This window comes from Aminipila butyrica (assembly GCF_010669305.1).
Classification (GTDB): Bacteria; Bacillota; Clostridia; order Peptostreptococcales; family Anaerovoracaceae; genus Aminipila; species Aminipila butyrica.
Map to the genome: position 1 here is coordinate 2,303,083 of NZ_CP048649.1, position 57,671 is coordinate 2,360,753.

At 47.1% G+C, this 57,671-nt stretch carries 45 protein-coding genes and 1 riboswitch (2 of these 46 only partly in view); of the genes, 12 read left to right on the forward strand and 33 right to left on the reverse strand.

Annotated features, from left to right (window positions below; translation table 11 throughout):
* From ribH to ribD, 4 genes are all read right to left on the reverse strand, one after another.
* Nucleotides 1-204, reverse strand: the start of a protein-coding gene (gene ribH / locus Ami103574_RS10965) for a 6,7-dimethyl-8-ribityllumazine synthase (protein WP_163067054.1). The gene continues 258 nt to the left of window position 1, outside the view; 204 of the gene's 462 nt are visible here — the first part of the coding sequence; it begins with the start codon at nucleotides 202-204; its stop codon lies off the left edge, out of view.
* Nucleotides 205-278: 74 nt separating this feature from the next.
* Nucleotides 279-1,517: a bifunctional 3,4-dihydroxy-2-butanone-4-phosphate synthase/GTP cyclohydrolase II gene (locus Ami103574_RS10970; protein ID WP_163067055.1), complete on the reverse strand. Its 1,239-nt coding sequence runs from the start codon at nucleotides 1,515-1,517 to the stop codon at nucleotides 279-281.
* 79 nt (nucleotides 1,518-1,596) lie between these two features.
* Nucleotides 1,597-2,259 (reverse strand): riboflavin synthase, encoded by a 663-nt coding sequence (locus Ami103574_RS10975; RefSeq protein ID WP_163067056.1) that lies wholly within the window; start codon nucleotides 2,257-2,259, stop codon nucleotides 1,597-1,599.
* A gap of 20 nt (nucleotides 2,260-2,279) precedes the next feature.
* Nucleotides 2,280-3,386, reverse strand: a complete 1,107-nt coding sequence (gene ribD, locus Ami103574_RS10980; RefSeq protein ID WP_163067990.1) for a bifunctional diaminohydroxyphosphoribosylaminopyrimidine deaminase/5-amino-6-(5-phosphoribosylamino)uracil reductase RibD — start codon at nucleotides 3,384-3,386, stop codon at nucleotides 2,280-2,282.
* Between the two features lie 215 nt (nucleotides 3,387-3,601).
* Nucleotides 3,602-3,732: riboswitch (FMN riboswitch) on the reverse strand.
* 242 nt (nucleotides 3,733-3,974) lie between these two features.
* Here ribD and Ami103574_RS10985 point away from each other — a divergent pair.
* A complete protein-coding gene (locus Ami103574_RS10985; RefSeq protein WP_163067057.1) occupies nucleotides 3,975-4,130 on the forward strand; it encodes a hypothetical protein in 156 nt (51 codons plus the stop codon).
* A gap of 65 nt (nucleotides 4,131-4,195) precedes the next feature.
* On the opposite strand, the gene Ami103574_RS10990 is transcribed toward Ami103574_RS10985, so the two are convergent.
* Together Ami103574_RS10990 and Ami103574_RS10995 are read right to left on the reverse strand one after the other, a co-directional pair.
* Nucleotides 4,196-5,368: an NAD(P)-dependent malic enzyme gene (locus Ami103574_RS10990; protein ID WP_163067058.1), complete on the reverse strand. Its 1,173-nt coding sequence runs from the start codon at nucleotides 5,366-5,368 to the stop codon at nucleotides 4,196-4,198.
* A 16-nt stretch (nucleotides 5,369-5,384) separates the two neighbouring features.
* Entirely contained in the window at nucleotides 5,385-6,776 is a 1,392-nt protein-coding gene (locus tag Ami103574_RS10995) for an aspartate ammonia-lyase (RefSeq protein WP_163067059.1), read from the reverse strand.
* A 197-nt stretch (nucleotides 6,777-6,973) separates the two neighbouring features.
* Between Ami103574_RS10995 and Ami103574_RS11000 the strand changes: the two genes are divergently transcribed.
* Nucleotides 6,974-7,942, forward strand: a complete 969-nt coding sequence (locus Ami103574_RS11000; protein ID WP_163067060.1) for a LysR family transcriptional regulator — start codon at nucleotides 6,974-6,976, stop codon at nucleotides 7,940-7,942.
* A 129-nt stretch (nucleotides 7,943-8,071) separates the two neighbouring features.
* Here Ami103574_RS11000 and Ami103574_RS11005 read toward each other — a convergent pair whose 3' ends face one another.
* The 3 genes from Ami103574_RS11005 to Ami103574_RS11015 are packed head-to-tail and all read right to left on the reverse strand — an operon-like array spanning nucleotide 8,072 to nucleotide 11,322.
* Nucleotides 8,072-8,869 carry a M55 family metallopeptidase gene (locus tag Ami103574_RS11005; protein ID WP_163067061.1) on the reverse strand — a complete coding sequence of 266 codons (798 nt, stop codon included), beginning with the start codon at nucleotides 8,867-8,869 and terminating at the stop codon, nucleotides 8,072-8,074.
* Nucleotides 8,870-8,887: 18 nt separating this feature from the next.
* Nucleotides 8,888-9,916, reverse strand: a complete 1,029-nt coding sequence (locus Ami103574_RS11010; RefSeq protein WP_163067062.1) for a DmpA family aminopeptidase — start codon at nucleotides 9,914-9,916, stop codon at nucleotides 8,888-8,890.
* A 17-nt stretch (nucleotides 9,917-9,933) separates the two neighbouring features.
* Nucleotides 9,934-11,322: an APC family permease gene (locus tag Ami103574_RS11015; RefSeq protein WP_163067063.1), complete on the reverse strand. Its 1,389-nt coding sequence runs from the start codon at nucleotides 11,320-11,322 to the stop codon at nucleotides 9,934-9,936.
* A gap of 360 nt (nucleotides 11,323-11,682) precedes the next feature.
* Between Ami103574_RS11015 and Ami103574_RS11020 the strand changes: the two genes are divergently transcribed.
* Nucleotides 11,683-13,164 (forward strand): serine hydrolase, encoded by a 1,482-nt coding sequence (locus Ami103574_RS11020; protein WP_163067064.1) that lies wholly within the window; start codon nucleotides 11,683-11,685, stop codon nucleotides 13,162-13,164.
* Nucleotide 13,165: 1 nt separating this feature from the next.
* Here Ami103574_RS11020 and Ami103574_RS11025 read toward each other — a convergent pair whose 3' ends face one another.
* The 6 genes from Ami103574_RS11025 to Ami103574_RS11050 form a co-directional block, all read right to left on the reverse strand.
* Complete coding sequence (locus Ami103574_RS11025; RefSeq protein ID WP_163067065.1) at nucleotides 13,166-15,193, reverse strand: sigma-54 interaction domain-containing protein; 2,028 nt, start codon at nucleotides 15,191-15,193, stop codon at nucleotides 13,166-13,168.
* A gap of 157 nt (nucleotides 15,194-15,350) precedes the next feature.
* Nucleotides 15,351-16,268 carry an MBL fold metallo-hydrolase gene (locus tag Ami103574_RS11030; protein ID WP_163067066.1) on the reverse strand — a complete coding sequence of 306 codons (918 nt, stop codon included), beginning with the start codon at nucleotides 16,266-16,268 and terminating at the stop codon, nucleotides 15,351-15,353.
* A gap of 64 nt (nucleotides 16,269-16,332) precedes the next feature.
* Nucleotides 16,333-17,637 (reverse strand): pyrimidine-nucleoside phosphorylase, encoded by a 1,305-nt coding sequence (locus Ami103574_RS11035; RefSeq protein WP_163067067.1) that lies wholly within the window; start codon nucleotides 17,635-17,637, stop codon nucleotides 16,333-16,335.
* A 46-nt stretch (nucleotides 17,638-17,683) separates the two neighbouring features.
* Nucleotides 17,684-18,859, reverse strand: coding sequence for a phosphopentomutase (locus Ami103574_RS11040; RefSeq protein WP_207710495.1), 1,176 nt, complete (start codon nucleotides 18,857-18,859; stop codon nucleotides 17,684-17,686).
* 12 nt (nucleotides 18,860-18,871) lie between these two features.
* On the reverse strand, nucleotides 18,872-19,567 hold the full coding sequence (locus Ami103574_RS11045) for a metallophosphoesterase (protein ID WP_163067069.1): 696 nt from the start codon (nucleotides 19,565-19,567) through the stop codon (nucleotides 18,872-18,874).
* Nucleotides 19,568-20,884, reverse strand: a complete 1,317-nt coding sequence (locus Ami103574_RS11050) for a DNA recombination protein RmuC (RefSeq protein WP_246213130.1) — start codon at nucleotides 20,882-20,884, stop codon at nucleotides 19,568-19,570.
* 91 nt (nucleotides 20,885-20,975) lie between these two features.
* Between Ami103574_RS11050 and Ami103574_RS11055 the strand changes: the two genes are divergently transcribed.
* The 7 genes from Ami103574_RS11055 to Ami103574_RS16200 all read left to right on the forward strand — a co-directional run bounded on the left by Ami103574_RS11055 (nucleotide 20,976) and on the right by Ami103574_RS16200 (nucleotide 27,295).
* Entirely contained in the window at nucleotides 20,976-21,980 is a 1,005-nt protein-coding gene (locus Ami103574_RS11055) for a nucleoside recognition domain-containing protein (RefSeq protein WP_163067070.1), read from the forward strand.
* Between the two features lie 78 nt (nucleotides 21,981-22,058).
* Nucleotides 22,059-22,835 (forward strand): enoyl-CoA hydratase-related protein, encoded by a 777-nt coding sequence (locus tag Ami103574_RS11060; RefSeq protein ID WP_163067071.1) that lies wholly within the window; start codon nucleotides 22,059-22,061, stop codon nucleotides 22,833-22,835.
* A gap of 172 nt (nucleotides 22,836-23,007) precedes the next feature.
* Nucleotides 23,008-23,442, forward strand: coding sequence for a MarR family winged helix-turn-helix transcriptional regulator (locus tag Ami103574_RS11065; RefSeq protein ID WP_246213131.1), 435 nt, complete (start codon nucleotides 23,008-23,010; stop codon nucleotides 23,440-23,442).
* A gap of 123 nt (nucleotides 23,443-23,565) precedes the next feature.
* Nucleotides 23,566-23,919, forward strand: coding sequence for a carboxymuconolactone decarboxylase family protein (locus tag Ami103574_RS11070; protein WP_163067073.1), 354 nt, complete (start codon nucleotides 23,566-23,568; stop codon nucleotides 23,917-23,919).
* A 56-nt stretch (nucleotides 23,920-23,975) separates the two neighbouring features.
* Nucleotides 23,976-25,670 (forward strand): dihydrolipoyl dehydrogenase, encoded by a 1,695-nt coding sequence (gene lpdA / locus Ami103574_RS11075; protein ID WP_163067074.1) that lies wholly within the window; start codon nucleotides 23,976-23,978, stop codon nucleotides 25,668-25,670.
* Nucleotides 25,663-26,598: a lipoate--protein ligase gene (locus tag Ami103574_RS11080; RefSeq protein ID WP_163067075.1), complete on the forward strand. Its 936-nt coding sequence runs from the start codon at nucleotides 25,663-25,665 to the stop codon at nucleotides 26,596-26,598. Before lpdA ends, Ami103574_RS11080 begins: the two co-directional genes overlap by 8 nt.
* Before the next feature lie 466 nt (nucleotides 26,599-27,064).
* Nucleotides 27,065-27,295, forward strand: a complete 231-nt coding sequence (locus Ami103574_RS16200) for a DUF4180 domain-containing protein (protein ID WP_246213132.1) — start codon at nucleotides 27,065-27,067, stop codon at nucleotides 27,293-27,295.
* Nucleotides 27,296-27,444: 149 nt separating this feature from the next.
* Here Ami103574_RS16200 and Ami103574_RS11090 read toward each other — a convergent pair whose 3' ends face one another.
* The 5 genes from Ami103574_RS11090 to Ami103574_RS11110 all read right to left on the reverse strand — a co-directional run bounded on the left by Ami103574_RS11090 (nucleotide 27,445) and on the right by Ami103574_RS11110 (nucleotide 33,149).
* Entirely contained in the window at nucleotides 27,445-28,395 is a 951-nt protein-coding gene (locus Ami103574_RS11090; protein WP_163067076.1) for an SPFH domain-containing protein, read from the reverse strand.
* A gap of 53 nt (nucleotides 28,396-28,448) precedes the next feature.
* The gene (locus tag Ami103574_RS11095; protein ID WP_163067077.1) at nucleotides 28,449-28,916 is read right to left on the reverse strand and encodes an NfeD family protein; all 468 of its coding nucleotides are present in this window, start codon (nucleotides 28,914-28,916) and stop codon (nucleotides 28,449-28,451) included.
* A gap of 51 nt (nucleotides 28,917-28,967) precedes the next feature.
* A complete protein-coding gene (locus tag Ami103574_RS11100; RefSeq protein WP_163067078.1) occupies nucleotides 28,968-32,087 on the reverse strand; it encodes a DEAD/DEAH box helicase in 3,120 nt (1,039 codons plus the stop codon).
* A 92-nt stretch (nucleotides 32,088-32,179) separates the two neighbouring features.
* A complete protein-coding gene (locus tag Ami103574_RS11105) occupies nucleotides 32,180-32,545 on the reverse strand; it encodes a DUF4234 domain-containing protein (protein ID WP_163067079.1) in 366 nt (121 codons plus the stop codon).
* A 46-nt stretch (nucleotides 32,546-32,591) separates the two neighbouring features.
* Nucleotides 32,592-33,149 carry a phosphohydrolase gene (locus tag Ami103574_RS11110; RefSeq protein ID WP_163067080.1) on the reverse strand — a complete coding sequence of 186 codons (558 nt, stop codon included), beginning with the start codon at nucleotides 33,147-33,149 and terminating at the stop codon, nucleotides 32,592-32,594.
* Nucleotides 33,150-33,592: 443 nt separating this feature from the next.
* Here Ami103574_RS11110 and Ami103574_RS11115 point away from each other — a divergent pair, with 443 nt between their 5' ends.
* A complete protein-coding gene (locus Ami103574_RS11115; protein ID WP_163067081.1) occupies nucleotides 33,593-35,044 on the forward strand; it encodes an aminotransferase-like domain-containing protein in 1,452 nt (483 codons plus the stop codon).
* 177 nt (nucleotides 35,045-35,221) lie between these two features.
* On the opposite strand, the gene Ami103574_RS11120 is transcribed toward Ami103574_RS11115, so the two are convergent.
* The 6 genes from Ami103574_RS11120 to Ami103574_RS11145 all read right to left on the reverse strand — a co-directional run bounded on the left by Ami103574_RS11120 (nucleotide 35,222) and on the right by Ami103574_RS11145 (nucleotide 45,664).
* The gene (locus Ami103574_RS11120) at nucleotides 35,222-38,728 is read right to left on the reverse strand and encodes an FAD-dependent oxidoreductase (RefSeq protein WP_163067082.1); all 3,507 of its coding nucleotides are present in this window, start codon (nucleotides 38,726-38,728) and stop codon (nucleotides 35,222-35,224) included.
* Between the two features lie 17 nt (nucleotides 38,729-38,745).
* Nucleotides 38,746-40,494 (reverse strand): NADH-quinone oxidoreductase subunit NuoF, encoded by a 1,749-nt coding sequence (locus Ami103574_RS11125; protein WP_163067083.1) that lies wholly within the window; start codon nucleotides 40,492-40,494, stop codon nucleotides 38,746-38,748.
* Nucleotides 40,495-40,506: 12 nt separating this feature from the next.
* Nucleotides 40,507-41,019: an NADH-quinone oxidoreductase subunit NuoE gene (gene nuoE / locus Ami103574_RS11130; protein WP_163067084.1), complete on the reverse strand. Its 513-nt coding sequence runs from the start codon at nucleotides 41,017-41,019 to the stop codon at nucleotides 40,507-40,509.
* Between the two features lie 86 nt (nucleotides 41,020-41,105).
* Entirely contained in the window at nucleotides 41,106-42,062 is a 957-nt protein-coding gene (locus Ami103574_RS11135; protein WP_163067085.1) for a DMT family transporter, read from the reverse strand.
* A gap of 15 nt (nucleotides 42,063-42,077) precedes the next feature.
* Nucleotides 42,078-43,136 (reverse strand): DNA polymerase III subunit delta, encoded by a 1,059-nt coding sequence (gene holA / locus Ami103574_RS11140; RefSeq protein ID WP_163067086.1) that lies wholly within the window; start codon nucleotides 43,134-43,136, stop codon nucleotides 42,078-42,080.
* A gap of 101 nt (nucleotides 43,137-43,237) precedes the next feature.
* Complete coding sequence (locus tag Ami103574_RS11145; protein ID WP_163067087.1) at nucleotides 43,238-45,664, reverse strand: DNA internalization-related competence protein ComEC/Rec2; 2,427 nt, start codon at nucleotides 45,662-45,664, stop codon at nucleotides 43,238-43,240.
* A 213-nt stretch (nucleotides 45,665-45,877) separates the two neighbouring features.
* On the opposite strand from Ami103574_RS11145, the gene Ami103574_RS11150 reads away from it, so the two are divergent.
* A complete protein-coding gene (locus tag Ami103574_RS11150) occupies nucleotides 45,878-49,237 on the forward strand; it encodes a transglycosylase domain-containing protein (RefSeq protein WP_163067088.1) in 3,360 nt (1,119 codons plus the stop codon).
* Nucleotides 49,238-49,441: 204 nt separating this feature from the next.
* Here the strand turns inward: Ami103574_RS11150 and iadA are convergent, their stop codons facing one another.
* From iadA to spoVAE, 7 genes are all read right to left on the reverse strand, one after another.
* Nucleotides 49,442-50,629 (reverse strand): beta-aspartyl-peptidase, encoded by a 1,188-nt coding sequence (gene iadA / locus Ami103574_RS11155; protein ID WP_163067089.1) that lies wholly within the window; start codon nucleotides 50,627-50,629, stop codon nucleotides 49,442-49,444.
* A 21-nt stretch (nucleotides 50,630-50,650) separates the two neighbouring features.
* Entirely contained in the window at nucleotides 50,651-52,399 is a 1,749-nt protein-coding gene (yfcC, locus tag Ami103574_RS11160; protein WP_163067090.1) for a putative basic amino acid antiporter YfcC, read from the reverse strand.
* Nucleotides 52,400-52,804: 405 nt separating this feature from the next.
* On the reverse strand, nucleotides 52,805-54,919 hold the full coding sequence (locus Ami103574_RS11165; RefSeq protein WP_163067091.1) for a sigma-54 interaction domain-containing protein: 2,115 nt from the start codon (nucleotides 54,917-54,919) through the stop codon (nucleotides 52,805-52,807).
* Between the two features lie 50 nt (nucleotides 54,920-54,969).
* A complete protein-coding gene (locus Ami103574_RS11170; protein ID WP_246213133.1) occupies nucleotides 54,970-55,914 on the reverse strand; it encodes a DUF4037 domain-containing protein in 945 nt (314 codons plus the stop codon).
* Nucleotides 55,911-56,774: a tetratricopeptide repeat protein gene (locus Ami103574_RS11175; RefSeq protein ID WP_163067092.1), complete on the reverse strand. Its 864-nt coding sequence runs from the start codon at nucleotides 56,772-56,774 to the stop codon at nucleotides 55,911-55,913. The genes Ami103574_RS11170 and Ami103574_RS11175 overlap by 4 nt, the downstream gene beginning before the upstream one ends.
* Before the next feature lie 25 nt (nucleotides 56,775-56,799).
* Complete coding sequence (locus tag Ami103574_RS11180; RefSeq protein WP_163067093.1) at nucleotides 56,800-57,423, reverse strand: DUF4125 family protein; 624 nt, start codon at nucleotides 57,421-57,423, stop codon at nucleotides 56,800-56,802.
* Nucleotides 57,424-57,542: 119 nt separating this feature from the next.
* A protein-coding gene (gene spoVAE, locus Ami103574_RS11185; protein ID WP_163067094.1) for a stage V sporulation protein AE crosses the window boundary here: on the reverse strand, nucleotides 57,543-57,671 show its 3' portion. It continues 225 nt past the right edge of the window; the window shows 129 of its 354 coding nt (coding positions 226-354); its start codon lies beyond the right edge, outside the window; it ends in the stop codon at nucleotides 57,543-57,545.

Genomic DNA, 57,671 nt, shown 5'->3' on the forward strand with positions numbered 1-57,671 from the left:
TTTGGCCATTTTGTCGGCCATCAGGGGAATCTCAAAGGCGCCCGGCACCCAAGCTACCTGAATATCCTCCTCCAAAACGCCATGGCGCCGCAGTCCATCCAGCGCCCCCGACAGCAGCTTTGCCACAATAAACTCGTTGAACCGAGCCGCTACAATACCCACCTTGACGTCTTCCGCTACCAGATTTCCTTCTATTACTCTCATCTATTTTCCTCCTTACGTGTTATACAATTAGCATTTTTCTTTGTAATATCTCCACCATACGCGGTCTTCCAGATTTACTGTCTGCCTCTTATTCGGTCTTTTATTTCTTCTCCGTGATAATCAAACAGATGCCCCATTTTTTTTTGCTTCGTTTGCAGATAAAATAAATCATAGTCATTGGCCTCTGCCTGAATGTCCACCCGCTGAGTAATACCGATGCCATATGCGGAAAGCTGCCGCATCTTGTCCGGATTGTTGGTCATCAGCCGTACCTGATCCACCCCCAAATCCTTTAACATCTGTGCTGCCGTGGAATAATCCCGCAGATCTTCCTCAAAACCCAGTGCCAAATTAGCCTCTACCGTATCCATTCCCTGTTCTTGCAAAGCGTAGGCCTTTAACTTGTTCATCAGGCCAATGCCTCGGCCTTCCTGCCGCATGTACAGCAGTACCCCGCAGCCCTCCTCCGCAATCCGCTTCATCGCCGCGTCATATTGCTGGCCGCAGTCACATTTCAGCGACCCCAGAGCATCTCCAGTCAAACACTCGGAATGAACCCGGCACAATATAGAATCCACGCTGTTGATATCCCCTTTAACCAAGGCTAAATGGTGCTCTCCGTTGATTCGATTCACATAGCCGTACGCGGTAAATTCTCCGTAGCGGGTAGGCAGTTTAACTGCCGCCACCTGTTCCACCAGCTGCTCCCGCTTCTGTCTAAATTCTTTTAAAGCTTCGATGGTCACAAATACCAAGCCATGCTCCCGAGCAAATTCTTTCAGAGCGGCGGTGCGCATCATTCCCCCATCATCTCCCATGATCTCGCAGCAGAGACCGCAAGCTTTCAGGCCCGCCAGTTCCATCAAATCCACGGTGGCTTCCGTATGTCCTGGCCGCTCCAACACACCAAAAGGCTTTGACAGAAGGGGAAACATGTGACCCGGTCTTCGGAAATCTGCTGCTTGTACCCCCTCTGTTACGGTCTTCATAGCGGTCACAGACCGCTCTAAGGCAGAAATACCTGTTGCGGTATCCACGTGGTCAATGGAGACGGTAAAGGCCGTCTGGTGGTTATCGGTGTTGGTCTGAACCATCTGCTCCAAGCCCAGCCTGTCAGCCAGCTCTCCGCTCATAGGCATACAGATTAGCCCCTTGCCATAAGTAGCCATAAAATTAACGTTTTCCGGAGTAGCAAATTGAGCAGCACAAATCAGATCGCCTTCATTTTCTCGGTCCTCTGCATCTGTGACCAGAATCAGCTTACCTGCTTGCAGCGCCTCTAATGCTTCTTCAATGGTATTATATTTAAACATATCTCTTTCTCCTGTTCTTATAGTTTTTATGATAATAGGCAGAATAGCCGCGAACCCTTCCACTCCACCATGAAGTGGATTAAAACCCTTGTTCCAACAGCCACTCCCGGCTGATTGGCTGACTGGCTTTCCAGCTTTGCTGCGCTGGGATTCCATCTGCTGCCAGCAGCTTTTCCACGTATTTTCCAATAACATCGTTCTCCAGATTAACTGCCTCTCCAACCTTTCGCTCCAACAGCGTGGTTTCCTGACCGGTGTGAGGAATCAAGGAGACCTGAAAGCTGTCCTTTTCCAACTTTGCTACAGTCAGGCTAACTCCATCGATGGCGATAGAGCCTTTTTCCACCAGATAATACATGATGGCGGGGGGTGCAGAAATCTTAACCCAGGTGGCAATTTCGTCGACAGTCTGGCTGACAATCGTACCGGTACCATCAATGTGACCGGAGACGATATGACCTCCAAATCGGCCTCCTGCGGCCATAGCCCGCTCCAGATTGACGGTGCTCCCCAATTTTAACTGACCCAAAGTACTTCTAAAAAGGGTTTCCCCCATAACATCTGCCTCAAAGGTATTCGGCCCCAGTTCCCGTACCGTCAGACAAACGCCATTTACTGCAACACTGTCTCCCAGCCTTAAATCCTCTAACACCCTGCGCCCTTCTACCTCCAGCGCACAAGAATTTCGCCCCCTGGTGATTCGCCGGACTGTACCTTTTTCTTCAACAATTCCCGTAAACATGGAGTCCCTCCTCTCTTTACTCAAACATGGCCTGCCGCCTTGCTAACCTCCTGCTCAATCAGCAGGTCTTCTCCTAGTAAGGTAACCTTTTTTTTCCTTAAAAGGATACTGTCCGTCGGGCAATCCCGCCCCAGCCCTTCCACCGGTGTCAAAGCATTTCGCCCGCCTAAAATCTTTGGTGCGATATAAGCGTAGATATAATCCACCAATCCGCTGTTGAGGGCTTGGTAATTCAAGGTTCCGCCGCCTTCCAGCAGGACACTGTCTATTTCATTTTCCCCTAAGCGTTTCATTAGAGCGGCCAAGTCTACTCGTCCATCGCTCCCCGGCAGATACCACAGGGTGCAGCCTGCACGCCGAAGGGCTTCGGATTTTTCTTTGTCGTCAGAAGCCGTGGCCACATAGGTTTCAATGTCTCCGGCGGTAACTGCAATCTGGGAATCCAGCGGCAGCCTCAGCTGGCTGTCACAGATAATCCGCTTGGGATTTTTCGTATTTGGCAGACGACAGTCCAACCGCGGGTTGTCAGCCAGCACCGTCCCAATGCCCACCAAGATGGACGCATATCGATGGCGCAGCTGATGTACGTGCTCCCTGGCCACCGGGCCTGTAATCCACCGGGACAGGCCGGTGTGCGCCGCTATTTTTCCGTCCATGGTCATGGCGTATTTCATGGCCACAAATGGTTGCTTTTTCACAGCGTAATAAAAAAATACACGGTTTAGCTGCCTGCATTCCTTTTGTAAAATGCCTGAGGTAACCTGAATTCCTGCTTTCTGGAGAATAGAAGCACCCTTTCCAGCCACCAGGGGATTGGGATCTTCGGTGCCGATGACCACTCGGGCGATACGGCTTTCTAGAATTGCCTCTGTACAAGGAGGTGTTCTGCCGTAGTGGCAGCAAGGTTCTAAATTTACGTATAAGGTAGCTCCAGCAGGATCCTCCTTGCAGGCCGCCAGGGCCACCCGCTCTCCGTGGGGCAGCCCCGCCCGCTCATGGAAGCCCTGTCCAATAATTTGCCCATCCTTGACGATAACCGCCCCCACCATGGGATTCGGACTGGTCCAGCCTTCTGCCTTTGCCGCCAGTTCCAGCGCCAGCCTCATATAGCCTTCATCGTTTTCCATCTGACTCAATTTGCCCCCTCCTGCCAAAACTGCAATAAAAATACCCTAGAGAATTCTCCAGGGTATCTTGTAGATGAAGTAAGCTACCGAACCTTTGCTGCTGCAACAGCCTACACAAAAACAGATTGCAGAAGCAGCTCCGCTTCTCAGCTGCAATAAAAAACTCCGAAATGAAAAACATTTCAGAGCACTGTAAACAAACGCTGATAACTTGCGTATATCTTCTTTCATCCAGACTATACTGTCGGTATGGGAATCTAACCCATTCTGCCTGTCGGCTCGCGGACTCGTAGCACCTTCGCTCATTACCGCCGGTGAGGATTTTCACCTCGCCCTGAAGATTCTTATTTAATTTTCTTTAACACATTAAATTCTATCGCTTTTTACATTCAGTAAAAATATGATATACACACCATATCACATCAAAAGTTATTTTGCAATATACATTTTACATTTTCTCTCCTCCCTATATGACCTAAACTTGTTTCAGCTATGTCTGCCTTACCAACTCTGACAATAGTTGCATGCCGCTAATTTTTATATTTTCTACCTTCCTGTGCAAACTATAGTAGAAAGGATGGTGATTTTATGTTAAATGCTGATTCTCCTGTCAATAAAGATGCTTTCACCAAGAATGCTTTTGCAAATCTTAGTGCATCAAGTCATTCGGAGATTACTGCATTGGAACAGAAACTTCAGGAAAGTTCTGGAGAAAAGGTTGTTCTGATTGCATATCATATGTAAGATATTTGGCATCAGTAAATATTTGCTGATGCCAAGTTTTTTAGAGCCTCTCAGAGGCTTTTTTATTATAGTCGATTAATTCCCAGCCGCCGAGCTTCTTCCTCAACGGCACGAGCCACCGCCTGCGCTACCCTGTCATCGAAAGGATCCGGTATAATGTATTCCGGGCATAGTTCATCTGTTGAAATAACACCCGCTATAGCCTGCGCCGCTGCCATCTTCATGCTGTCTGTAATATCTGTGGCCCTTACTGCCAAAGCACCTTTAAACACGCCTGGAAATACCAGCACGTTGTTAATCTGATTCGGAAAATCGCTTCTTCCGGTACCCACAATGTATGCGCCCGCTTCCAGAGCCTCTTCTGGCATGATCTCCGGCGTCGGATTCGCCATCGCTAAAATAATCGGCTTTGTCTTCATGGAACGAACCATTTCCTGGCTGACCAATCCGCCTTTGGAAACCCCCACGAAAACATCGGCCCCCTTCATGGCATCTGCTAAGCTGCCTGTTTTTTTCTCTCGATTGGTAAGTCTGGCGATTTCCCCTTTGGCTCCTTCCTCTGGGGTAATGCCTTGACAGAGTATTCCTTTGCTGTCGCACACGATGATATCCCGAAATCCAGCATCTAACAACAGTTTTGTAATAGATATGCCGGCAGCTCCCGCCCCGTTCATAACAATGCTCAGGTCTCGCGGCTCCTGCCCTTTTAACTTGACTGCATTTATCAGCGCTGCGGTCACTACGATGGCTGTACCGTGCTGATCATCGTGAAACACGGGGATATCGCATAATTCTTTTAAGCGTCTTTCCACTTCAAAGCAGGCAGGTGCACCGATATCTTCCAAATTAATACCCCCAAAGCTTTTTGAGATTTTATAGATGACTTGCACCAGCTCATCCACATCCTTAGTATCTACGCAAAGGGGGAAGGCATCTACACCAGCAAACTCTTTAAATAGCACACACTTTCCTTCCATAACCGGCATACCAGCACTGGGACCGATATCTCCCAGTCCCAGAACTGCCGTGCCGTTTGTAATGACGGCTACCAAATTCGATTTTCTAGTGTAGTCATAAGCTTTGCTCTCATTTTTTTGAATCTCTAAGCAAGGCGCTGCCACCCCCGGCGTATAAGCCACCGCCAAATCCTCTCGGCTGGCTACTTTGGCTCTCGAAATAACTTCAATCTTTCCGCCCCACTCCTTATGAGCTTTTAAAGCATATTGTCCGTTGTCCATGTTGTTTCTTTCTCCCTTACTCTGTTGCAAACTGCGGCATAAAGCGGCTTTCATCCAAAATTCGATCTAACTGATTCTTACTGACTCCACAGGCCAAGGCTCCTTCCAGAATCGGTGTACCCTCTTCCATGAAGTCTTTTGCTATTTGCGCAGCCTTCTTATATCCAATCACCGGACAAAGGGCTGTGACAAATCCGGTAGAGTGGTAGAGCAGGTCCTCACACGTCTGCCGATTGGCAGCAATATCCTTCACGCAGTTGTGAACAAAAGTGTCAATGCCATTTATCATTAAAGTCATGGATTCAAATATTCGGTTAAATACCACTGGCTCAAAAGCATTCAGCTCTAGCTGACCGCCCTCACAGGCCATGGACACCGTTACATCGTTGCCGATAACCGCAAAAGCACACTGGTTCAGTACCTCTGGGATAACCGGATTGATTTTTCCCGGCATGATGGAGGAGCCGTTTTGCTTAGCTGGAATTGTAATTTCTCCCAGTCCGGCTTTCGGTCCTGAATTCATCAAGCGGATGTCGTTTGCCATCTTGGATAAACTGATGGCACTGGTTTTCAACGCAGAAGATACCACAGAAAATCCGTCAATATTCTGAGTCCCATCCACCATATCTTCACAAGGCTTCAAGGGCAGACCGCTGACTTCGCTTAAGGCCGACACAATATGTTTCTCATAATACTCGGAAGCATTAATGCCAGTCCCTATAGCCGTGGCCCCCATATTGATAAAGAGCAGTTCTTTAATGGCATTCTGAATGCGGCTTCTGTCCCTCTTAACCACCGTGGCGTAGGCATGGAATTCCTGGCCCAAGGTGATGGGTACAGCATCCATCAGCTGCGTTCTGCCTATTTTTAATACATCCTTAAACTCTCTGCTCTTGGCCATCAGGGCTTCGTAAAGTTCATTTAACTTATCTAGGAGCTCTAAGCCGGTCCGGTACAAGGAAATCTTTAAGGACGTAGGATATACGTCATTGGTGGACTGTGCCTTGTTCACATGGTCATTTGGATGGCAGTATTGATATTCGCCTTTCTCCCTGCCCAGAAGGCCCAAGGCGATATTAGCGATTACTTCATTAGCATTCATATTGGTAGAGGTTCCCGCTCCACCCTGAATCTGATCGACAATAAACTGGTCGTGAAAACGGCCATTTAGAATTTCATCACAGGCCTCTGCAATGGCCTGTGCAACTTCTCTGTCCAGTCCCCCCGCCTTAGCGTTGGTCACAGCACAAGCCTTCTTAATCTCCGCCAAGGAACGGATCTGCACCGCTGGAATGGACTTCCCAGTCATATTAAAATTTTCCTTTGCCCGCAGGGACTGCACCCCATAATAAGCTTCTGCTGGTACCTTTTTCCTGCCTACTGAATCTGTTTCAAAACGAAAGTCCATGGCTTTCCTCCACCTTTCTTTTCTTGTACTTTGTCGTACATTTCTTTGACATTGCCTGAGCTGCATGTTGTTGCTCTACCTGGGCTGAATCTGTTGACTATTTGTTGCCTATATTCTATAATACAGAGGTAATATATTCAAATACTTATATCATTATATGTATTATATCCTTTTTATTATAACGTTAAGGAGTACCGATGTTTGCCAAGAAAGATTTAATCTACGCCGTCTACAAGGAAAAAAGCTTTTCAAAGGCGGCAGAAAGCCTGTTTATTTCCCAGCCTTCCCTGAGTGCCATGATTAAGAAGGTCGAATCCAAGGTAGGGGAACCCATCTTTGACCGCAGTACCAACCCCATCCAACTGACGGAAATCGGCAAGAAATACATCGCTTGCTGTGAAGCGATCGCCAAGACCGAAGATACCTTTGCTAATTATTTAAATGACACATATGAGCTAAAAACTGGCTCCCTGGCCCTTGGCAGCAATCACCTTTTTATGGCCAACGTCCTGCCCAAATTTATCGAAATATTTGTCGGGCGATATCCCTATATTGATTTAAATCTGGTAGATTCCCATAGTCACGATTTGGAGAAAAAGCTATTGGACGGGGAATTGGATTTAATCATTGACAATAAAGAACTAAATCCCTCTATTTATGAAAAATTCTTTTTAGGCACTGAATTCCTACTATTAGCTGTTCCCAGAAAATTAGAAATAAATCAAGGCTTAGAGAAATATCAACTCTCCTATAAAGATATCCTTAAAAACCGACACATCGACGATGACCAGGTGCTGTCCACACCTCTGTCCTTCTTTGCCCACACGCCTTTTGTGCTCATGCCAGAAGGAAACGATACCCGGACTCGGACGAACAACATCTTTCTTCGCCAGTCCATCAAGCCCAACTTGCTCTTCCAGCTGAATCAGCTGGCCACCGTGTATACCATTATTTCCATCGGTCTTGGCAGTTCCTTTATCAGTGATACGCTGATTAAGCAGTCTCCCGCCATGCAGACTCAACTGGTCTTTTACAAGGTCGACGACCCAGATACCAAACGAAAGGTGTTCTTCCATGCTAAAAAGAATCGCTACATGACAAAGGCCATGGAAGAGTTTATCGCGATCAGTAAAAAATACAGCCCCCTGTCCAGTCTTACAGAATGAGCAGGGTCCAGAAATATGCTCTTAGCATATTTTCTACATAAAAAAACGCAGCAGTCTAAAACTGCTGCGCCCTGCGGTCTTCTTTGCAAAAACTCCCCTAAGTTTACTTTTTCACCTAAGCCATCATCTCTATATTTCTGTCATAAACATGCGGGCAACCCCCAGCTCCAAAGGATCTTTGGCCTTATATTCCACCGTGTTACTACCTGTCTGTCTAGCTCCCGGATACCAAGAGGCCCTTCTGGCATGCTGGTGTTCTTTAAAGTGAATCACCATATGGTACTCATCTGTTAAAGACAAGGGGCTGATTTTAGCTTGTAAGGCTTTCTCCACCCCTTCCTCAATTTCCTCGGCAACCTCTTCCGGGTGACGATTCCAGGTTGCACTACCGATGCCCTTCTTCGTGGCTACCGTGAGAATATTCGGGTGGCTTTTCTCCGCCAACTGACACATGCCTGCATCTCCTGAAAGAAAGACAGATGGGACTTGATGGGCCGCCGCCCAAAGAGCATTCAGGGTAAATTCCGACGCTAATTCTCCGTTGATGGTAATCCAATTAAACAGTTCATGCTCCGAGGTATGGGCCAGCGGGCTGGTATCCGTGCCTTCTGGAGAATGGTAGCCCAGATAAACTGCTGCATCAAAAGTTTCATCTAAACCGCCCATCATGGAAGCCGGGGAGGTCATCCAGCCTCGAATGACCTCCACCCCCTTCGGCAGCTGCTCTATGCAGAGATTTAATGCGTCTCCATGCCCATCCTTTACAATCACACGGCAGCCCGCCTTCATAGCTCCTCTGCAAGCAGCAGCCACTTCCAGAGTCATCTGGCGGCAGGCCTCTTCATACCCTTGACCGCCCCAAGTAGTCTCACACCAGCTGGTTACTCCAGTTACGCCTTCTATGTCTGCGCTGATAAATACTTTCATCAGACCATCTCTCCCTTCTTATAAAAATTCCTTTAAAGCAAGGGCTTCCTTCCCCCGAATTCCCTTGACAGTCTCTGCGTGATAAAGGGAACTGACCACCGCTTCCTCCACGGCTTCGGCTGTAGCCTCAAAGACTTTGTCTATGGCATCATCGTGAAACATTTTCATCTCAATAATGTTCTTTTCACTATAATGGGGCATGATGTTAGCAGTAGAGAAAGCAATAGCAATATCTCCGCTGCCATTTCCCAGAAAGGAGCCGGTTCTGCTCAAGGCCACCACCGACCGCTTTGCTACCCGCTTCAACTGCCGCTCATTAAGTGGTATATCCGTGGCAAGCACAATAATTACGGAGCCTTTTTCCGCCTCACTTCTCGGTACTTTGTTCCGGGTGTCGATTCTCCTGCCATCAATCATCAGATTTCCCGACATGCCGAAGTTAGACATTAAAATGGCACCGATGGTGTAATGCTGACCGTCGCAGAGCACCAGCCTAGAGGCCGACCCGATTCCGCCTTTGACCCCCAGGCAGCACATACCTGTCCCAGCGCCCACTGCTCCCTCTTCAAAAACTGCTCCACAGTCTCCCAATGCCTGAAGTACATGGTCTTCGTCGACATGCATCCCCCGGATATCATTGAGCTCTCCGTCGTTGCACTCTGTGACAAGGCAATTTACCGTGCCGGTAGTGGTTCCGATGTCCGAATTTTCCTTTAACATATACTTTGTCAAGGCGTTAATGGCCGTACCTACACCAAAAGTATTAGTCATGATAATGGGGGTCTCAATATTGCCCAATTCTTCCACCTGAACTAACCCCACACTTTTACCGAAACCGTTTATAACAGAGCTTCCAGCCAACACCTTGTTCCTGAAAAGATTTCCCGTATGGGGCAGGATAGCCGTGACACCGGTATGAATATTTTTCTCCGGTTCCTTTAAGGTCACATGACCTACCTGCACCCCAGGCACATCGGTAATCAGGTTTCTTTGACCTTTTTCAAACCTGCTGCGAATGCTCACTTGACAATCTTTAGGTAAACCCATTTCTTGTGCCTCCTCACTTATGCTTTTGTTTTTTCTTCTTTCAGTCTTTTATCAAATATAAAGTAAACTACTGCACCTACAGCCGGAACAACCAAACCGATTAACGCGGTAACCGGGTCCTCCATCAAGGTATTGATCATCAGTCCGGCGAACAAGGCGATGGAAATAATAACAGTAACCGGATACCCCCAAGCCTTATACGGACGCTCTAGGTTCGGATACTTCTTCCGATATACAATGACCGCCACCACGCAGAGTACGTTAAATAGCATGCCGGCAAAGACTACCAAAGAGGTCAGCTGGTCTAAATTTCTTAAAAGGACCAGCACGATGGCGATAAGGGCCTGGCTGCACAGTGATACGGTAGGTACCTTGGATTTTGGATGCAGCATACCGTGGTTCTTAAAGAAATGTCCCTCCTTCGCCATGGCGTAATAGTAGCGGGGAAAAGCGATGATCATGCCGTTTAACGCACTGAACATGGCAATCAGCATGGTAGCCAGCACTAGGCCGCCGCCAATGCCTCCAAATACTCTCTTGGCAACTTCCGTTCCCAGGTATAGGTTCCCACTTTCAATCATGCTTACCACTTCTGCATGGGGGAGAACCTTGTAAAGGGCAAAGTTAAACAGCGTATAAATTACGGTGATTGCACCGATGCCGATTAACAAGGCCTTTGGCAAATTCCTCGCCGGGTCCTTCATTTCTTCTGCCACAGAGTTCAAATTGGTCCAGCCTTCATAGGCCCAAAGAGTTGCTACCGTAGCAAAGGCTATCATGCCAATAATGGCGCTAAAGCTTATCTCTCCGCTGCCGGCAGGAATCAAACTTAAGTCAGGGTGTTCCTTACCCAGGAGGATAGCCCCAAAAATAATGATGACAATAGGAATTAACTTTGCTACCATGGAGACATTCTGCAAAATAGTTCCCTGCTTAATCCCCAGCGAATTGTACGCCGTCAAGGCCAGAATCAAAGCAATGGCGATACCCTTGATGGCAAAATCGGATAAAGATATGTATCCTCTCAAGGCCGTAGGCAAAGCAATCGCCAAAGCAGAAATCGAACCAGCTCCGCTAAGCAGCCAGCTGGTGAAACCGAACATGTAACCCACTACCGGATGATACGCTTCATCCAGATAGATAACCATACCCCCGGTCTTCGGGCAGGATGCCCCCAGTTCGGCAAAGCATAAGCCTCCCAGCAAAGAGACGATTCCTCCTACTATCCAGCACAGCAGGGCTAACCCCATGCTCATGTGAGTTCGCTCCAATACGTATGAGCCTAAATAAAAAATTCCTGAACCAATCATGATTCCGCCGATGATGCTCACACCGCCAAAGAGACCGATTTCCTTTTTAAAACCTGAGTCGTTGGTTGCTGCATGCAAATTGCTCTTTGAACTCATAACTTTTCCTCCTCAATTATAATTTACAGTCTGAGACTATATATTAAGATAAAGCAAGAACAATGCCAATTTATAAATATATAAAAACAGCCAACTAAACAAATTTTATAAGGCAATCCTTTCGCCAAAATCTCGTTTAATCCTTTTTAAATAGATTATATCTTATTTACATTTCATTTGCCGGCGCTTTGTGATCAATCATTAATTCGAATTAAACAAGAACCGATTCATTAAAGAGGGAACTAAGGTCTCTGTTCCCTAGGGCTTCTACCCCAGTGCGCTAAGTTGAGCACTGGCTATCTGGTACGATAATTGCAGGACTTTATATAAAGTCAACTTAATTCAGGAGGTATAAAACACATGAAAGATAAAATTGCTGCCCAAGAACCCCTCATCTTGCGGGAAATGGATTTCTGGCAGGTGCCGGGCCTAGCCCTAACCGTGGTAAAAAAGGGGCAGGAGCCTTATACAAAGGCCTTTGGCTGGCGGGACAAGGAAAGGGATTTAAAAGCGACGGACACCACCCTCTTTGGCATTGCCTCCTGCTCAAAAGCCATGACCTCTGCTCTTATAGCTCGCCTGGTAGCGGAGGGACTGCTGGATTATGACACCCCTGTCATCCACTATATTCCAGACTTTGCCCTCATGGACAAAGAGGCTACGGCAAAGATGACTCTGCGGGATATGCTCTGTCACCGCACAGGTCTGGGCGGCCACGATGCCATCTGGCCTGTAGCCAAAAACTTAAAAGAATTTACTCAAGCCTTCCCCTACCTACAGCCTAGCGCTCCGTTTAGAAGCAGGCCCCAGTACAGCAACATCCTCTATGCTGCCATTGGCCTCCTTGCAGAAACCGTGACAGGAAAGCCCTGGGCAGAACTCATGCAGACCTATATCTTCGACCCCCTGGGCATGACCGGAGCCAACTGTCAAGCTGAGGCCTTGTCTAATTCAGTTGATTTCGCCCATCCTTATCAGGTGCTGGAGGGCAAACTCACCAAGCTGCCAATCTGGAACGTAGACGTAGTCGCTCCGGCTGCCTCCGTCAACTGCACCGCCATAGACATGAGCAAATGGCTGACCTTCCTGATTAGCAAAGGGCGAGAGAAAGAGGGCCTTCCTTGGATACCAGAATCTATATTTGAAACGATGATTGCCAAACAGGTAAATTTTCCGGATGCCCTAGGCAGTCAGGCAGATTTATATCCTACCGATGGTTACGCCATGGGCTGGCAAACCGGCAGCTATCGAGGGCGCTCCATCTGCAAGCATATGGGTAAAATTGAGGGGTACAGCTCTATTCAAGCATTTCTGCCTGACGACCAAATCGGCATTTCTATTTTGCTGAATCTCCATTCCCCTGCGGTATCCATCACCCATACGCTCCTTTATACCCTGCTGGATACCCTCTTAGCCCTCCCAAAAGTGGACTGGACACATAAATTTCGTTCAGATATCCGGCCTACTGCGGAAGACTACCAAGACTGCACCCTGGATTTCTTTTCCGCTAGATTCCCAGATTCTCTCCAAGACGCGATACCCAGCCAAAACTTGTCCAGCGCTTACTCTCTCAAAGATTGCCAAGGGGTCTATTACAACCCCGGCTATGGTCTGCTAACCATCGAATCCCGAGAGGGGCAGCTCTATATGAACTACCGGGATATGTCCTTGCCCATGACTCCTTGTTGGACCGGTAACTTCCGTGTGACTGGGGTGAAGGAAGACATTTTAACGTTAACCCTGCCTCTGTCCTTTATCTGGAATGCTCAGGGAAAAAGCATCGGATTGCGAATCCCCTTTGAACTGCTGGTGGACGATATCCTCTTTCTAAAAAAAGATTGATTCACAGTTGCTGAATAAACGCCATCCCCTTTTCGGTAATTTGAGCCCCGCAGCGGCCCCGTTTGACGGATATGAGCCCCTGCTTTTCCAGCTGTGACAGCAGATTCCGCAGCTTGCCATCGCTGAGCTTAATGCCCTCTGCTGCCAGCTTAGCGAGGATAGCACTGCGACCTATGCCGTGGTATACCTGTGTGGCTTCATATATTTCCCTCAAAATCCGTTGTACAACCGCAGACTGGTTCATAGGGCTCCGTTCCTCCAGTCTGCCTTTTTCTTCAAGGGGGTTCTCGGTCGGTTCCCGCCAGCCTTCCTGCTTCCGATTCTTTATTTCATACAGATATTCAGGGAATTTCCCCAGGGTTCGATAATACAAACCTGCACTTTGAAGCTGACGAATATTTCCCGGCCACTGATATTCCACCAGCAAATTCTTTTCTCGCTCTGTTACATTACCGTAATTCTTTCCCAGGAAGAACTTTAACAAGGGTAAAATATCACCCTTTCTCTGACTGAGGGGCTTTAGAAACAGCGGAATCACATTTAATCGATAAAACAGGTCTCCTCGAAACTTACCCTTTTCTACCGCTTCCTCCAACTTGGAATTAGTAGCGGCGATAATGCGTATGTCTACATCGATAACCTTGTCACTGCCAATACGCATAATCTGTTTCTCCTGAATAGCTCGAAGGAGCCTGGTTTGCAGATTAGGAGAAATATCCCCAATTTCGTCTAAAAACAAGGTTCCGGTGTGAGCCTTTTCAAAGAAACCAAGCTTTCCATTTTTCTGAGCTCCCGTAAAAGCACCACCTTCATATCCGAACAACTCGCTTTCCAAAAGAGTTTCCGGGATAGCCGCACAGTTAACAGCAATAAAAGGCGCATGGCTCCTGTGGGAATAATTATGGATAGACTGAGCCATCAACTCCTTCCCCGTTCCCGTCTCTCCTCGTATGAGTATCGTATAATCGGTCTGAGCCACTTGCTTAGCCACCTGAATGCACTCACCCATGGATTCAGATTGAAAGATGATATCCTGAAAAGTGTGCTTAGCCACCAGGCCCTTTTTGGCATTATAATTTTTCAAATTAATTTCAATATCATGAAGGAGTTTTTCACTCTGCAAATTTAATAGGTAGCCGATGGTCTCGTCCATCAGCTTGATGGTGGTCTTTTCAAAGAGGTAGTTTTCCTCTCCCAGAAGCAACGGATAATTTTTTAGATCTTCTCCCTGAATAAGCTCCGATTCAATGCTGGCAAAAGGGACATTTACATTGGTCTCAAAAATGGCATTGGCTTTATCGTTAAAATACACCACTTCCAGCTTGTCGTTGAGCATGAGAATAGCTTCCAGAGAATTATCCACCACCCGGTTCAACAGCTTTCCTTTCAGATAGCTGTTATAATAATTGTCGTGGTAATCGCTGTTGGGCTCCAAGATAGTATGAAGATGACGGATTAGATTGCGATTAATCACGTCGTTATCCAGGTCCAGCTTTCGCATCAACTTCAGCAAGGTGTCAAAGCTGATTTCTCGATAGCCGATATTCAGGCTCTTTTTCACCGTTTTAGGCACTAGATTTTCTTCGTTAGGGGTAATGGCATACTGGATCTCATCGTAGGCTCCTGATGCCGCTAGTTCCTTGTCGTAGGGAATCAAGTTCAGATGACTGATGCCCAGCTCATACAACGTGTATGTGGTCTGGACGGTAGTTTCGTAGGTATCATTTACGATGAGCACCTCTGTATCTGGGGGAATTTCCAGCATAGCATGGAGAAATTCCCTACGGATGCTGCGCCCCAGCAGAATCAGTTTATAAAAGTTAGAGATGTGGTCTTTCAGCTGATAAATCATATTCTCGTACACCATCAAATAGGCATCTGCTTCAATCTGTTCATGAGGCATCAGTTCGCTGATAAAACAGCTCTCAATTTGAATATATCCTGCGAAAATGTGGTATAAGGTGTCCTCCAGATACTCAATGATGCCCTGATTCTCCCGGTTTTTATAGATAAGTGCGATTTTCTTCATTAATACGACCTCCTAGACAACAGCTTTATACAAGTCATATTATACCGAATCGAAAAATAATACAACTAAAACGGCTATAATAGGATTCAAATGAAATGAATCACTCCCTCCGTGAACGTAATATAAACACGCAGCCGAGAGATAAAAAAAAGAATGCTCAACCGCATTCTTTTATAACTGTATCAATCATATGGCCTCCGTTGATGACGAAAGCTTCCTTGGGCTGATCCTTGCCCCATTCCTCCGACCAATGACGTTGAATGTACGCCTCCAGAATCTGCTCTTTATTCAACCCTCTATGGTATAGGTCCAAAAGAAAGGCCTTTTTTTCCTCTGCACACTGAATGTACAAGTCGAAATATTGGTCTGTGAAATAGGAGGGCAGAATACCAAAGTGAGGACAGATGATGAACTTCGGCCCATAGGCTTTACATTTCAAAGCCGACTGAATACTGGCTTCATACCCTTTGAGGATAGAGGTATGGACAAACTGAGGGTTTTCCAAAACCCCTGTACTCTCGCTGGTAAACATAATACTCCGTGGTTCCAATACATAAGTCAAAGAACAGTCCGTGTGCCCCTTCGTCTCCAACACTTTAAAGGATTCATCTCCAATGGAAATTTCATCCCCTTCTCCTACTGCCACGTTGACCGCTAAGCCTTCCGTGAGAATTTCTTGTTTGGATTCAGAATATAAATCTCTGGCCGCTGTTCCCAACTCTTTCATCAGGGCGTGGGCCCCTGGCCGGGAGAACACCCTCTGTGCTTTATCGGCGCCGTAGACCACCGCTTCCGGCCATCTCTTCTTCACATAGGGCAGCGCGCCGATGTGATCGTAATGAGAATGGGACAACAAGATGCCATCCAGCCTTGTCCGATCCCTCATAGCCAAAGCAAATTCGATGTTTCGCACCACTTTATCCCCGCAGTAAGCCATGCCGCAGTCCACCAAAAAAGTCTTTTTGCTGCCAAAGACCAGAATGGCTTCACCGCCCTTTCCTGCCGTTACCCGCACTAACCCCTCCGGAAATTTAAACCGGTCGTGGTCTAAAAAAGTATCATAAACTGTATTCATACGCTGCTGCGCTCCTTTGCTAAAAATATGGCGTCTATTTCGGGGATTTATTCTGTCCAGCCTTCTAGAGAATAATTTTTTTAATCAAAAGCTCTGGCTTTGGCTTCTCTGGCGTGATCACAAAGGCCTTTTCTGCCTCCTGGGCGCTCTTTTCCACCTTTTCTTCATCACTGCCGTAAATCACTGCTAAGATATCTCCTGAGCAGACGGAATCGCCCACCTTCTTATGCAGATAGATTCCTGCTGATAAGTCAATCGTATCCTCCTTGGTCGCTCTTCCTGCTCCGGCATGCTGGGAAGCCAATCCGATAGCCTTGGCAGCGATCTTGCCCACAAAGCCATCCTGACTGCTGCGAAGTTCTCGCTGGCAGGTATGCTGCGGGAATAGACTGTAGTCCTCAATGACCGCTGCATTGCCGCCCTGGGCCTCCACAAACTGCCTCAACTTCTCCAGCGCTGCTCCACTGTCCAAAGCTGCCTTGGCCATCTCATACCCTTCTTCCCTGTTGGAAGCTTTTCCTCCCGCATAAATCATAATCCCCGCCAAAATCAAAGAGAGCTCCTGTATGTCCGCCGGTCCGCAACCCTTCAAGGTCTCGATGGCTTCGATGACTTCCAGGCTGTTTCCCACCGCCTGCCCCAAAGGTTGGTTCATATCCGTAATCACGGCAATGGTCTTTTTCTTGTCACCGTTACCGATATCTACCATCATCTGCCCCAGAATACTGGCATCCTCCAGATTTTCCATAAAAGCCCCATCGCCGCACTTGACATCTAAAACGATAGCATCACTGCCCGAAGCCAGCTTCTTGCTCATGATACTGGAAGAAATCAGGCTCATATTGTCCACGGTAGCCGTTACATCCCGCAGGGCATAAATCTTCTTGTCTGCCGGTGCGATGTGAGCCGTCTGTCCGATGACAGAAAGGCCAATTGTATTGACTTGCTCTATAAAACGATCCGCCTCTACCGCAGTCTGGAATCCAGGTATGGCCTCCATCTTGTCCACCGTGCCCCCTGTAAATCCCAGGCCCCGTCCGCTCATCTTTGCAATGGGAACCCCACAGGCTGCCGCCAACGGAGCAACAATCAGCGTAGTCTTATCTCCTACTCCGCCAGTACTGTGCTTATCCACCTTCACGCCGTCAATGCCGGACAAGTCGATAACATCTCCAGAATGTTTCATCGCTCTAGTCAGATGAAAGGTTTCTTCCCGGTTCATCTTCTGAAAATATACGGCCATCAGCCAAGCCGACATTTGATAGTCAGGAATGGATCCCTCTGTATACCCCGCTACCACGTAGTCGATTTCTTCTTGGCTGAGAGTTTCGCCATTTCGCTTTTTACCGATGATATCGCTCATATTCATATAGCATTTCCTCCCTTTCTGGGTTTCAATTTATGTGCTCTCTGCTCTAAACCCGAATCAGAGGCAGAAAGCTCTTTCCAATCTGTGTGCTGCCAGCTCCCAAGGCCTCAGCGATGGTGGCACCGATGTCTGCAAAAGACTCCCGCACCCCCAAATCCGTTCCAGCCTTAACCTCTTTACCGAACAGAACGACAGGTACATGCTCTCTCGTATGATCCCAGCCAGCATGAACTGGATCATTTCCGTGATCTGCACAGAGAATTAGCAAATCTTGACTGCCCATGGCTGCCAGCAGCTCCGGCAATCGGCTGTCAAATTCTTCGATGGCCTTTCCATAGCCTTCCGGATCCCGCCGGTGGCCGTACTTGGAATCAAAATCCACCAGATTAGTGAAGATTAGACCTGAAAAATCCTCTTTTAGGGCCTGGATGGTCTTGTCGACTCCATCCATGTTGCTCTCCGTGTGCACCGAGGTCGTCACCCCTTGTCCGTTGAAGATGTCACTAATCTTGCCGATGGCATAGACCGTCTTACCAGCCTCCTGAACCAGCTCCAGCAGTGTCTTCCCACTAGGAGATACGGCATAGTCCCGCCGATCGGAGGTCCGGTTCCGCTGACCGTCGGCGTCTAAAACATACGGTCGGGCAATAACCCGTCCGCAAGCGACATCTCCTACCAGCATTTCTCTGGCCGTCTGACAGATTTCATAAAGCCGCTCCAGCGGAATGACTGCTGTATTGGCCGCAATCTGAAATACGCTGTCGGCGGAAGTGTAGACGATGGGTTTTCCCGTAGCCTCATGCTCCGGACCCAGCTCCTGAATAATCTCCGTACCAGATGCGGCGTAGTTGCCCAAGGTTTCCAGACCGATTGCTTTCTCAAAAGCCTTCATAAAGCTGGCCGGAAAACCGTCGGGATAGGTTTTAAACGGCACCTCCGTATACAGCCCCGCAATCTCCCAATGGCCGGTGATGGTATCCTTTCCTCTGGATTGCTCTTTCAGCTTGCCAAAAGCTCCTGTAGGTGCCGCCACCGCCAGCTTTCCTCCAGCCACCTCTTGTATGTTGCCAAAGCCCAGCAGCCGCAAATTAGGGATATTAATATCCGGGGTAGTATCTACAATATGTCCCAGGGTATCCGCGCCTTTATCTCCGTAGCTTTCTGCATCTGGCAATTCCCCTACGCCCAAACTATCTAAAACAATCAATGTTACTCTCTTCATATCCATTTCTCCTTATACAATCTGCAAGGGCTTACACTGCAAGTAATCCAAAGATACCAGCTTATATTCCACCCCGTTCATCACACCTTTAAACCCATTCTTATAGCCCTCCTGGCCATGTAGATGCCCGTACACTACTTTTTCTACACCGTACTTGGCGAACAATTCCGTAAATCCGGACTTATGCATCCGATCATTGGTTGGCGGGTAATGCAGCATGCCGATAAATCGCTGAAATCCGGCTTTCTTTGCCGCTGACAGAGAAAAGTCCAGCCGCAATAGTTCACGCTCGTAAATCTTGTTGTCATGGGGATCAAATTCATCACTGCCAGGGCACAACCAACCCCGACTACCGCAGATGGCTAAATCTCCTGCCGCATAAAAGGTGTTTTGTAGAAAAAATATGTCTTCATATAGCTGATTCAACTTGGCAATACCATTCCACCACAAATCATGATTTCCCTTCGTGATGACTTTTTTCCCTGGCAGCTGATGAATCCACTCAAAATCTGCCAGAGCTTCTTCTCTTTTCAAGGCCCAAGATATGTCCCCCGGTATAAGCACAAGGTCCTGATCCGTGACAGCTGCCTCCCAGTTTTCCTTTACCCGCACCGTATGATTCACCCATTGGCCCCCAAAAATGTCCATAGGCTTCTCTACCCGGCTATCAAAGGATAAATGTAAATCTGCAATAGCAAAAATTTTCATCTAGCTTTCTTCCTCTTCCTTTAGGTACCCGGCCATCGGCCCGGACTCTAATTCCAATATAGATGTACTCTCCAATTCACTCAGGCCTGTTACCCCCCTGAGCTTCCGCTGGATGCTTCTGGTTCTGGTACCAATCAGTTTATCCAGCTCTGTGTTGGCCTGATTAATACGCTGCTGTGTAGCCTCCAATACGGTACCAAATTTATCAAACTCTGTCTTTACCGCTCCTAAAATGTCCCATACCTGGCTGGAATGTTTCTGAATGGCCAAGGTCTTGAAACCCATCTGTAGACTGTTTAACAGAGCTGCCATAGTGGTAGGCCCGGCGATGCTTATCTTGTACTCCCGTTGAAGCACCTCCACCATGCCCCGGCGCACCACTTCCGCATACAATCCCTCAAAGGGCAGAAACATGATAGCAAAGTCGGTGGTAACTGGCGGCTCCACGTATTTTTCGTGGATATCTTTTGCCGCTTTCTTAATCGCTCGTTCTAAATTTTTAGCTGCCTCGTCGATTTCCTTGGCATCAGCCGAATCATAGGCTTCTATCAATTTAGTATACGCATCTGCGGGAAATTTAGCATCAATAGGCAAATAGACCACTCCGTCTGCATCTCCCGGAAGCTTGATGGCAAACTCCACCCGCTCCGCCCCACTGCTTTTGGTGCGGATGTTTTCTTCATACTGGTCTCTGGCCAAAATTTGTTCTAAAATAGCTCCCAACTGTATTTCCCCTAGGATTCCTCTAGTCTTTACGTTGGAAAGCACCTTTTTCAAATCCCCCACCCCGGAAGCTAAAGTCTGCATTTCTCCCAGGCCCTTGTACACCTGTTCCAGCCGCTGACTGACCAGTTGAAACGACTGACTGATGCGATCCTCCAAGGTCTTTTGCAGCTTTTCATCTACCGTATGGCGCATCTGCTCCAGCTGCCGCCCATTTTCCTCTTGCAGGGCAGTCAATCGGGTCTCCATAGTCTTACGTATGTTCTCCAGCTTTTGCTCGTGAAGCAGAGACATGTGATTAAACTGACTGTTCAACTGAGCCAAGCGCATATCTTGCGCTTCGGCAGATTCTTTCTGATTTCCAGCCACCATGTCCCCCATGGCCTTAAAGCTGCCCTGAATAAACTGCATGGTTTCCTGACGCGAAGCCTTCATCTCTTGCAGCAGTTCCAAGCGAACCTGCTGCATAGCCCGTTCCCGCCGATCTCCCTCACCCACGCTATGCCGCTTTAAAAACATATATAAAAGAATGGCTACCGCAGCTGTAAACAAGCCAAGACCTGCCGCAGCAGCCAAAATAAGCATCGAACTCATAAATATATCCGCCCTTCTGATTCTGTATGAAACAGCTCCTGCATATTTTCTATATAAGTATACCACAAAAAATGGAGGTTAAAAAGTCAAAATGAATGGTGCCTTTAATCTGTACCCGCTGCTTAACTACATTATCTGGGGAGACTTCGGCCTGCTGACCATGGTCCCCTATTTTTTACTGAAAATTTTATTTCCCATTATCACTTCTTTTTATTTGTTGCAGCTGTTTCTCCTGGAATCCAATCTGCTTCACCTGGCAGCCCGCAGACTGGATGGGCTCTTTCAGAAAATAGGCCTGTCCGCAGGGACCTTCCTGCCTTTACTTCTAGGCTTTGGCTGTGTAACGGTAGCGCTGGGTGCCTTGCAGCTCCACCCTAACCCTAGGGAAAGACGAATTGCTCAGATTCTCCTCTGTTTATTTATCCCTTGTTCCGCCCAGTTGGTCATTAACACCGTGTTGGTTTTTCAGACTAGTCGACGTTACTTAGTTGCCTACATCATCCTCCTATGCGTTATCTTTCTGCTGGGAGGCTTCCTGCTGAACAAGTGGCTTCCCGGCAAGCCTGCCAAGGTTCGTACTGGAAAAAACGCCAAGTCGCAAAGAACGTACCGAAGCCCCACAGCCCCCAGAGGCCTCAGCTTTACCGTGCCTAGGCTCCTGCCTCTATTGACGAAGGCTCTCCGCAGCAGCAGCGGATTTCTTCTGGAGATGGCCTTCCCCTTTGCCATCGGCAATATTCTAGTATCCATTCTCTCTTATGTAGGCTTCATCGATCGGCTCTGTCTCTGGACGGCACCGGTCTTCTGCCAATTTTTAAAGCTGCCAGCCGATGCCGCTGCAATTTTCGTTTTAAGCATCATCAAAAAAGATCTCGGAGCCTCTAGCCTGCTGGCTCTCTTTGCAAAAGGGACCTTTACTCAAGCACAGAGTTTCATCTGTGTGGTTATGCTGACTCTCTTTGTGCCCTGCCTGGCATCCATGATTGTCCTTTTAAAGCACGAGAGCAAACGAATCTCTTTGGCTATTTGGCTGTTTTCCGTCTTCCTAACTTTAGCTCTCGGCAAACTATTAAGTATTTTGTTAATATTGCCATAACTCCACTATGTATGATATGATATCTGTATATAGTATGGTATCTATATAAAACATTTTATAGATGAGAGGAGTTTTGTTATGTACGAAAACTTAAAATTTGAAGTAAAAGATAAGATTGCCTTTATCACCATTAACCGACCTCAGGCTATGAATTCCCTGAACATGGATGTACTGAATGAACTGTACACTGCCTTTAGTGAAGTGGAATCCAACGAAGAAATCTGCTCTGCTGTATTGACGGGAGAGGGAAAAGCCTTTGTTGCAGGAGCAGATATCGCCCAGATGCACGCCCTGGATGCCGTAGCCGGTCGAGATATGATGATTTTAGGCCACAAGCTTATGAATTATATGGAATCCATTGAAAAACCAATTATTGCTGCCGTAAACGGCTTTGCTCTAGGCGGCGGCTGCGAACTGGCCATGGCCTGTGATATCCGTATCGCTTCTGAAAAAGCGAAGTTTGGCCAGCCAGAAGTAAACTTGGGTATTATTCCCGGCTTTGGCGGCACCCAGCGTCTGCCTCGGCTGGTAGGTAAGAGCATGGGCAAATACCTGATTATGACAGCCGAAATGATTACCGCCGATGAAGCTTACCGCATTGGCTTAGTGGAAAAAATGGTACCGCCGGAAGAGCTGATGGCTACTGCTGAAAAGGTAGCAAAAACTATTATGTCTAAGGCCCCTATCGCTGTAGCAGTGGCTAAAACAGTGATTAACAACGGCTACGGACTGGACATGAAGACGGCCAGCGCCATGGAGATTGAAGCCTTTACTGCGCCATTCGCCTCCCAAGATAAGACCGAAGGCATGAGTGCCTTCCTGGAAAAGCGGGAAGCTAAATTCCAGAAAAAATAAAGAATGAAAGAGGATGTCTTCTGGCATCCTCTATTTTTTTGCTTCTATGAATAGAACAAACGGTACACGTTTTGACTTTTCAGTAGAAAAATATTGTTTTTTCCTTTATACTTTAATAGATTGAATATCACGGCATAGCTATTGTCGAACATGTATAGAGGAGATCATGGAAGTGGAGTACGATTTATCAAAATGTATTGGCTTTGTTACCAATACAGCTATTAAGACGATTACAGAAAACTTTAATAAACGTTTGGAACAGCACGGTTTAACCAGGATTCAATGGATTGCGCTGTATTTCCTTTTAAACGCCGACCAGCCCATGGGGCAAAAGGAACTGTCCAGCCTGATGAACATAAAAGAATCCTCCCTGGTGCGGTTACTGGATCGGATGTCCCGAGATGGTTTGATTCAGCGAGTGGAAAATGCCACAGACCGCCGCATGAAATATGTTATGCTGTCCGATTCCGGGCGTGGAAAAGCCATCGACCTATACCCTTTGGGGAAAGAATTCAGCGATCTTTTATTAAAAGAGGTTTCCGATGAAGAAGTGGCCATCTTTCAACAAGTCTTGAACAAAATGCTCCAAAACATCAATGAAAAATAGTGAAAAATCTCTCATAAAATGGCCCCTTAGGGGCTATTTTTACTTGACAACAATTATATAATTGTTATACTAATAGTTAACATGCTAATTATATATTGATAAAACCTGATAGGAGGAGTAAAAATGGCGAGAAATGTACGAGAAATGCTCAATGACTTTGTCAATGGACTGGGAACTCTAAGGGAGACCAACGAAGAGGCCGTAGATGCGTTTATGGGGTTGCTGGGAGCTTCCTACAGTCCAAAGGCGCTGGACTTAAAGACGAAGGAACTGATGAGCATAGCCATCGGCTGTTATAACCGCTGCGAATATTGTATTGTTTATCACTGTTACAAGGCTTTCGAGGCCGGAGCAACCAAGGAGGAAATTCTGGAGTCCGCCATGGTGTCTGTAGCCTTCGGTGGAGGACCTTCCATGGCCTATACCGTTACCTTGTTAACAGATTGTATTGCAGAATTTGAAAAGGATTTTCAATAATAGGTCCAACAGGGGAGCGTGCAAACACTCCCCTGTTTTATAAAGGAGAACGACCAATGCAGATAATTTTAAATAAACTATACGGGGAAGATAAAAGTGCCAAAGTAGGGAAAATTCTCGTTAAAAACGGGGATACCATTCAGCCGGGAGACGGCCTATTTAACGCGGAGTCTACCAAAGGAAATTTTCTTGTACAATCAGAATATGAAGGCTGCATCAGCAAACTGCTGATTCAAGAAGGACAGCAGATTAAAATAGGTGCTGTAATTGCTGAAATGGATGGCAAAAAAGTCACCCAAGAGCCACAATCCACCGGTGCAGCATACAGCTTTGGATTGGCTAAACCAAAAAAAGAAGACATCTCCTGTGATATTGCCGTCATCGGCGGCGGACCTGGCGGATATGTTGCTGCCATCCGCGGTGCCCAACTTGGCGCAAAGGTGGTCTTGATTGAAAAGGAACACCTTGGCGGTACGTGCCTGAATTCTGGGTGTATTCCCACAAAGAGCTTTGTCAAAAGCGCCCATCTGTCCGATGAAATCCATCACGCCGCTGAAGTCGGTTTAGAAGTAGGACCGCCTGTAGTTCATTTAGACCAGATTGTCAAGCGGAAAGATGAGGTGGTTTCCAACCTGTCGTCTGGCATCCAATATCTTTTAAAGCACTGGAACATCCGACTGATTCAAGGAGAAGCCGTGGTTTCTGAACAGTCCATTCAGGTTCATTCCAGCAAGATTGATGCTACTATTTTCCCCAAGAAAACCATTCTGGCAACCGGCTCCTCCCCCACTCGGCTTAACATTCCTGGGGCAGACTTACCGGTGGTATTGACGAACGAAGAGATCTTAAACATGAAAGAACTCCCTCAGGCATTGACTATTATCGGCGGCGGCGTCATCGGCATGGAGTTTGCCTTTATTTTTAATTCCCTTGGCTCAAAGGTATCCGTTATCGAATATATGGACAGCATCCTCTTCAACTTTGATGAAGACCTAGTGGCCTTGATCCAGGAGGAATGTGCTCATCGTGGTATTACCTTACACACTGGCGCCAAGGTGGAAGAAATTTCACTGGCCGAGGATAAGCAGGCAGTCACGGCGTTTACCCGCAAGGGGAAAAGTCACCTGGTCGTTGGCGATACCGTCTTGATGTCCGTCGGCCGAACGCCCAACCTGTCCGCCGTAAATCTGCAAGAGCTGCGGGTAGAATTAAACGAAAAGAAAAATGGCATTCAAGTAGACCACCACATGGTCACTTCCAATCCATCGGTTTACGCCATCGGAGATGTGACCAATATTATACAGTTGGCCCACGTTGCCAGCCACCAAGGAATTGTTGCCGCAGAACATTGCATGGGTCAATCCAGTACCATGGATTACACGGCGGTGCCCAGCGCTGTATTTGTTTCCCCTGAATTTGCAACGGTAGGGCTTTGTGAGAAAGAAGCTCAAAAGTCTGCCATTTCTTATGAGGTAAGCAAGTTCCCTTTTTCAGCCAACGGCAAAGCTCTCAGCCAAGGCCAGGGTCACGGTTTTGTTAAAATTCTCTTTGATACTCAGAATCACTGCATCCTTGGTGCTGCTGTCATCGGACCAAATGCCACCGACCTGATTGCCTGCTTCACACCGCTCATCCAACAGAAAACAGATTACCGGACATTACACCACACCATTTTTGCTCATCCCACTACGGCGGAATCTATCCATGAAGCCATATTAGGAATCACCGGGGAGGCCATCCATTTTGCATAGCATTTATATTTCACAAAGTTTCAATCCGTACTTCAATCTGGCCTTTGAGGAATATTTGGTTGGCCGTCGCCGGCCCCATGAGCAGATATTGTATTTATGGCAAAATCAGAATACCGTTGTCATCGGCCGAAACCAAAATCCATGGAAAGAATGCAATCTGGAAGAATTAAACCGTTTAGGCGGCCAACTGGTTCGCCGCTTATCTGGGGGCGGCGCGGTATACCACGATTTAGGCAACCTAAACTTTACCTTTATCTCCCCTGACGGAGTTGACCAAATTCATCGCAATATGGAGGTAATCCTGCAAGCCCTGTCCCTAAATGGTATTTCCGCCGATTTCAGTGGGAAAAATGATATCTTGGCAGAAGGCTTTAAAATCTCTGGTAATGCTTATTTCTTGGAAGAAGATACCCTCTGCCACCATGGCACCTTACTGCTGGATGTGGACTTTGAAAAATTGAGCAGGGTCTTGACCGTATCTCCAAAAAAATTACAATCCAAAGGAATCGATTCAGTCAAATCCAGGGTAAAAAATCTCAAAGAATTTAACAATAAGATTAGCCTAGACAGCTTGCAGCAAGATCTGATTCAAACCTTTACTTCAAAGGCGGAAGTATGGCAGATAAACCAAATTTCTGAAGAAGAAATCCAGGCAGACCTACCTGAAATTCTAGAGCTGAAAAATCGCTACGAGAGCTGGGGGTGGTCCTATGGCTCCTCCCCTGAATTTAATGTAGAACTATCCGAGCATTTCCCCTGGGGAGAGGTTACTCTTTACTTAACGATTCTGGATGGCATCATTGAGAAGGTCACCGTAGCCACCGACTCTTTAAATCTAGAGGTTCCAACCCTCATCTGCCAGCAAGTCCTCCATAGGAGATTTAATCAGGAGTCTCTATGGAATCAGTTGGGCTCTTTATTTAAGTAAATAAAAAGCTTTCCGTTGAAGACCGATTCAAAGCATCAGCAGTTGTCGATATTACGGTTTATGATAAGGACGAAGCAATCTATATCATGAATACCCTGACAGGAGCGCTAAATTCAAAACCGCCTGAATATGGACATTCATCCCTGAACACACAGTATATTACCGAGGAAAACAAAGTACGCACAACGCTATGGGGCGGCATACGCTTTATGGGAATAATGATTAGCTCTATATCCGCATTGGTGGAGCAATTGGAGAGAAAAGAATTATGTTAGAAAAGTAGGACACGTTGTGCCGAAGGAATTGACGTATATTATTCCAGTTCTTGAGGAGGGAGAATAGAATGAACATTGTAACCAAAAACGACCGATCTATCGCTGTAATTGATCGCGCCCAAAAGATTAGCTGCACGCAAGATGCGCTTGATTTAATGGCTGATGCTTGGTCCCAAGAGTAATGCACTGGTATGATTATATTTCATGACAGCTTAGACGAACATTTTTTCGACTTAAGGACCGGCTTTGCCGGAGAGGTTTTACAGAAGTTTTCAAATTACAATTTTAAGATGGCTATCGTGGGAGATTTTTCTATATATACGAGCAAAAGCCTTCAAGATTTTATCTACGAATGTAATAATGGTCGACTTATATTTTTCAAAAATAATATTGAAAGTGCAATGAATTCTTTGATGGCTTAGCGACAAAAATTTATCGCCGTTCATATGCTAAAACACCTCATTTCCAATTAGTTTCGGAAATGAGGTGTTTTTCGTATCCAACTTGACTTATGAGGTCGGTTCACAACTTCTCCTGGTGACTTCCCGGCCTCTGAACGAGGATTCTTTTCTTACTTAAGCATCTTTTCCTTTGGCTTATCATCCTTTACCAGCTCTGCAAAAGAGGTGGCCAGACCGGCAACGCCTTGAATATCCGATGGAATAATAATCTTAGTAGCTCTGCCGTCAGCAGCTGCCGCAAAGGCCTCCATGCTCTTGATGGCCAGCACCTCTTTGTTTGGTGCGGATTCCACCAGCATTTTAATACCGTCTGCTGTCGCCTGCTGCACCATGCGAATAGCTTCAGCTTCACCTTCCGCAGCTCGAATAGCAGCCTGTTTCCTAGCTTCTGCTTCTAAAATAACCGCTTCCTTCTTAGCTTCTGCCTCCAGAATCACGGATTCCTTGTTACCCTCTGCAATCAGCACGACAGATTTCTTTTCTCCTTCTGCCCGCAGAATAGCTTCTCTTCTCTCCCGCTCTGCCCGCATCTGCTTTTCCATGGCAACTTGAATATCTCTAGGCGGTGTGATGTTCTTTACCTCCACCCGGTTGATCTTGATACCCCAAGCATCTGTAGCCTCATCCAGCACCACGCGAATCTTGCCATTAATGTGCTCCCGGCTGGTCAGCGTGCCGTCCAGCTCCAGTTCACCGATGATGTTTCTCAAGGTGGTAGCCGTCAGATTCTCAATGGCCGCCATCGGATTTTCTACACCATAAGTATAAAGCTTCGGGTCAGTAATCTGATAATAAACAACGGTATCAATCTCCATGGTTACGTTATCCTTGGTGATTACCGGCTGAGGTGGGAAGTCAATTACGTGTTCCTTCAAGGAAACCTTTCGGGAAATTTTATCAATTAACGGAATTTTAAAGTGGAGACCTACCTGCCAAGTGGCGCTGTATGCTCCCAAGCGTTCCACAACGTACGCTCTGGCTTGTGGCACTACCCGAATATTAGTGACCAGCAATAATATGATGATCACCGCCAACAGAAATCCTGCAATAACATTAAACATATTTGTTCCTCCCTGATTTACTCTTTACACTCAATACTATAACCTTTTTAGGATTATTGCTGTCCATCCGCTGACGGTTCTACCACCAGCTTCACCCCTTCGATGCTTCGGACCACAACCTTCGTATTTTCCTCTATGGTCAACGCTCTGTCCAATGACACAGCCGTCCACTCCTTACCTTGAATCTTTACCTGTCCCGTAGAAAAAGCATCAATCTGCACTGTCACAAAGCCAATATGCCCAATCAGCGCATCGGAATTGGTCTTTTCCACCGCTATATTCAACTTTTTCTGAGCCAATGGCCTTGTAAAATACAAGAGTACAATGGAGACGATAAAAAACAGCGCAAATTGTACACCCAGTGGAGCACCAATCATAGCCACTAAAGCAGCTACCACCGCTCCTCCGCAGAACCAGATGGTAGTGAGCCCCATGGTCACTGCTTCAATGATGCCAAATACTACCGCTACCAAAACCCATATAACTGCCCAGTTCCCTGCGAACCATTCTATTCCAACCATAAAAGGTTTCCTCCTTTCGATGTCACTGCTATTTTTCCCATTGTATCACACTTATTCCAATAATTCCATTAAATCTTTGCCGGACAGACTGCCGATGGAATTCACGGATTCAGTAATCAACGCATCCGCCAGTTCTCGCTTACTCTCTTGAAGTTTTAAGATCTTCTCTTCGATAGTATCCTCTGCAATGATTTTATATACCTGCAAATTTTTCTTTTGACCAATTCGATGCGCCCGGTCGGTAGCTTGATTCTGTACAGCTAGGTTCCACCACGGATCATAGTGAATCACCACGTCGGCAGCCGTCAGGTTCAGTCCGGTTCCCCCTGCCTTCAAAGAAATAAGAAATACTTTAGCCCCTTGGTCAGCGTCTTCCTCTTCTGCCTCCTGGTTGAATTCCTCCACCATTTGCGCCCGCTGCTCCTTAGGCGTGCTGCCAGTCAACTTGTAGTAGGAAATATCTTCCTGGTCCAACCGCTCCTGGATAAGCTCCAGCATGGAGGTAAACTGGGAAAACACCAATACTTTGTGCTCCCCAGATACGGCTTCATCGATGAGTTCCATACAGGCCTCCAGTTTACTGCTCCCCTGCTTGTAATCCTCATAACATAGCGCTGGATGGCAGCACAACTGCCGAAGCCGGGTCAGCAGCGCTAAAATCATGATTTTATTCGTTTCAAAACCACCTTCCCGAATCTCCTTGCCAATCTCCAGCTTAGCCTTGGCCAGATTGGCCTTATACAACTTCTGCTGTTCGCCTTCCAGCTTGGCATAAATCACGGTTTCCGTTTTTTCGGGCAGTTCCTTCAACACATTCTTTTTCAACCGCCGAAGCATAAAAGGAGTCACTTGCCGTTTAAGGCTCTCCATACATTCTTGATCTTGCTCTCGGACAATAGGCATCTCATACTTTTGCTTGAATTTGTTATAAGAGAACAGATAATCTGGCATGAGGAAGTCGAAGATACTCCACAGTTCACTGAGCCGATTCTCAATAGGTGTTCCCGTCAAAGCAAAGCGGTAGTTGCTGTCGGCCAGCTTCACTGCTCTGGCATTCTGGGTAGAATAATTCTTAATATATTGTGCCTCGTCAATAATGCAAAAATCAAACTTCCATTCCCGATACTGATCCAAGTCTCTTCGAAACAAATCATAAGAAGTCAGTATCACGTTTTCTCGTTGAATGGTTTTTATCAGCTCTTTTCGCTCCTTTGCCGTACCGATTACTGCAAGGGTACTGATATTGGGCGCGAATTTCTCTATTTCCTTTTTCCAGTTCAAAACCAGTGACGCCGGTGAAATAATCACAGCCAAACTTTTCTTTTCTAAGTCTACTTCTTTCTCCTCTGTGGGGTTTGCCATCAGCGCTTCCCATGCATCCTCCAACAGAGAAATAATCTGCAAGGTTTTCCCCAGTCCCATCTCATCTGCCAGAATGCCGCTGAAACCATATTCTGTCATAGTCTTCAGCCACTGAAAGCCTTCTTTCTGATAGTCTCTCAGTATCCCGGACAGATGTGCCGGAATAGGATGGTCGCTGTCTTCCACCGCACTCATGCCCCGTATGAGACTTTTAAAGTGGCCATCCCGATCAAACTTAATGCTCCTGGAATTTTTTAAGGTGCTGTTCAGCAGCAAGGATTTATATTTAGGCATCTCAAAAAAACCATTTTCCAAGTCTCTTCGGGGAATGCCCAAATCGTCCACAAAGGTCAGCAGTTCGCTGAGACTTTCATCGGTCAGATCCAGAAATCCGCCATCCTTCATCCGATGATAAGTCTTTTTTTGCCGATACTGCTCCAATGCTCCCATAAGTTCATCGATGGGAAACTGGTCCAAATCAAAATCCAATTTTAGCAGATCGCTCTCCAGCCGAACGCCTACCGATGCCTTGGGCACGACCGTATTTCCAATTCGCCGATATTTTTCGGTGGTAAAAACGCTGCCTACCTTGGTAAGTCCCTTGGCCACCACATTGACAAATTCGTAAATTCGCTCATCGCTTCCCGTAAGATATAGCAGACTGGTCCGCTTTTCATAGCCTACAAAATATCTGCTCAGAAGAAGCCTGGCTTTATCTTCCAGCATCTGATCCCGAACGGTTTTGGCTCCAGCCAGCGCCTTATCAGTCTGACCGCCTGCCCAAGTCTCAAAGATCTGTTCCCCCGACATAACATCGAAGACCACCCCTTCCCCATATTCACAGAGAAGTTTAGACGTGATGGTGTCGCTGCTGGGACTATCGAGATAAATTTTAATCCGCCCCTGGTCTGGCATAAAGGCCTCCAGAAGCTCTGCACCAGAACCCAGCTCCACGTGATCCTGCACCTGTGCCATGACATTGGAAAAAAAGGTGTTCATATCACGCTCTGCCAGGAGAATACAGCCATTGCCGTCCTTGAGGATATTCACAAAGTTTCTGGTCTTTTCCGCGAAATCCTGGCTGGTCTGCCACAGTTCCTCTCCCTCTGCAATATACAGGTGGTCTTTTCCCTCTAGAAAGTCAAATTGACTGCTTATCAAGAGATAGGTCCCCGCAGACTCCTGACTCACCCGGATATGAATCTTAGGCGTGTGCTCTTCAATCCGGTAAGAAACATCTTTTTGCTGTTTCCAACAGTCCTCTCCCCTGTAATAGCTGTAGCTTTTGAGATTCTGGCTGCCGGTTATGACCAAGTCCATAGCCTGTTCTTTCAACAAATTCATCAGTCGGTCCAGGTTATTGGGTCCAATGCGCATATAGCGCTTGGTGTTGTCGTATCCGTAATTGCTCTCGTAATAGCTGTCATTCCGATAACTTTCAATCTCGCTGTACCGGTCCATAATATAGTCTACCAGCGGTTTGGAACTGTCTTCAAACCTAGAGATGTGATGAGTCAGACTCAACTCTCTTCCATAAGAAAGGGTGTCCCCCCGCTTCATGCTTTCACAAAAAGATTTGATACTCTTGATTACGTACATTCGCGTGTTTCCTATGGTCAAAGACAACTCTGGCGTATTTCCCACCACAGTCAGCTTGGGCACTAGGCGGACTAAATCCCTGTCCAACAGGGAATCCTTCGCATCAATCAAGTTTTTATGAGAATACAGATCGATGAGCCGAATAGCGTTTCGATCAGACATCCGCTGGCTCCTCTCCGTTTTTTTGCCTACACCATATAAATCATTCATGTTGCTCTTCCTCTTTACCCCAATAACTTTCCACAAAAAAATTACTTATAATTAAGTAATCTTCCCATCTCCTATGAGGAGCTTACAGCCCACTAGAACTGTCTCACCCCTCTACCAGAGAACTTGTTTAACTCCATCTGAATCAATATGTAAGTTACTAAAGATAAGCCTAATACATTTAAAATCAAATACAGTGCTCCGTTATCACCGGAGACATAGGGGATATTGTTCCGTTGACCCGCAATCTCCAGCCTCTCGCCCATCTTGTAAGCCCAGTACCACCCGTACAGCCCCAAGGTGATGAAATTGAAAATAAAAGCCAGAATCCCGTCAGCCCCCCTCTCCTGAGAAAGGCCCAATGCCTCATCCGTCATACATACAAACCAATAAATCCCATATATCCCAAAAGTTATCACTGTCAAAATTGCACACATTGCAACATTTCTTTCTCTTACCATAATTTACCCCTTTCGTTACGCCTCTATGTCTAATGGCCCTTCTTTTTTAATAAGTTTTTAGTTCTCTGTACAAGCGAATGAATTCTGCTTCAATCTCCTGATGGGGCACCTCACTCTGACAGATGGAAATATGAATGATCGGCTCCTGTTTAAAGAGCAGCTCTCCATGAAGCAACTTAAACTCGTGGTAGAGCATTGAGTTATCAATCTCCTTGATGAGCTTAGCCTCCTCCTGATTGGGCGGCTCTACGCCCAAAGCCCGAAGAACCGTATCCTGCAACACATCCTCATAATCCTTATACGCGTTTAACTGTATTTTCAGCGGTGTTATCACATCACCAATATAGGCCTCCGACGCATCATGGAGCAAGCAATTCAGCTGCAACTTTTCAGACAGCCCCCGCTCTTTGGCTTCTAGCGCACAATTTATAGAATGTTGTCCCACCGAGAAAAAAATCCGCAAATGCCCATTAGCCCGACATATAAGAGAGAGGGCGTGAGCTACATCACCGATGGTAATATCCCGTTCCACTGCTCTGGTGGGGTTAAATTTTCTTTTGTAATACGTGGTCACGTAGCTTCGATCCATATTTGCGTCAAACATACTTAAATCCTATTCCTTGAATGCCTGCTGCTGTCAACTGCATCCATTAGCTTTCTACAGGCACTTTCTCTTCTTTCTTACTTTATGCAGAAAATATCGCTCTGGAAGCGATATTAATGTAGTATAAAAAAAGCCTCTGCAAGGTACTCTTAGCTCTTATGCATTTGCCTGTCAGCCAAGTGCATCTATCAGACGATTTTTATAAATTTTACATTATATCATACCATATTTTCAGAGGAATTAAAACAAAAAGCAAAAGAAAGTTTACTCTTCTTTCTTACTTCTCTTGCATATACTCCAACCAAATTCATCTTTTCAATCCATAAACTACTCATTTCATCCTTAGTTTTCTCAGTTATTGGTTGACTTTTTACCCAACCAAGTTTACAGTAAAGAAGAGAATATAATTGGACGGATTTTGTCCGAAACGAAAGGAAGCATGGATGGAAAAGTATGTAAATATTGACTGGAAACCGGACAAGTCCCTGAAAATGCCGCTGTACAAACAAATATCTCAATATATCAGCAATAAGGTGTCTTGTGGGGACTGGCTGGTCGGCAGCAAACTGCCCCCTCAACGCAAGCTGTCGGAACTCTTCCAGGTGAACCGCAGCACAGTGGTGACGGCCATGGAAGAGCTCATGTCTTACGGAATGCTGGAAAGCGAATATGGCGGGGGCACTCGAGTAGCCAGCAACACCTGGTCCCTTTTCATGTCCACCCCACCAGACTGGAATAATTACATCCATTCCAGCCCTTTTCGCTCCAATATGCCCACGATTCAGATTATCAATAAGCTGGAATACGATGAGCGCTATGTCCGCTTAGGAACCGGCGAACTAAGCCCCAGTCTCTTTCCTCATGACCTGATGACCAAAGTTTTTAAAAAGCTGCCAGCCAAAATCCCCGCCCTTGGTTATTTAGGTCCCTTGGGGCTGCCGGAGCTGCGCCGGAGCCTGACGGAACGGATGGCTTTAAAAGGAATTGATGTACCAGATTCCTCTATCGTCGTTACCTCTGGTTCCCTCCAAGGTCTCCAGCTGATTTCCGTTTGCATGTTAAAGCCCGGCTCTACCGTCTTCACAGAATCCCCTACTTACCTGAAGTCTCTTCAGGTCTTCCAGTCTGCCGGGATGCACCTATCCGGCATTCCTATGGATAAAAACGGCCTTATGTACTGGCAGATTGGCAAAGAAACCGGTCAAGCCCTGCTATACACCATCCCCACTCACCAAAATCCCACCGGCCTGGTGATGCCCGAAGAGCGAAGAAAGGAGCTCTTTCAATTTTGCAACGCTAATCGGCTGCCAGTTATTGAAGACGACGCCTACGGAGACCTGTGGTTCGACCAGGAGCCTCCTAAACCCATTAAAGCCATGGACCAAAACGGGATGATCCTCTATCTGGGAACCGTGTCCAAAACCCTGGCTCCAGGGCTGCGGATTGGCTGGTTGGCAGGGCCTGAATCCGTAGTATATCGGATTGGTGACGTCAAGATGCAGGTGGATTACGGTGCCAGCTCCTTATCCCAATGGGCCTTGGCAGAATTTTTCGACAGTGGCTATTATGATGACTATCTAATCTTTCTGCGCCAAGAACTGAAGGCCCGACGAGACCTGGCTCTTTCCCTCTTGAACCAGCATTTTAAGGACCTGGCTGACTGGTCTGTACCACAAGGAGGATTCTATATCTGGCTACGGTTCAAAATCCCCCTGTCCATGGACAACTTGTTCCAACGGGCCTTGGATAAAAACATCCTGCTCAATCCCGGCAATATCTACGATTTTGCCGACAACAACGCCTTGCGCCTATCCTACGCCTATGCCGATCCAGAGGACCTTTGCAAAGCCATCAAGACCCTGTCCCACGTAGTGGAGGCTTGTTTGAAAAAGTAAGATAGTAAAAAAGGTACCCATTAACCGAAAAAAACAAAAGACTCTCCCAGCCCATACGCTTCCAACAAGCAATACAGGCCTGGTAAGAGTCTTTTTTATGTCCCAGGAAATAAGGAAAAAAACTCAATATTTCCTGGAATTCAAATCTGATAAATCGTATGGTGGAGGGACGAGGCCTTAGTGAACAGGCTTCGGCAGTCTAGCCATAATAATGTTCAGCAAATCATCCGTGGATCTCAGCGGGTCGGTAAAGGCCCCCGTCTTCACTGTGACAAACTTCGGAGCCAGCGGTTCCAGGGTTCCCCCCAGCACTTCCCCTATTTCCGCATACTTGTACTTCGGCAGCAAGTCGTTCATTTCCTGGGAAATATCCTCGGTATCATCAAAGCCAAAGTCCACTTCATACACATGAGCAAGCTCGGCAGCAATTTCCCAGTTAGTCAAATCTACCCCTTCAAAAATGGTGGCGCCCACCGGCAGCAATCGTCTTTCTGTATTCGTAAAGGTACCATCTACGCTGGTAAAGCCCGTACCCGGCAGAATAACATCGGCCTGGGCGGCGGTAGCTGTCATGTACAGGTCGCTGACCATGAGGAATTCCAGTCCGCTCAAATCGATATCTGGGTCTTCTCCAAAAATCAGCAGCGCTTTCACCCCTTCCAGGGCTTCGGCTCCTGCCTTAATGCCCAAGTCAATGAGTCCCTGAGAATTATTCTTGGCCTTAACCTGTAGGATGCCGTCTCGCGGCGTACCGATATGACCAGACAGCAGGGCAATGTCTCCCAAGAGAGTAGCTGCTTCTGTCGTCACCAGATTCTGCTGGAATACAATCATGGCTTTCTTGGCCTTGCCGTAAAGAACCGCAACCTCCGCGGCGGCTTCCGATACCTTTACATCCTTCAAATCAGCGGCAAATGCCTCGAATCCTTCCAGCTTGGAGGTCTTGCCCATGTCCAGAAGAGCCTTAGCAATCTCCTTCAGAACAGCAGTGCTGTTTTCTGTATAAATAACCTTTTCCGCATAATCAAAGCCGTGCTGCTCCTGGTCTTTCGGGTTAATCAGCACTACTTTAGCGCCGTTTTTTGCCGCCTGCCGGATTTTCAGCTGAATCACCGGGTTCAGTACCGTATCAAATCCGCTGACCAGAATCACCTCTGTGGACAACAACTCGTTGATGGTGTTTGGAGAAGCGTCGTGACCGATGACTGGTGCCAATCCGCTGGCCCGGTTGTTAAAGCAAAAAGTCTTTGCCCCCATGACCTTGGCCATTTTCTTAATGGCGTAAGCTTCTTCGTTGGTATACCGATCGGAAATAGCCACCGCTACAGCATCGCTGCCATATCTGGCCGCTACAGACTGAGCCTTCTTCGCCGTCAGCACGATCGCCTCGTGATAATCGGTTTCCGTAAAGCCGTCCCCTTCCTTTATCATCGGCTCCAGCAGCTTGTCTTCCAACATCGTGCAGTCGAAGCCCCATTTACCTTTTCCGCAGCCTAGGCCTTCGTTGACGATGCCGTCCTTAGACGGATTGGCCTTGACCAGCAAATCGCCGTAGGTCTCCAGTTCCAGCGTGCAGCCTACGGAGCAGTATGCACAGGTCGTCTCTGTGAAATCCGTTTCCAGCGGCACAGCTTTGGTCATGGTAGTACGCTCCTGTATGGCTCCTGTCGGGCATACGCTTACGCACTGACCGCAGGATACACAGCCGGATTCCGCCAGTGGCTTCTCCAAAGTCGGCTTCACCACCGTGTCAAATCCCCGGTGTACCAGCCCTAAAGCCCCTATGCCCATGACTTCATCACAAGCCCGCACACAGAGTCCGCACAGGATACACTTATTCGGATCTCGCAGAATAAATGGATGGTCATCTTCAAATTCAATCTGATTCTTCTCTCCTGCCAACCGATCTGGCTGAACATCATACTGATTGGCAAAGTCGATGAGCTTACACTCAAAATAATCGTGACAGCCACATTCTAAACATCTGGATGCGTCAGCTATGGCCTGTTCTTCATCATAACCAAAGACGACTTCTGTAAAGTTATCTTTTCTTTCTTCTGCCTCCAGCTGTGCCATAACCGGACGGCACTCTCTCTCCCGGTCCTCAAAAGTCTTTTCGTCAATGTCATCCCGCTCTACCACATACGGTTTCACGTACTTCACTGCTTCGCCGTTCAGATAGCTGTCGATAATAGCAGCGGCCTTCTTGGCATCGGCAATTGCCTCAATGGCGATGGAAATTTTGTCATTACCACAATCTCCTCCGGCAAAGACTCCTTCCATGCTGGTCATAAAGGTGTCCTTATCATAGGCGATGGCCTTCTTTCTAGTCTTATCCACCTGGAAAGCTTCCGCATCTACCGCCTGACCAATGGCCAAAATAGCGGTGTCGATGTCCAGTGTTTTCGTCTTGCCTTCTACCGCCTTCGGCGCTCTTCTGCCAGAAGCATCGGGCTCGCCCAATTCCATAACTTGAAGAACTACCTGCTTCACTCGGCCGTCTTCTCCGGCGATGAACTCAATTGGATTGGTCAGGTTTTCAAAGATAACCCCTTCCTCTTCCCCTTCGATGATTTCAATCTGGTCCGCAGGCATTTCATCCTTTGTTCTCCGGTAGATATTGTAAACTTTCTTTGCACCCAGTCTAACCGCTGTTCGGCAAGCGTCCATTGCCGTATTCCCACCGCCGACAATAGCCACGCTGTCCCCCAAACGGATTTCTTCGTTACGAACGACCTTCCGCAGAAAATCGATTCCGCCGATTACGCCCGGCAGATCCTCGCCCGGGCAGCCTACACCAGTGGATATCCATGCACCGATACCCAGCAGCACGGCATCGTAGTCCTCCCGAATGGTCTCAAAAGGAATATCTACGCCCACCTTGGTGTTTGGCATCATTTCTACGCCCATCTTCTCGATGGTGAAAATTTCTTCATCCAACACTTCTTTCGGCAGCCGATACTCTGGAATACCATAGCGGAGCATGCCTCCCAATTTTGGCATTGCCTCATAAATGGTCACCTGGTGACCCTGCTGTCGGAGGAAGTATGCTGCGGACAGTCCCATCGGACCGCCGCCGATAATGGCCACGCTCTTTCCTGTATCTGGGGCAATATCCGGCATGAAAGGGTCCCCTTCAGACAGATCCTGATCGGCAGCAAACCGCTTCAGCCACTGGATGGAGATCGCCTGCTCCGGTCCGTCAATCAGCTTTCGCCGGCACTTATCTTCACAAGGGTGCGGACATACTCGGCCGATAGCTGCCGGCAGCGGAATCTTATCCTTAATCAGCCGAATCGCTGCATCAAATTCACCATTTGCAATTAATCCCACGTATCCCTGGCAATCCGTGCCTCCCGGACAAGCCAAGACGCAAGGCGGCCGACAGTCTCCCACATGGTTGGACAGCAGCAGCTCTAAATTGGTCTTTCTGGATTCCACCACCTGGTCGGTGTGGGTTTTTATCACCATATTCGGTGCAATCTCCGTAGCACAGGCCTTTACCAGCTTCGGGTTGCCCTCCACTTCGCAGACACACAGCCCGCATGATCCATATATTTCCGTTCTTTCATCAAAACATAGAGTTGGAATAAAAATATCGTTCTCTTTGGCAACTTCCAAAATGGTCTGCCCTGGAATTGCATAAACTTCTTTTCCATCAATGTTCAGCCTAAAATTTTTCATATCTTTCTCCCCCTCTCTTAGTTTTTCTCTATTGCACTGAATTTGCAAGTTTCTAGGCACTTTCCACACTTGATGCAGAGTTCCTGATCAATGTGGTGCAGCTTCTTCACCTGGCCGGAAATAGCGTTTACCGGACATTTCTTGGCACACAAGGTGCACCCCTTGCAGTCCTCTGTAATGGTAAAGGTCAGCAACGGCTTACAAGATTTAGCGGTACACTTCTTGTTATAAATGTGATCTTCGTATTCGTTTCTAAAGTATTTAATGGTGGTCAGTACCGGATTGGGAGCCGTCTGTCCTAACCCGCATAAAGAACCATCCTTGATTTTGTAGGCCAATTCTTCCAGCAGTTCAATATCCCCGTCTCGGCCTTCCCCTCTGGTAATCCGCTCCAGAATCTCCAACATTCTCTTGGTACCCACACGACAATAATTACACTTGCCGCAGGATTCTTTTCTGGTAAAATCCAGGAAATATCTGGCCATATCGACCATGCAGGTTTCTTCGTCCATAACAATCATTCCGCCGGAACCCACGATAGCTCCAGTCTTGTTGATGTCCTCATAGGTTACCGGCGTATTGATCAGTTCTGACGGAATACAGCCCCCAGACGGACCACCCATCTGTACAGCCTTAAAATTCTTATCCTGCTTAATACCGTCACCGATGCCGTAGATGACATCCTTCAAAGGCAGACCCATGGGAACCTCTACCAGACCGCCCTTTTTAATTTTTCCAGCCAGGGCAAAGACCTTAGTCCCCTTGCTCTGGGCTGTTCCCATGGCACCAAAAGCTTCGCCCCCGTTGATGATGATCCAAGCCACGTTGGCGTACGTTTCTACGTTATTGATATTGGTCGGCTGCTGCCAGTATCCCTTTTGTGCTGGGAAAGGCGGCTTCAATCTCGGCATGCCTCGCTCTCCCTCCAAGGAAGCAATCAGTGCCGTCTCCTCACCGCATACGAAAGCTCCAGCTCCAGCCTTAATCCTCATATCGAAGTCAAAGCCGCTGCCAAAGATGTTCTTGCCCAGATAACCTTTTTCCCTAGCCTGAGCCATGGCAATCTCCAGCCTATGTATGGCAAGTGGATATTCTGCACGGCAATAAATGATACCTTCCGCCGCGCCCATGGAAAACCCACCGATTATCATTCCTTCAATCAGCGAATGCGGGTCTCCTTCCAGAACCGATCGGTCCATGAAAGCACCCGGATCCCCTTCGTCTGCATTACAGACAATATATTTAATTTTTCCCGGACTCTTCTTAGCTGCATCCCACTTAAACCAAGTAGGGAAGCCTGCGCCGCCTCTTCCTCGCAATCCGGAGACTTTTATTTCTTCAATTACTTCTTCTGGCTTCATGGACGTAACCACCTTTTCCGTGGCCTGATAGCCCCCTACCGCCAGGTATTCTTCTATGTTTTCAGGATCAATTAGTCCGCAGTTTCGTAAAACGACCCGTTTCTGCTTTTCTATAAATTGGCCGTCTACCGCAGAGATGGCGTAATCCGCAACAGGCTGTCCTCCCAGCAAGTGCTTTTCCACAATCTCAGAGACCAGCTCCGGCTGCACCTTCACATATCTGGTCATACCGCCATCATCATCATATACGTCGACGATGGGTTCCAGGTAGCAGGTACCCACACAACCTGTGGTGCCCACTTCAATGTTCAGATTCTTACCGGCGATCTGCCTTTCAAATTCCTCTGCTGTCTTCTTAGCGCCAGTCGCTATGCCACAGCTTCCCTGTCCAACTATTACCTTCATCGTTTATTCCTCCTATGCCCTCGCTTGAATTTCAGCCAGAACTTTTTTTACACTGTCCTTGGTCAGATTGCCGTAGGTTTCCTCCCCGTCGGCACTCTGAATCATCATCACAGGCGCCAGCGAACAGCAGCCTAAACAAGCCACGTTGTTTAAGGTGAACAGTCCGTCCTCGGTGGTTTCTCCATCCCGGATGTCCAAATGCTCTGTAATCGCTTCTTCAATTAGGTCTGCACCGTTTACATGACAGGCCGTCCCCTTGCACAGCATGATGAGATGTTTGCCGATAGGCTGTAATCTGAACTGCGCATAAAAGGTTGCCACGCCATAAATCTTTGCCGGCTTGATTCCCGTCTGCTGGGAAATATAGTTAATCGCATCCATGGACAGATATCCATAAATATCTTGTGCGTTCTGCAAGATTGTTATCAAGCTTCCCTGCACACTACCATACTTTTCCAGCACTGGAGCCAGCTCCTTAAAGTCGGCAACATAATTTTCCTCTTGTAAGCCACACTTTTCACACATAATATTCCTCCTACTTTATTATTGCAATGTATATAAACTAGTTATATCTGATTATAATGAAAAACCCTGTCCGCCGCAATGAAAAGTTAATCTTCTTGCCGGTTTGAAGGCGGATTTGCTTCCAAAGGTAGATTTTTTTCCAGCTTTTGTCCCTTCGAGAAGAGAGCCTTTACGTCGACCTCCATAAGAAGGATTCCCGCCAACATAAACACGGCGCCCACATAGCCCCTCATCAGCAGCCGTTCTCCTGCGAAAAGGAAAGCCGCCACCGCTGCAAATACCGGCTCCAGGGCAAAGATAACTCCGACGTGATTGGCGGACGTGTACTGCTGGGCCACCACCTGAACAATAAAGGCGACGCCCGTGCAGAAGATTGCCAGAAAAATCATGGCTGCCCACACCCCGGGGGTTTTAGGCAAGTTGGGCGTTTCCAGCAAAAGAGCCAGCACCAGCATATAAGATCCGGTAAACCCCAATTGATACACGCCTACTTGAAAGGCATTTACTTCCTCCCGATGCACAGCCCGATCCGTGATAATTAAATCCACCGCATAGGCAAAGGCACACATGATGCAGAGGATATCTCCCAGGGCTGGTTTAAACTCTCCGTTGAGGGTCATCAGGGCGATGCCGGTCAGGCAAAGCAAAAGTACCAGCACCAATTTGTTTCCAGGCCGCTCCTTTTTTATAATAAAGGTAAGAATAGGCGTGATGACCACTGTCAGGGCACAGAGAAAGCCAGCATTAGAAAGGCTGGTATAAAGTACCCCATAGGTGGCGCCGATGTACACCAGCGTCAGAGCCAGCCCGATTAAGGCACTGTAGCGTAGGGTACTTCTGTTAACTTTCCGCATCTTTGGGAAAGCCAGAATCGCAGCCATAAAGAAGGCAATCAAAAATCGATAAGCATTCAGAGTCAGCGGAGGAATCTCCTTCAGACAGATATCCAGTAGAAGGTAGGAGACACCCCAGCAAAGGGTGACCAATATCAGCATTAAATCGGCTTTAACTTGCTTTGACGTATTTGAAAGTATGTGGAACATATAGATGAACTCCTCCTAAACTTGTGCGATAAAAAGCTCCAGAGCCAAATGCTGGTCTAGCAGCCCGTTTTTAATATGCCGGTCAATCTCATAAACCTTGGTCAATATCTTTTTTAGCTGGCCAACAGAATATCTGCCGGAAAAAGACAAGGCTTTTTTTATGCGAAACTCATGAATTTTTAGGATACCCTGCATCTGCTTTTGATTGTGGCCCTCCTCCAGCATTTCTTTTACCTCCAGGATGGTCTCAAACTGTGAGGCAATAAGAGAAAGAATCATATAGAGGTTCTCTCCGGCATTCAGCAGTGAATGAAGCAGCATATAAGCTTCATCTTTTCTGCCGATGCTGATGGCATCCAGCATGGCAAACACACTGGTCTCTAAGTTGCCAGACACCGTGGACAGGACGTCAGAAAGCACAATTTCCGGTCCTTCACTGTAGGCAATAATCTTGCGGATATCATTTTCCAAGTTGTACAGGGTATAATCCGACTCTTTATGAAAATAGCCGCTGCTCTGTATAAACTCATTTATAATAGAAGGTTTAGTCACCTTGCCAGCCGCCTTAAAACGCTTTTCTACAAAAGACCGCAGGGCTTTTTCACTGAGCGCTTCAAAATCATAGGCCTGACCTCTGTCACTGATAGCCTTATACAGCTTTTTTCGCTTGTCTGCGCTTTCCGCCGTAAAAATAAGGATACAACTCTCCGGGATTTCTTTCACGTACTCCGCCAGCTCTGCCTCTTGACTTTCAGAAAAGCCTTTCATCCGTCCTCCAGACAGCAAAGGAAAATCCTTAACCAAAACAATCCGCTTTTGTGACATCATGGTAAAGGTCTCGCAAGCCTCCTTGATAGCATCGATGGTGATGCGGTCTTCCTCCAAGACCGACAAGTCCATATCCCGGCAAGCCGGGTGGATAAACTGCTCAGCAATCTGCTGGCTAGACCAGTGGACTAAATACTGCTCTCGACCAAAGAGAGCCACCACCGGTCCGATGGTTCCTTCCTTTAAATCTTTTGCCAGCCGCTGAAAGGCGTGTTCTTTTTCTGTCTGCTTATGAGAATATGCCATGGGAAACTCCTGAAAATACTTTTTGCGTAAGCCTGCTAACAAACTGGATTACAGCTTGGGCAGGCTAATATTCATAATTTCTATTATACTACTTTCATGCGCTAAATCATAGTATGTATTTTCAATTTTCCGCCTTTTCCAATCTCAATTCCCACGGCTCCCTGCTGGTCGTTTCGATACACCTGACAGTTGATTTCTTCCAGTCGCTCCAAGGTCTGAGGGGCTGGATGCCCGTAATTGTTCTTGCCTACCTGAATCACCGCCAGCCGAGGCTGCACCTGATCCAAAAAAGCCGTCGAGCTGCTGTACTTGCTGCCGTGGTGAGCCACCTTGAGAATATCTGATTTCAGCAAGCTGCCCGGGTTCCCCTCTAGGATTCGCTTTTCCCCTTCCTCATCAATATCCCCAGTCATAACCACAGAGACCCCTTGCAGGGTAACTTTCATCACCAGACAAGATTCATTTTCATCTTTCTGATCCTGAGCCAACTGCCGATACTCCTCCATGGTCTTTTCCTCCGGATACAGCACCTGAATCTCCAACCCTTCTTCTACCTGTAGCCGCTGCCCCCTGGACAGGTATAAAAAATTTTCCCGGGAAATACCAGTCTGCTCCTGTATCTGACCAGCTATAGCCCGGTTACCTTCATACAGCCCCAGCCTCTTTACCGGCAATTCCCTGGCCAGACTATACAATCCGCCTGCGTGATCCGTATGAAAATGGGTGATAACTGCCAAATCAATATCCCGGACACCGTTTTTCAACAAGTATGGCAGCAGCAGCTTCTTGCCTACATCGTATCGGCTGCTGCCTCCGCTGTCTACCAACACGTGACGTCCCTTTGGGGTGGTAATCAACAGGCAATCGCCCTGCCCTACATCCACAAAGGTCATTTGCACCTTCTCAAAGCCATCTTTGGAGGCATTGCCCCAGAGCAGGCTGATAGCGAGAATAAGCAAAATCAGCCGTCCCATAGGCCGATAATCCTTCCGCTGCCAAAGGATACGGCATGCCTCAGAGGATAGAAAGAAAAGCAAGCCATAATACAGCAGTATAATCCACAAAGGTGGGCTCAACACATACCTGTAGGAAATATGGTCTACGAAAACTAGGCGGTTTACCAGCAAGAGCAGCTGAGTAAAAAAATCGATTAAAAGGCCTACGATCTGAAAGAGGCCATCCAGCAGCTGCTGCGGCATTTTCCATGCCCCCAGCACAGAGGCCAGCATGGAAAAAAGCAGTAGCACCATGCCCAAGGGAATCAATAAGCCAGAGAGAAAGATTATTGGTATATTCGCTATAAAGGAACTGAAAGAAAAATAATTAAAGGTATACATCGATATCGGCACCATGCCGGCCTGAATGGAAATTACCCCTGCCAGATTTCGGCTCCAGAGACGTTCAGCGGCAGGAGTAACCACCGCCAGGGTAAAGATAGCCAAATAGGACAGTTGAAAACCTAAGTTCAGCAGGGATAAGGGATTGAAAAACAAAAGCCCTGCCATCGTTACCGCTGCTGATGTCAGCATATCATACCGGCAATACATATATTTACAAAAAATGTGCAAAATGATCATTAGCAGAGCTCGCATTACCGTCGGAGAAAAATTGGCCAAAGAAGCATAAAAACACAGAGCTGCCAGAACAGCTCCGTAAACCTTCAGATTTCGTCGTCCGCCAAAGAGTGCATTGATGCACATATACAGACACCCTACATGAAGGCCGCTGACCGATAGCACGTGACAGATACCATTCTTCTGAAAACTTTCGTACAACGCCTCTTCGATGCCCCCGGTATCTCCAAAGATCATGCCTATGAGAAGGCCGCTGGTTTCTCGGTCAAAAATACCGCTGAGATTCTGCTGAAAGACATATTTGACCGTAGCAATGTAATGAAGATATGGATTCCTCACTTGATTGCTAAGCTGAATATTGTTGGGTTTCAGGGACATAATCGTAGAGATTTCCTTAGTTTTTAAATACAGGCGATAATCAAAAGCCTTGGGATTTCGCTGGGTAGCCGGCAGTTCGATAACTCCAGCTGCTTGAATCTGCTGTCCCTGCAACTGATAGTAATCAGGGCAAGAGCCGTACAAGCTGAGAAGCATGCGCTCCCTGCTTTTCAGTTTTCCTACTCCCTCCAGCTCCTCTACCACCACTGTCAGCTGATGTGTCTCTTCATCCTTTTCCACCGCTGCAATAACCTGACCAGATATGGTCAAAAACTGACCCTGATTCCTTTCCAGTACGCCGGTCTCGTGCAGAGCCCCCCTGTACTGGACAGCTCCCAACAAGGCTATTAAAATGGCAATCCCACATAAGGACTGTTTCTTCCATGGCTCTCCTCCCCAGAGCGCAAACCCACCTCCAGAAAAGGTCTCGCGCCTCCAAACCATTCCTGCCGTCACGATTGCCACACCTATAGCAGCCGCTGCCGTTGCCAGCACCATAATATGCAATTTCAAAAAATTTTCTGCCGTCATGCCCAACACATAGGCTCCACATAAAAATGCAACTGGTCTTCTCAAAGCTACCTCCTATTCTCCCCTTTGTATTTTACATATTATTTTTATAATACCATATTTTTACATATTGTGAAATGCTTTATTTTAATACTTGTCTCTTGAGATGAAAAAAGAAACAAATTCTTAAATTATTCATAAATTCATAAAAGCTTTTGCCTTTTATTCCATCTATGCTATAATAAAATAGAGTTTTTGTATGGTAAGGCAGGTGATATTTTGTCAGACGAATTCAATAAAAAAGATGGACCCAATGAAGATAAATTGCGAAAAATAGACGAATTCTTTAACCAGTTTGAAGAAAGAGAAAATAACCGTTCTTCCAATATTGAAGAGTTCCTTTCGAAATTTAACGAAATGGAAAGACAGGAACAGGCAGATAAAGTAGAACTGGAGAGCCGGCGGCAGACTAGAATGGACAGGCTCAATGAGAAAAAATCCAAGAAAAAGGACTTTTCTTTGGCCCGCAAAGCCCCTGCCAGCCCTCCTGACGAGGAAACAGACATGAAAAATAATACAGATGAGACGAACAAGAAAAAGAAAAGGAGGCATCGATTGAATCCTAAAAGATTTCTTATATTTTTATTCAGCTTAGGACTCATCGGCTGCATCATCATGGGGATTTTAACCGCCACGATTATTGCTGATTCGCCTAAGATTAACCCCAACAATATTTATTCTCTCCTGAGCGAAAGCTCCACCCTCTACGACGACCAGGGCCAGGTCATCGATAATTTGGCCTCCTTCTCCGCAGAAGGAACCAGAACCAATGTAGAGTACGACGATTTGCCTCAGGATTTGGTAGATGCCTTTGTATCTCTGGAAGATAAGACCTTCTGGAAACATCATGGCTTTAATTTTGTCCGCATCCTTGGTGCGGTCAAAGACAGCTTGACTACGCATAAAATCAGTGGTACCAGCACCATTACCCAACAGCTGGCCCGAAATTTATACTTATCTGAAACGAAATCCGACCGAACCTTGACCAGAAAGATTCGGGAGGCCTATTATACCATATTGCTGGAAAAGCACTTAACCAAGGAAGAGATTCTGGAAGCTTATTTGAACACCATCTATTTAGGCTACAACTCCTATGGTGTTCAGGCTGCCGCCGAAGCCTACTTTGGCAAGGATGTAAGCGATTTGGACCTGCTGGAATGTGCCTCTCTGGCCACACTGCCTCAGGCTCCCGATTCCTATGCCTTGATTAAAAAGATTTACCCAGAAAACATTGCCAATCCCAATGACAAGGATATTCTCCTAAAGGGCGATGTCTTCTACTATGTATACAACAATATATCCGACAACCGAAGAGAACTTTGCCTCAAGTTCATGGAGGAGCAGGGAAAAATCAGCAGCGCTGAACATTCGGCAGCCCTAGAGGAAAACATCAAGGATCATTTGAAGCCAAACCCTACCAGGGGCTCAGACCTGTCCTCTTATTTTGCGGACTATGTGGTAGAACAAGTTATAACGGCCTTAGTAGAAGAACAAGGGAAATCTGAAAAAGATGCCAACCAGATGATTTACACTGGTGGTTTGCAGATTTACACCACCATGAATTCCGACATGCAGCGGATTGCTGAGACCGAATTCTCTAAAAACAGCAATTTCCCGAAGGTAGCCAACCTGAAAAAAGACGGAAGCGGCAACATCGTCAGCGATTCCGGCAGTATCCTGCTGTATAATTACAGCAATTACCTTGAATCCGACGGCAGCTTCCTATTGAAATCCGGTGAATACAAAAAAAATACGGACGGTTCTCTGACCTTATATAAAGGAAAGCGGCTCCAGTTTAGCCGAGTGGAATATCAGGGCACCAGCGATATAAACCTGGAATACAAGAACATGTATACCTTAGATGACGGCGTATTTTACCGCATCGACGGCGGCGTAGCCTCCATTCCTGCCCAGTATAAGACCAAAGATGCAGAAGGAAACTTGGTCATCTCCAGCACCCTGTTCAAGGAGATGCCAAAGGTATTTCAAGATACCTCCAAGGGCCTGATTATCTCCAGCGATTACAACACTCTGGGCCAAAAAGTAGTACAGCCACAATCAGCCATGGTGATCTCCGATCCTACCGACGGATCCATCAAGGCTATGGTAGGAGGCCGGAATATCACCGGGCGGATGCTGTTCAATCGAGCTATCAAGCCAAGACAGCCGGGTTCCTCCATTAAACCAATTGCGGTATATGGGCCGGCACTCCAAGCTTCTGCCGATGCTGTAGCCAGCGGCACCACACTGAAGTTCAGCGACAGTGCTGGCATCTCTAAACTCTTCGGCAATTACTTTACGGCAGCCAGTGTTATCGATGACAGTCCGCTGACCATTCAAGGGAAACAGTGGCCGAAAAACTGGTATTCCGGCTATCGGGGACTAAATACCTTTAGAACTTCGGTAGAGCAGTCCATCAACGTTAACGCCGTACGGGTATTCCAGCAGCTGGGTGTCCAAAAGAGCGTTACCTTCCTGAAGAAGGCAGGCATTACCACGATTGAGGAAGCAGGTGCTGCGAATGATATGAACGCAGCGGCTCTGGCTCTAGGCGGTATGACCAAAGGCATCTCTCCGCTGGAAATGTCCGCCGCCTACGGAACTTTTGTCAACGATGGCAAGTATTCCGCCCCGATGGCTTTTACGAAAGTCACCAACAATAGAGGCGAAGTGCTCATTGAAAATGCACCAAAGACAACGCAGATTATGGATGCCGGTGCCGCCTTTATCATGCGGGATATCCTGCGCAGCGTCGTCACGAAAGGCATCGGCTCCCCTGCCGGATTCTCTGGTCAGCCGGTAGCCGGTAAGACCGGTACGACTACTGATAATTACGATGCTTGGTTCGTAGGCTTCACGCCACAATATTCAGCGGCAGTTTGGATTGGTAACGACGTCAACATCGAACTAAGCCAGGGCAGTACGGCAGCAGCCAAACTCTGGAGCAATATCATGAGCAAAGTGACCGCCAGCTTACCGACAGGCAGTTACCACGCCAAGCCGAGCAATGTCATCAGTGTCACGATTGACACCATAAGCGGAAAACTGCCGTCTGCCTTGAGTTCCCTGGACCCGAGAGGTACTGTCCGCGGTGAATATTTCATCAAGGGAACGGAACCGACCTCCAGCGACAATGTCCACACTTATGTGACCGTATGTGCAGACACGGGCTATCTGGCCACGCCATCTTGCCCTTCCACGAGGAAGGTGTTGGGCGTACAGCGGCCTTACAGCATCAATCCGGTCGTAAAGGATATCGTCTACGAAGTTCCGCACACCTATTGCGGCATCCACAATCCGGACCCAAGCAAATATCCGATCAGCTCCAGCGGGCAGCTTAACTCCAACTTTAACGGCGTACAAGCTCCATCAGAAGAGCCAAATACCAACGAAGAAGAGCCGAATAACGGCAGCGGTACAGACGGAACAACGACTCCGCCTACCAATGGAAACAGCAACGGAAATAATAACAGCAATGGCGGCAACGGGAATGGAAATGGAAACGGGAACAACAGCGGAAACGGCAACACCGATGAAAACGGCAACAGCACGATTCCCGACTGGCTAATCCCACATTGATAAAAGCCAGCAAAAGTTATCCCATATGAATTCCCGACATCACGCCCCATGACATAAAATAAAAAATAAGTGGTCTGCTGACCACTTATTTTTTATGGGTTGCTGTCACCCATTTTCTATATTTCCATCGAAAAACGGCTCTTTCGAGCCGTTTTTTCTTTTTCATATTTGTCCGTTGATTTCCTCCTGAGAAAGGATTTTCAACTATCCCTGTTGAAAGGTTCCCAGCACCACGGGCTTCCCGCTTCTGACCATGATCTGTCCCTTGCACAATACCGTATCCAACTCCAGAGTCGTTTCTTCCAGTAGACAGAGGTCCCCATCAAAACCAGGAGCAATCCGGCCTTTGCTAGTAAGTTTTAAAATCCTGGCTGGATTAGCCGTAGATGCTCTCAGAACAGTTTCCAAAGGAATACCCAAATCTAAAACGCAAGAACGGATTTCTGGTAAAATAGTGTCAGATTTTCCTACCCCCAGACCTATGCACTCCATCTTCTCGTTAAACAGCGGCAAACTGCCCTGGGCGTCGGAGGAAATAGTGAATTGATCCGGGGAAACCCCTTCCTCTAACATGCGCTTGATGCCTTTGCTGGTGCGTACTTCTCCTTCCGCCTCCCAGTATTCCGGATCCTTGCTGGCAGTAAAGTCCACATAACCGCCGCCCTTAGCATAGCGGATACCTTCCTCGAAAAGAGCCGGATTTCGGTTAATATGAGTCGGTAAAAACTGGGTGATTGGAATTTCTGTATTCTCCACTGTATCTAAAATCAGCTCCAGCATTCGGCTGCCATCTCCCAGGTGGATATTCATAATACCAGCCTTTCCAGAAAGCATACCACCTACTCTGGCATCCGCCGACAATCGGCGAAACTCTTGAGATGAAGGTTGTGAAGAGCGGTGGTCAGAGATGGCCACCTCTCCTACCCCGATGACCTTATCCGCCAGCAAAAAGTCCTTCATGACATCTCCTGTCAACGTTACCGGCGGCACATGATAAGAACCCGTATAGACGTAAGTGCTCAGACCTTCTTCCTCCAACCCCTTAGCCTTGGCTAAAAGAGAAATCATATTTCTGGTAACTCCGTCCGTACCCAAACAGCCTACCGCAGTGGTCACACCGGCGGTGGTAAAATCGGTCAGCATGGCTTCTGGCGTTCTGGTTTTATAGCCGCCCTCGCCGCCGCCACCCAGCAAATGAGTGTGGGGATCGATGAGACCAGGTATAGCCACCATGCCAGAGCCGTCAATTTCTACCAGGACTCCTTCGGCATTCTTTATTTCCAGGGAAATATTTTCCCCAATCGTACTAATCTTCCCGTCAATCAGCAAGATGTCCTTTACACCTGCACATTCCGGCTGATAAACCTTTGCATTTTTAATAAGTGTAATCATCCTTTTTCTCCTATGGTGTCCTTACGACAAACCGGTGGCTACTGCGATGACAATAAAGATGCTTCCTAAAGCAAACAGGAACGCCTGCATTTTTATTTGGAACTTCGCCCATTTCATCCAGTTGATTCTGGCTACACCCAGAACACCCAGCAAGCTGGCAGAACAAGGCGTGAAAGCATCAACAAATCCGGAACCCAGCTGGAATGCCAGCACGGCAACCTGACGGGTTACACCAACGATATCGGCCAACGGCGCCATAATTGGCATGGTCAGTGCAGCCTGGCCGGAGTTGGACGTTACAATTAAATTGAACAAGCTCTGGAACACATACATGAGCCAGCCGGTAACAACAGCCGGAAGCCCGCCCATCGCATGACCCATGCCGTAGAGGATGGTGTTCAGGGAAGAAGCTACACTAGCATCTGAGCCGCCCAGAACCAGCAGAATGCCCTTTGCCATGCCGACTACTACTGCCGTTCCTGCCAAATCAGCAACACCGCTCTGGAAGGCAGAAGCCATCCCGTTGATGGTCATATCGTTCAGCTTAAATATAATAGCAATAATACCGGCTACCAGACCCATTACAAAGAACTGAGAAGCGATTTCCGGAATATAATAGCCTTCCTTTACAACGCCCCAAACAATCCAGATAAGCACCAGCAACATATCCAGCAGGATTAACTTATGCCCCAGCTTGAATTCCCCGTGAGCGCCTTCGCTCTCAGCAGAAATTTTATTTCTGAAGTAGGCGTCAATTTCATATACCGCGGAAAGCTGCGGATTCTTGCGGATTCGCTCTGCATAGACCATCATGTATCCGGCAGCTGCCAGGGTGATGACAACAAACATAACGATACGGAAGGAAGCTCCTGAGAGAATTGGAATCTCTGCAATACCCTGAGCAATGGCCACCCCAAAAGGATTCATCCAAGAAGCGGCATTGCCCACCTGGGAGGCCACATATGTAACTGTAATCGCCACAATGGAGTCATAGCCCATAGCAATGACGAAAGGTACCATAATCATGGCAAAAGGAATACATTCTTCCGCCATACCAAAGGTAGCGCCTCCCAAGGAGAAGATGACAAACAGCACCGGCAGGAAATAGCGCTCGGTTCCATTTGATTTCCGAATAAAGGCGTAGATGCCGGCTTCCACAGCCCCAGTACGCATGATAATGCCGAAAGCTCCGCCTACTACTAAGATTAATGCGACAATACCTACGGCAGATCCATATTTGTCACCGGTTACGAGCCCTTCAAAGAGGTAGTTTAATACCCCAAAACCGCCATAATCCTCGGTCCCCCATAGGGTAGCCGTGTTGTGAAGCTTGTGGCTGGTATCGTAAATCGTTTGCCCGTAGAGATCGTATAGTACGGGCTCCGTCAGACCAATCTCATCCAGACCAGACTGTGACCAATCTGCTTGATCGGTTGCCAGGAAATCAGAGAGCGCAGCCGGATCAACCTCCAGCTCCTCTAGTTTAACGGTATCTCCGCTCAAACCTTCTAAAGCAGTATCTAGCTTAGCCTTGTCAAAATCATAAGCATAACGGAAGGTCTCCGCCATCAGAACTGTTTTGGTCTTTTCCACCCCATTGGCATCCAAATAGGACACATCGTGCGTGGAGAACTTACCTGCCGGTATGATAAAAGTCAGAACCCACATAACAAGGACAACAAAAAATATAATGGCGTATGTGTGGGGTGCTTGAAACCGAGTCAACCCTTTTTCCAGGCGTTGTAGGTTTTGTTCATCGTGTTCTTTCATATTCTTACTATTCCTTTCTTTTCACATAAAGCGTGAAAGCTTATACTAATTTCCCTGTTAAATCCTAACTTGATGGAGAAATCGTATTGCATATGCGCTGCATTTACTTAGTTAACCCCTTTTCCGTTCATTCCCTCCTTTCCATTTTTTACAAAGTTCTGTTAGGCATACACCTACTAACCTGTTTTAAATATAAAGCAATTAACATGCCAAATATTTTCACCGAATAAATGAATACAGAATACCCTTTTCAAAGAGTCCGCTTCTTAGGGGGACTCCCCGGTAAATCTGGTAAAAATCAAGGTCTTCAACTTTTTCAATCTCCTTTCAAAAAATGCCAAAGGCAAAAGAAAAAGCTTGCTGCGAAAAATCTTCTTCTCTTGCCTGATCTCCACCCCTTCTCCTTTAGGAATAAATTGGGGCAAATTGGTTGTTATATTCTATGTATTTCATCCCATTTATAGTCAGCCGCATACCTACTCGGCCTACAGACTTGGTAATCAATTTCAGTTCCTGTAAGTCGTCTGTCTTTTTTCGCACTCGCTCTTCAGTCAGATAAGGGAACTGCTCCCGAGCTCGAAGGGTCATCGTTCGCCTGCTAATCGTACAGCCCTTATCCGTATAAGTCTTGATCAGGTTTAAAAAGAACAGGTACTCTGCCAGATTTCCTTTTTCCCATAGGCTTTCCGTGTAACGATTCAAATCTTTGTCTGGAGCCTCTCCAGAAGCTCCTTCCCAGCCACTTCGGATATCCTCAAAGAAGCCTTCCGGCAGATGTGCTGTCTCTACTATACCGCTGTCACACACCGCCATCAAATATTCCACAACATTTTCCAGCTCCCGCACGTTGCCCCGCCAAGGGTTTCTTCGCAACAGCTCCATAACCTCCGCGGAAATCTGTAACTGTCGGCAACCGTGCTTCTGAAGGAAGTGGTTTACCAGCAGGTCAATATCCTCCCGTCGGGCACAGAGGGGCGGCACTTTCAAATAGAAATTTTTCAGCCGGTGATACAAGTCTTCTCGAAACTGCCCCTCCCTGCACATCTGAACTAGATCTTTGTTGGTGGCGGCAATAACCCGCACATCGATAGGGATATTTTCGCTGCCACCTACCCGACGAATCTCCTTTTCTTGAAGTACCCGCAAGAGCCGTGCCTGAATTCGAGGTGAAACATCGCCAATCTCGTCTAGAAAAATGGTTCCCTGGTTTGCCTGCTCGAAGATTCCCAGCCGTCCGCCTTTCTTAGCACCTGTAAAAGCACCCTCTTCATAGCCAAACAATTCACTCTCCGCCAGTTCTTCTGGCAGAGCACTGAAATTAATGGCTACAAAAGGTCCTCTGTTTCCCAAGGACTCATTGTGGATGGCACTGGCAAATAATTCCTTGCCTACACCGCTCTCCCCGTAAATCAACAAATTCAAGTCCGATTTCGCCAGCTTTTTCGCAATATGTATGGCCTCCTGCATGACAGGGGAGCTGCCGACGATGTCGGTAAAACGATATTTTCCAATATAGCCTTTACGAATCAAATCTTGACGCAGTTTGACTTCGATATCCTTGTTTTCCTTGGCGTTTTTGATAGTACAGACAGTGGTATCAATCTTCTCAATACGCACCTTGCTGAATATCAATTCTTGATGATCCAGTCGAAACAAGCGGTCGGACATATCCTCCTTTGAAAGCAAATACTCTTTTATTTGCCGATCCATAGCCAAGTTATGAACAAAGTCCCCCGCAGCAGCCGGACCGAACATCGTTCGGCTCTTCTCGTTGAAGATAGATAAAATACCGTTTCCATAATAGGCAATAATGCCATCGTTGATCTGATTGAGGATTTTCCCCAAGTACTGGTTCATGTTGGCAGCTTCATCGAACAGGTGATACAAGTGACTGCTGAAGCGGACCATATTTTCCTTATAATTCTCCGATACCAAACTCAGCTTCTCTTCCATCAAATCCAGCTGCTGAAGAATCTCGACGATGCTGGAAATATCGATGCTGCGCGCTCCCAGGTCAATGACCTTTCCCACCGATTCCGGCACCAGAGCCAGCTCTCCGGCGGTGATGGCCATATCCGCTTTCTTATACACCCGGCAGCCGGGATAATACGGAATCAAGTCCAGATAATCGATGCCAATTTCTTTCAAGGCTTCAATGCAACTGTGCGCATTTTCCTTCAAATCGTTGACAAAATAGACGCTGGTTCCCTTGGGAATGCCGAAAAGTTTTTCAATGTGCTCCACGTTTAAAGACCGTCTGACAATCAACACCGGGCAGCCTGCTTCTACAAATCCAGCCATCTCTTCGGCTAAAATTTTGGAGCTCATAACTACCAAGTCCGCTTTAATAGGCTCTTGAACCGGGATTTCCTCGGAATAGCCCTGAATATCCACACAGTCGGCTAAAAACTGACGCATCTGCTGGCAGAGGGTTTCTTTCGTAGCCTCTGATCCGGCCACAATAGCTAACTTTTTTCTCTTGATGTGGCCGCCTAGGCACTTATCTGATATCTGATTCATCTTTAACTCTCACCTAGCTATTTATTTTTCAAAAGTAGCAAATTTTGCCCTTACTTGCAATCATAGATAATAGGCAGCTGCCGAATCTGTTCATCCGCAATAGCCTTCATCACCTCGTAGCAGTGATTCTGCAGGAAATTATCTGTGCCCTGAACAATCTCTTGCCGATTCAGTTCCCTGCGGATACCGATGCAGACCGCTTCAATCAATTCTACTTTTCTGCTCGTATTCTCTGCACTATCCGTCAGCAATACCAACTGCTCCAATAACCCCTTGACCTCTTTCAAATAAAACAGATGGTCCATGCCCCGAAACATCCACTTATAAAACGGCATATATTTTCGATTCAGCAAGTATACTGCCGAAACAGCTGCTTTGACGAATTCTCCACAGGCCAAATAGGCTGCGGCGAACTCCCCCCGCTTCATACAGCGTTCATAATTATACTGGCCGGATTGGGACATGACTGCCATGCGGGCCACCAACTTCTTTAAAAAGATATCCTTCGGATAAAATTTCAACAGGTCGTTACGAATAGCCGAAAACTCGCCAAGCGGATCAGTGAAGACTTTGCCGCTGGTAACCGTGGCCAAGGACGTCTCCGGCAGCATCATCCACTGTACATTAGTTCGTGGACTGCTGGTACAGCCAATATATTTTTTATAAAAGTCGCTGATGTTGAAAACGCCCACCCGGCCCTGTCCTTCCAGGGTTTCCATGCGGGTCTTGCCTTCAAAGGTTTTCGGTAGCCGTTCATAGGCTTGCTGCATCTGCGATCCCATAGCCCGATAGATTTCCTCCGGCAGCCAAATGCAAAAGCCAGGTCCAAAGTCATGATCTTCTGACAAACCATCATCGAAGCCCAGACACTCAGAACCTTCTCCAACCAGACCTACCGCCGCATATTTCTCGTATTCCGGGAACTGATTATGTATCATGCTGCTGCCAAAAGCTTCATAATATGCCTTGGACAGCTCCAATCCTGTCATCCTCATATCTTTCGAATCCTTTCCTCCACCTGGGCAGCCTGCTTATTGTATTCATCTCTTTTAGCCAAGTCCTGAACTGCTTCGTGTACCTTTGCCAGGTTCTTGCAAGTGGCCACATAAGAGATATTCTCCCCGTAGCTGCTCTTAATCAACTCCAAGGCCTGCTCAAAATGCTGAATAGCCAACCCATACTGGTTGGTATGATAATACAGCTCTCCCAAGGCACTTAATGTGGCGGCATAGTGTGGATTCATCTTTCCGCCCTGATTCTTGAAAATCTGCTGGGCGGTAAACAAGTTGCGTTCTGCCTCGTGATACCGATTCTGTTTTAAATAGATACAGGCCAAGGAGGTGCAGGTAGTAGCCATCTCAATAGGGAATTCCGGCAATACCTGAATAATCTCCAAGGACCGCGCGGCATGGCGCTCTGCCTGAATCAAGTCATTTAGTTCATCGTACACATGGCTGATGTTGTTGTATAGAGCGGCCAGTCTATAATCCTTGTGCAAGCCGCAATTCTCATAGATGGCAGCAGCCTGCTCATATAGTTTCAACGCTTCCTGATTATTTTTGGCGGCCGCATATACACTGGCTAGGTTCAACAAAGTCGTTCCGTGCTGCTCCGTATTTTCCAGCTGTAATAACGTCACGGCCTTTAAGGCGATGCTGTAAGCGTTTTGACTCTCTTCAAAGCGGCTGGTCACCCGATAAATCCCACCCAATTCATTGGCAATAGCCAGAATAGCTGGAACATTTCCTTCTTTCTGTGCTTTTTCCATCCATTCTAGGGAAACACGCTCTGCCTCTTTTATGTTTCCTCTTTTAAAAATCGAATCCAGTTCGTTAAAAAATACATTCAAATCCATATATTCATCCAATCCATTTCTTATACTATAATTTACGCTCCGCATCCTCCATGGACGCGTACCCATACATCTTCACCGTAGTATCCTGCACCGTAAATGCTAAATTTTTTCCAGCTGCCCGGTTTGCCCGCACGTGGTCCAGGTATAGTTCCAAGGTGTTTCTGGAATAGGTTTTCAATTCTCCTTTTGCATAAGATTGGAGGGACGTGAAGCCCCCAGCCTCTTCAATGGGCCTGCCGGCTCCGGCTAGCTTTGGAAACGCTTTGGCTAGCTCTTTTTCGCAGTCTACCAGATACCATGAAATTTCCTCTACCATGTTCATGGTCTCTAGGTCTAGTTGAGGCAGGTGGGGTTCCAGCTCTCGTTTAAAATATAGCGGATCGGTATATTCCATCATGTATGCGTACTTTTCTGTGATCAGGTTCCGCCCCTGTTCTGCCGCATCCTTTAAATCCTTTGCATAGCTTTTAAGCATCAGATCATTCCAGGCACTGTACTGGCTGGCTCTCATGATATAAAAGGTATTCCAATCGTTCTGGCACCCAGCTCGGCCGCCAATGTTCTGGACCTTTTGAAACATATCCCATTCATCTTTGACGATGCTTTCTACGGCTATTCGCCGCTCTTCCTCATTTTTAAAACCAAACATGATCATCCCTCAATTCAACATCTTTTTCCTCTAGTTTCTACCTTCTATCTTACCATCTTCCGCGAAAGTTGTAACTACATTAATTTGAAGAATGATCAAAATTATTCAGAATATGTCCCTTAACGAATGGATTTCGGATTAAAAATTACCGCCACCAAATAGCCAAAAGCAATGGCCACAGCTACCCCTGCCGCCGTACTTTTAACCGCTCCGGTCAAGGCTGCCAGAAACCCATCCTGAGCCCCTTC

Bases quoted from the DNA above. Each gene is read 5' to 3' on its own strand.
- Ami103574_RS10970 (WP_163067055.1), bottom strand. From the start codon at position 1,517: ATGTTTAAATATAATACCATTGAAGAAGCATTAGAGGCGCTGCAAGCA.
- Ami103574_RS10975 (WP_163067056.1), bottom strand. From the start codon at position 2,259: ATGTTTACGGGAATTGTTGAAGAAAAAGGTACAGTCCGGCGAATCACC.
- ribD (WP_163067990.1), bottom strand. From the start codon at position 3,386: ATGGAAAACGATGAAGGCTATATGAGGCTGGCGCTGGAACTGGCGGCA.
- Ami103574_RS10985 (WP_163067057.1), top strand. From the start codon at position 3,975: ATGTTAAATGCTGATTCTCCTGTCAATAAAGATGCTTTCACCAAGAAT.
- Ami103574_RS10990 (WP_163067058.1), bottom strand. From the start codon at position 5,368: ATGGACAACGGACAATATGCTTTAAAAGCTCATAAGGAGTGGGGCGGA.
- Ami103574_RS10995 (WP_163067059.1), bottom strand. From the start codon at position 6,776: ATGGACTTTCGTTTTGAAACAGATTCAGTAGGCAGGAAAAAGGTACCA.
- Ami103574_RS11000 (WP_163067060.1), top strand. From the start codon at position 6,974: ATGTTTGCCAAGAAAGATTTAATCTACGCCGTCTACAAGGAAAAAAGC.
- Ami103574_RS11005 (WP_163067061.1), bottom strand. From the start codon at position 8,869: ATGAAAGTATTTATCAGCGCAGACATAGAAGGCGTAACTGGAGTAACC.
- Ami103574_RS11010 (WP_163067062.1), bottom strand. From the start codon at position 9,916: ATGGGTTTACCTAAAGATTGTCAAGTGAGCATTCGCAGCAGGTTTGAA.
- Ami103574_RS11015 (WP_163067063.1), bottom strand. From the start codon at position 11,322: ATGAGTTCAAAGAGCAATTTGCATGCAGCAACCAACGACTCAGGTTTT.
- Ami103574_RS11020 (WP_163067064.1), top strand. From the start codon at position 11,683: ATGAAAGATAAAATTGCTGCCCAAGAACCCCTCATCTTGCGGGAAATG.
- Ami103574_RS11025 (WP_163067065.1), bottom strand. From the start codon at position 15,193: ATGAAGAAAATCGCACTTATCTATAAAAACCGGGAGAATCAGGGCATC.
- Ami103574_RS11030 (WP_163067066.1), bottom strand. From the start codon at position 16,268: ATGAATACAGTTTATGATACTTTTTTAGACCACGACCGGTTTAAATTT.
- Ami103574_RS11035 (WP_163067067.1), bottom strand. From the start codon at position 17,637: ATGAATATGAGCGATATCATCGGTAAAAAGCGAAATGGCGAAACTCTC.
- Ami103574_RS11040 (WP_207710495.1), bottom strand. From the start codon at position 18,859: ATGAAGAGAGTAACATTGATTGTTTTAGATAGTTTGGGCGTAGGGGAA.
- Ami103574_RS11045 (WP_163067069.1), bottom strand. From the start codon at position 19,567: ATGAAAATTTTTGCTATTGCAGATTTACATTTATCCTTTGATAGCCGG.
- Ami103574_RS11050 (WP_246213130.1), bottom strand. From the start codon at position 20,884: ATGAGTTCGATGCTTATTTTGGCTGCTGCGGCAGGTCTTGGCTTGTTT.
- Ami103574_RS11055 (WP_163067070.1), top strand. From the start codon at position 20,976: ATGAATGGTGCCTTTAATCTGTACCCGCTGCTTAACTACATTATCTGG.
- Ami103574_RS11060 (WP_163067071.1), top strand. From the start codon at position 22,059: ATGTACGAAAACTTAAAATTTGAAGTAAAAGATAAGATTGCCTTTATC.
- Ami103574_RS11070 (WP_163067073.1), top strand. From the start codon at position 23,566: ATGGCGAGAAATGTACGAGAAATGCTCAATGACTTTGTCAATGGACTG.
- lpdA (WP_163067074.1), top strand. From the start codon at position 23,976: ATGCAGATAATTTTAAATAAACTATACGGGGAAGATAAAAGTGCCAAA.
- Ami103574_RS16200 (WP_246213132.1), top strand. From the start codon at position 27,065: ATGATTATATTTCATGACAGCTTAGACGAACATTTTTTCGACTTAAGG.
- Ami103574_RS11090 (WP_163067076.1), bottom strand. From the start codon at position 28,395: ATGTTTAATGTTATTGCAGGATTTCTGTTGGCGGTGATCATCATATTA.
- Ami103574_RS11095 (WP_163067077.1), bottom strand. From the start codon at position 28,916: ATGGTTGGAATAGAATGGTTCGCAGGGAACTGGGCAGTTATATGGGTT.
- Ami103574_RS11100 (WP_163067078.1), bottom strand. From the start codon at position 32,087: ATGAATGATTTATATGGTGTAGGCAAAAAAACGGAGAGGAGCCAGCGG.
- Ami103574_RS11105 (WP_163067079.1), bottom strand. From the start codon at position 32,545: ATGGTAAGAGAAAGAAATGTTGCAATGTGTGCAATTTTGACAGTGATA.
- Ami103574_RS11110 (WP_163067080.1), bottom strand. From the start codon at position 33,149: ATGTTTGACGCAAATATGGATCGAAGCTACGTGACCACGTATTACAAA.
- Ami103574_RS11115 (WP_163067081.1), top strand. From the start codon at position 33,593: ATGGAAAAGTATGTAAATATTGACTGGAAACCGGACAAGTCCCTGAAA.
- Ami103574_RS11120 (WP_163067082.1), bottom strand. From the start codon at position 38,728: ATGAAAAATTTTAGGCTGAACATTGATGGAAAAGAAGTTTATGCAATT.
- Ami103574_RS11125 (WP_163067083.1), bottom strand. From the start codon at position 40,494: ATGAAGGTAATAGTTGGACAGGGAAGCTGTGGCATAGCGACTGGCGCT.
- nuoE (WP_163067084.1), bottom strand. From the start codon at position 41,019: ATGTGTGAAAAGTGTGGCTTACAAGAGGAAAATTATGTTGCCGACTTT.
- Ami103574_RS11135 (WP_163067085.1), bottom strand. From the start codon at position 42,062: ATGTTCCACATACTTTCAAATACGTCAAAGCAAGTTAAAGCCGATTTA.
- holA (WP_163067086.1), bottom strand. From the start codon at position 43,136: ATGGCATATTCTCATAAGCAGACAGAAAAAGAACACGCCTTTCAGCGG.
- iadA (WP_163067089.1), bottom strand. From the start codon at position 50,629: ATGATTACACTTATTAAAAATGCAAAGGTTTATCAGCCGGAATGTGCA.
- yfcC (WP_163067090.1), bottom strand. From the start codon at position 52,399: ATGAAAGAACACGATGAACAAAACCTACAACGCCTGGAAAAAGGGTTG.
- Ami103574_RS11165 (WP_163067091.1), bottom strand. From the start codon at position 54,919: ATGAATCAGATATCAGATAAGTGCCTAGGCGGCCACATCAAGAGAAAA.
- Ami103574_RS11170 (WP_246213133.1), bottom strand. From the start codon at position 55,914: ATGAGGATGACAGGATTGGAGCTGTCCAAGGCATATTATGAAGCTTTT.
- Ami103574_RS11175 (WP_163067092.1), bottom strand. From the start codon at position 56,774: ATGGATTTGAATGTATTTTTTAACGAACTGGATTCGATTTTTAAAAGA.
- Ami103574_RS11180 (WP_163067093.1), bottom strand. From the start codon at position 57,423: ATGTTTGGTTTTAAAAATGAGGAAGAGCGGCGAATAGCCGTAGAAAGC.